Source organism: Neobacillus sp. GCM10023253 (assembly GCF_042653105.1).
GTDB lineage: Bacteria > Bacillota > Bacilli > Bacillales > Cytobacillaceae > Neobacillus > Neobacillus citreus.
Genome location: NZ_JBHSHV010000016.1, coordinates 1 through 57,671, shown reverse-complemented (window position 1 = coordinate 57,671; position 57,671 = coordinate 1). Strand labels below are relative to the sequence as shown.

Annotated in this window: 53 protein-coding genes and 1 riboswitch (1 of these 54 running past the window's edge); of the genes, 21 read left to right on the top strand and 32 right to left on the bottom strand. The window is 40.6% G+C overall.

Annotated features, from left to right (window positions below):
• The 4 genes from ACFPA1_RS20275 to ACFPA1_RS20260 all read right to left on the bottom strand — a co-directional run.
• Positions 1 to 1,445: the 5' portion of an ABC transporter substrate-binding protein gene (locus ACFPA1_RS20275; protein ID WP_213146776.1), read on the bottom strand. It extends 172 nt beyond the left edge of the window; the window shows 1,445 of its 1,617 coding nt (coding positions 1-1,445); it begins with the start codon at positions 1,443 to 1,445; the stop codon falls past the left edge of the window.
• Positions 1,446 to 1,496: 51 nt separating this feature from the next.
• Positions 1,497 to 2,465 (bottom strand): ABC transporter ATP-binding protein, encoded by a 969-nt coding sequence (locus tag ACFPA1_RS20270; protein ID WP_213146675.1) that lies wholly within the window; start codon positions 2,463 to 2,465, stop codon positions 1,497 to 1,499.
• A complete protein-coding gene (locus ACFPA1_RS20265; RefSeq protein WP_378585028.1) occupies positions 2,446 to 3,459 on the bottom strand; it encodes an ABC transporter ATP-binding protein in 1,014 nt (337 codons plus the stop codon). The genes ACFPA1_RS20270 and ACFPA1_RS20265 overlap by 20 nt, the downstream gene beginning before the upstream one ends.
• 281 nt (positions 3,460 to 3,740) lie before the next feature.
• Positions 3,741 to 4,508 (bottom strand): MerR family transcriptional regulator, encoded by a 768-nt coding sequence (locus ACFPA1_RS20260; RefSeq protein ID WP_378585026.1) that lies wholly within the window; start codon positions 4,506 to 4,508, stop codon positions 3,741 to 3,743.
• A 188-nt stretch (positions 4,509 to 4,696) separates the two neighbouring features.
• Between ACFPA1_RS20260 and ACFPA1_RS20255 the strand changes: the two genes are divergently transcribed.
• Positions 4,697 to 4,999 (top strand): EthD family reductase, encoded by a 303-nt coding sequence (locus ACFPA1_RS20255; RefSeq protein ID WP_213146672.1) that lies wholly within the window; start codon positions 4,697 to 4,699, stop codon positions 4,997 to 4,999.
• Between the two features lie 119 nt (positions 5,000 to 5,118).
• Positions 5,119 to 5,481 (top strand): DoxX family protein, encoded by a 363-nt coding sequence (locus ACFPA1_RS20250; RefSeq protein ID WP_213146671.1) that lies wholly within the window; start codon positions 5,119 to 5,121, stop codon positions 5,479 to 5,481.
• 45 nt (positions 5,482 to 5,526) lie between these two features.
• On the opposite strand, the gene ACFPA1_RS20245 is transcribed toward ACFPA1_RS20250, so the two are convergent.
• Positions 5,527 to 7,356, bottom strand: coding sequence for a glycosyl hydrolase family 18 protein (locus ACFPA1_RS20245; protein ID WP_378585024.1), 1,830 nt, complete (start codon positions 7,354 to 7,356; stop codon positions 5,527 to 5,529).
• A 155-nt stretch (positions 7,357 to 7,511) separates the two neighbouring features.
• Between ACFPA1_RS20245 and ACFPA1_RS20240 the strand changes: the two genes are divergently transcribed.
• The 3 genes from ACFPA1_RS20240 to ACFPA1_RS20230 all read left to right on the top strand — a co-directional run bounded on the left by ACFPA1_RS20240 (position 7,512) and on the right by ACFPA1_RS20230 (position 11,986).
• Positions 7,512 to 8,582, top strand: a complete 1,071-nt coding sequence (locus ACFPA1_RS20240; protein WP_378585022.1) for a GIY-YIG nuclease family protein — start codon at positions 7,512 to 7,514, stop codon at positions 8,580 to 8,582.
• Positions 8,583 to 8,808: 226 nt separating this feature from the next.
• The gene (locus ACFPA1_RS20235) at positions 8,809 to 10,299 is read left to right on the top strand and encodes a peptide MFS transporter (RefSeq protein ID WP_213146668.1); all 1,491 of its coding nucleotides are present in this window, start codon (positions 8,809 to 8,811) and stop codon (positions 10,297 to 10,299) included.
• Between the two features lie 271 nt (positions 10,300 to 10,570).
• Positions 10,571 to 11,986, top strand: a complete 1,416-nt coding sequence (locus ACFPA1_RS20230; RefSeq protein ID WP_378585020.1) for a peptide MFS transporter — start codon at positions 10,571 to 10,573, stop codon at positions 11,984 to 11,986.
• Positions 11,987 to 12,051: 65 nt separating this feature from the next.
• Here ACFPA1_RS20230 and ACFPA1_RS20225 read toward each other — a convergent pair whose 3' ends face one another.
• The 9 genes from ACFPA1_RS20225 to ACFPA1_RS20185 form a co-directional block, all read right to left on the bottom strand.
• Entirely contained in the window at positions 12,052 to 12,381 is a 330-nt protein-coding gene (locus tag ACFPA1_RS20225; protein ID WP_213146666.1) for a nitrous oxide-stimulated promoter family protein, read from the bottom strand.
• Positions 12,382 to 12,622: 241 nt separating this feature from the next.
• Positions 12,623 to 13,003 carry a 4-carboxymuconolactone decarboxylase gene (pcaC, locus tag ACFPA1_RS20220; protein ID WP_378585018.1) on the bottom strand — a complete coding sequence of 127 codons (381 nt, stop codon included), beginning with the start codon at positions 13,001 to 13,003 and terminating at the stop codon, positions 12,623 to 12,625.
• A gap of 59 nt (positions 13,004 to 13,062) precedes the next feature.
• Positions 13,063 to 13,857: an N-acyl homoserine lactonase family protein gene (locus ACFPA1_RS20215; protein ID WP_378585017.1), complete on the bottom strand. Its 795-nt coding sequence runs from the start codon at positions 13,855 to 13,857 to the stop codon at positions 13,063 to 13,065.
• Positions 13,858 to 13,948: 91 nt separating this feature from the next.
• Positions 13,949 to 14,851 carry an NAD(P)-dependent oxidoreductase gene (locus tag ACFPA1_RS20210; RefSeq protein ID WP_378585016.1) on the bottom strand — a complete coding sequence of 301 codons (903 nt, stop codon included), beginning with the start codon at positions 14,849 to 14,851 and terminating at the stop codon, positions 13,949 to 13,951.
• Between the two features lie 34 nt (positions 14,852 to 14,885).
• A complete protein-coding gene (locus ACFPA1_RS20205; RefSeq protein WP_213146662.1) occupies positions 14,886 to 15,536 on the bottom strand; it encodes a GntR family transcriptional regulator in 651 nt (216 codons plus the stop codon).
• Positions 15,537 to 15,744: 208 nt separating this feature from the next.
• Positions 15,745 to 17,307, bottom strand: a complete 1,563-nt coding sequence (locus ACFPA1_RS20200; protein WP_378585015.1) for an ATP-binding protein — start codon at positions 17,305 to 17,307, stop codon at positions 15,745 to 15,747.
• Positions 17,308 to 17,505: 198 nt separating this feature from the next.
• Positions 17,506 to 19,047, bottom strand: coding sequence for an NAD(P)H-hydrate dehydratase (locus ACFPA1_RS20195; RefSeq protein ID WP_378585014.1), 1,542 nt, complete (start codon positions 19,045 to 19,047; stop codon positions 17,506 to 17,508).
• A 91-nt stretch (positions 19,048 to 19,138) separates the two neighbouring features.
• The gene (locus ACFPA1_RS20190; RefSeq protein WP_378585012.1) at positions 19,139 to 19,876 is read right to left on the bottom strand and encodes a hypothetical protein; all 738 of its coding nucleotides are present in this window, start codon (positions 19,874 to 19,876) and stop codon (positions 19,139 to 19,141) included.
• Position 19,877: 1 nt separating this feature from the next.
• Entirely contained in the window at positions 19,878 to 20,573 is a 696-nt protein-coding gene (locus tag ACFPA1_RS20185; protein WP_378585010.1) for a hypothetical protein, read from the bottom strand.
• Positions 20,574 to 20,753: 180 nt separating this feature from the next.
• Between ACFPA1_RS20185 and ACFPA1_RS20180 the strand changes: the two genes are divergently transcribed.
• From ACFPA1_RS20180 to narI, 8 genes are all read left to right on the top strand, one after another.
• Positions 20,754 to 22,241 (top strand): MFS transporter, encoded by a 1,488-nt coding sequence (locus ACFPA1_RS20180; protein ID WP_378585008.1) that lies wholly within the window; start codon positions 20,754 to 20,756, stop codon positions 22,239 to 22,241.
• A 141-nt stretch (positions 22,242 to 22,382) separates the two neighbouring features.
• Positions 22,383 to 22,847, top strand: a complete 465-nt coding sequence (locus tag ACFPA1_RS20175) for a hemerythrin domain-containing protein (RefSeq protein ID WP_213146656.1) — start codon at positions 22,383 to 22,385, stop codon at positions 22,845 to 22,847.
• Entirely contained in the window at positions 22,834 to 23,136 is a 303-nt protein-coding gene (locus ACFPA1_RS20170; protein ID WP_213146655.1) for a hypothetical protein, read from the top strand. Before ACFPA1_RS20175 ends, ACFPA1_RS20170 begins: the two co-directional genes overlap by 14 nt.
• A gap of 17 nt (positions 23,137 to 23,153) precedes the next feature.
• A complete protein-coding gene (locus tag ACFPA1_RS20165) occupies positions 23,154 to 23,444 on the top strand; it encodes a hypothetical protein (RefSeq protein WP_213146775.1) in 291 nt (96 codons plus the stop codon).
• Positions 23,431 to 27,096 (top strand): nitrate reductase subunit alpha, encoded by a 3,666-nt coding sequence (locus ACFPA1_RS20160; protein ID WP_213146654.1) that lies wholly within the window; start codon positions 23,431 to 23,433, stop codon positions 27,094 to 27,096. Before ACFPA1_RS20165 ends, ACFPA1_RS20160 begins: the two co-directional genes overlap by 14 nt.
• Positions 27,086 to 28,588, top strand: a complete 1,503-nt coding sequence (narH, locus tag ACFPA1_RS20155) for a nitrate reductase subunit beta (RefSeq protein WP_213146653.1) — start codon at positions 27,086 to 27,088, stop codon at positions 28,586 to 28,588. Before ACFPA1_RS20160 ends, narH begins: the two co-directional genes overlap by 11 nt.
• A complete protein-coding gene (gene narJ, locus ACFPA1_RS20150) occupies positions 28,588 to 29,187 on the top strand; it encodes a nitrate reductase molybdenum cofactor assembly chaperone (RefSeq protein ID WP_241113931.1) in 600 nt (199 codons plus the stop codon). Before narH ends, narJ begins: the two co-directional genes overlap by 1 nt.
• A 15-nt stretch (positions 29,188 to 29,202) precedes the next feature.
• Positions 29,203 to 29,898 (top strand): respiratory nitrate reductase subunit gamma, encoded by a 696-nt coding sequence (gene narI / locus ACFPA1_RS20145; RefSeq protein WP_213146773.1) that lies wholly within the window; start codon positions 29,203 to 29,205, stop codon positions 29,896 to 29,898.
• Positions 29,899 to 30,077: 179 nt separating this feature from the next.
• On the opposite strand, the gene ACFPA1_RS20140 is transcribed toward narI, so the two are convergent.
• The 6 genes from ACFPA1_RS20140 to ACFPA1_RS20115 all read right to left on the bottom strand — a co-directional run bounded on the left by ACFPA1_RS20140 (position 30,078) and on the right by ACFPA1_RS20115 (position 35,123).
• Positions 30,078 to 30,296: a hypothetical protein gene (locus ACFPA1_RS20140; RefSeq protein ID WP_378585006.1), complete on the bottom strand. Its 219-nt coding sequence runs from the start codon at positions 30,294 to 30,296 to the stop codon at positions 30,078 to 30,080.
• Between the two features lie 100 nt (positions 30,297 to 30,396).
• On the bottom strand, positions 30,397 to 31,236 hold the full coding sequence (locus ACFPA1_RS20135; RefSeq protein WP_378585004.1) for a MetQ/NlpA family ABC transporter substrate-binding protein: 840 nt from the start codon (positions 31,234 to 31,236) through the stop codon (positions 30,397 to 30,399).
• 22 nt (positions 31,237 to 31,258) lie between these two features.
• Positions 31,259 to 31,930: a methionine ABC transporter permease gene (locus ACFPA1_RS20130; protein ID WP_213146650.1), complete on the bottom strand. Its 672-nt coding sequence runs from the start codon at positions 31,928 to 31,930 to the stop codon at positions 31,259 to 31,261.
• Entirely contained in the window at positions 31,920 to 32,933 is a 1,014-nt protein-coding gene (locus ACFPA1_RS20125) for a methionine ABC transporter ATP-binding protein (protein WP_378585003.1), read from the bottom strand. The genes ACFPA1_RS20130 and ACFPA1_RS20125 overlap by 11 nt, the downstream gene beginning before the upstream one ends.
• Before the next feature lie 96 nt (positions 32,934 to 33,029).
• A riboswitch (SAM riboswitch) is annotated at positions 33,030 to 33,133 on the bottom strand.
• A gap of 196 nt (positions 33,134 to 33,329) precedes the next feature.
• Complete coding sequence (locus tag ACFPA1_RS20120; protein ID WP_213146648.1) at positions 33,330 to 34,445, bottom strand: NAD(P)/FAD-dependent oxidoreductase; 1,116 nt, start codon at positions 34,443 to 34,445, stop codon at positions 33,330 to 33,332.
• An 81-nt stretch (positions 34,446 to 34,526) separates the two neighbouring features.
• Positions 34,527 to 35,123 carry a vWA domain-containing protein gene (locus tag ACFPA1_RS20115; RefSeq protein ID WP_378585001.1) on the bottom strand — a complete coding sequence of 199 codons (597 nt, stop codon included), beginning with the start codon at positions 35,121 to 35,123 and terminating at the stop codon, positions 34,527 to 34,529.
• 95 nt (positions 35,124 to 35,218) lie between these two features.
• Here ACFPA1_RS20115 and ACFPA1_RS20110 point away from each other — a divergent pair, with 95 nt between their 5' ends.
• Positions 35,219 to 35,698, top strand: a complete 480-nt coding sequence (locus ACFPA1_RS20110) for a hypothetical protein (protein WP_213146646.1) — start codon at positions 35,219 to 35,221, stop codon at positions 35,696 to 35,698.
• Between the two features lie 52 nt (positions 35,699 to 35,750).
• On the opposite strand, the gene ACFPA1_RS20105 is transcribed toward ACFPA1_RS20110, so the two are convergent.
• Positions 35,751 to 36,512, bottom strand: a complete 762-nt coding sequence (locus ACFPA1_RS20105) for a TerC family protein (RefSeq protein WP_213146645.1) — start codon at positions 36,510 to 36,512, stop codon at positions 35,751 to 35,753.
• 183 nt (positions 36,513 to 36,695) lie between these two features.
• Here ACFPA1_RS20105 and ACFPA1_RS20100 point away from each other — a divergent pair, with 183 nt between their 5' ends.
• From ACFPA1_RS20100 to ACFPA1_RS20090, 3 genes are read left to right on the top strand one after another with little or no spacing between them, the layout of a single operon-like run.
• Entirely contained in the window at positions 36,696 to 38,219 is a 1,524-nt protein-coding gene (locus ACFPA1_RS20100; RefSeq protein WP_378584999.1) for a spore germination protein, read from the top strand.
• A gap of 60 nt (positions 38,220 to 38,279) precedes the next feature.
• The gene (locus ACFPA1_RS20095; protein WP_213146643.1) at positions 38,280 to 39,368 is read left to right on the top strand and encodes a Ger(x)C family spore germination protein; all 1,089 of its coding nucleotides are present in this window, start codon (positions 38,280 to 38,282) and stop codon (positions 39,366 to 39,368) included.
• Between the two features lie 19 nt (positions 39,369 to 39,387).
• Complete coding sequence (locus ACFPA1_RS20090; protein ID WP_241113929.1) at positions 39,388 to 40,500, top strand: GerAB/ArcD/ProY family transporter; 1,113 nt, start codon at positions 39,388 to 39,390, stop codon at positions 40,498 to 40,500.
• A 31-nt stretch (positions 40,501 to 40,531) separates the two neighbouring features.
• On the opposite strand, the gene mgsA is transcribed toward ACFPA1_RS20090, so the two are convergent.
• Positions 40,532 to 40,942 carry a methylglyoxal synthase gene (gene mgsA / locus ACFPA1_RS20085; protein WP_213146641.1) on the bottom strand — a complete coding sequence of 137 codons (411 nt, stop codon included), beginning with the start codon at positions 40,940 to 40,942 and terminating at the stop codon, positions 40,532 to 40,534.
• A 182-nt stretch (positions 40,943 to 41,124) separates the two neighbouring features.
• Between mgsA and ACFPA1_RS20080 the strand changes: the two genes are divergently transcribed.
• On the top strand, positions 41,125 to 41,736 hold the full coding sequence (locus tag ACFPA1_RS20080; RefSeq protein WP_213146640.1) for a hypothetical protein: 612 nt from the start codon (positions 41,125 to 41,127) through the stop codon (positions 41,734 to 41,736).
• A gap of 48 nt (positions 41,737 to 41,784) precedes the next feature.
• Here the strand turns inward: ACFPA1_RS20080 and ACFPA1_RS20075 are convergent, their stop codons facing one another.
• Positions 41,785 to 42,108: a BC1872 family protein gene (locus ACFPA1_RS20075; protein ID WP_213118081.1), complete on the bottom strand. Its 324-nt coding sequence runs from the start codon at positions 42,106 to 42,108 to the stop codon at positions 41,785 to 41,787.
• Positions 42,109 to 42,356: 248 nt separating this feature from the next.
• Here ACFPA1_RS20075 and ACFPA1_RS20070 point away from each other — a divergent pair, with 248 nt between their 5' ends.
• A complete protein-coding gene (locus ACFPA1_RS20070) occupies positions 42,357 to 43,997 on the top strand; it encodes a M4 family metallopeptidase (RefSeq protein ID WP_378584996.1) in 1,641 nt (546 codons plus the stop codon).
• 227 nt (positions 43,998 to 44,224) lie between these two features.
• On the opposite strand, the gene ACFPA1_RS20065 is transcribed toward ACFPA1_RS20070, so the two are convergent.
• Positions 44,225 to 45,688 (bottom strand): protein adenylyltransferase SelO, encoded by a 1,464-nt coding sequence (locus ACFPA1_RS20065; RefSeq protein ID WP_213146638.1) that lies wholly within the window; start codon positions 45,686 to 45,688, stop codon positions 44,225 to 44,227.
• A gap of 251 nt (positions 45,689 to 45,939) precedes the next feature.
• Between ACFPA1_RS20065 and ACFPA1_RS20060 the strand changes: the two genes are divergently transcribed.
• The gene (locus ACFPA1_RS20060) at positions 45,940 to 47,388 is read left to right on the top strand and encodes a L,D-transpeptidase family protein (protein WP_378584994.1); all 1,449 of its coding nucleotides are present in this window, start codon (positions 45,940 to 45,942) and stop codon (positions 47,386 to 47,388) included.
• Positions 47,389 to 47,445: 57 nt separating this feature from the next.
• Here ACFPA1_RS20060 and ACFPA1_RS20055 read toward each other — a convergent pair whose 3' ends face one another.
• The 6 genes from ACFPA1_RS20055 to ACFPA1_RS20030 form a co-directional block, all read right to left on the bottom strand.
• Positions 47,446 to 49,803 (bottom strand): polyprenyl synthetase family protein, encoded by a 2,358-nt coding sequence (locus ACFPA1_RS20055; RefSeq protein WP_378584993.1) that lies wholly within the window; start codon positions 49,801 to 49,803, stop codon positions 47,446 to 47,448.
• A gap of 231 nt (positions 49,804 to 50,034) precedes the next feature.
• Positions 50,035 to 51,444 (bottom strand): GntP family permease, encoded by a 1,410-nt coding sequence (locus tag ACFPA1_RS20050; RefSeq protein WP_213146635.1) that lies wholly within the window; start codon positions 51,442 to 51,444, stop codon positions 50,035 to 50,037.
• Between the two features lie 83 nt (positions 51,445 to 51,527).
• Positions 51,528 to 52,541, bottom strand: coding sequence for a 4-hydroxy-2-oxovalerate aldolase (gene dmpG / locus ACFPA1_RS20045; protein ID WP_378584992.1), 1,014 nt, complete (start codon positions 52,539 to 52,541; stop codon positions 51,528 to 51,530).
• A gap of 19 nt (positions 52,542 to 52,560) precedes the next feature.
• Positions 52,561 to 53,445, bottom strand: a complete 885-nt coding sequence (locus tag ACFPA1_RS20040) for an acetaldehyde dehydrogenase (acetylating) (protein ID WP_213146633.1) — start codon at positions 53,443 to 53,445, stop codon at positions 52,561 to 52,563.
• A gap of 91 nt (positions 53,446 to 53,536) precedes the next feature.
• Entirely contained in the window at positions 53,537 to 54,313 is a 777-nt protein-coding gene (locus ACFPA1_RS20035; RefSeq protein ID WP_213146632.1) for an IclR family transcriptional regulator, read from the bottom strand.
• 179 nt (positions 54,314 to 54,492) lie between these two features.
• Positions 54,493 to 54,756: an iron-sulfur cluster biosynthesis family protein gene (locus ACFPA1_RS20030; protein WP_378584991.1), complete on the bottom strand. Its 264-nt coding sequence runs from the start codon at positions 54,754 to 54,756 to the stop codon at positions 54,493 to 54,495.
• A gap of 165 nt (positions 54,757 to 54,921) precedes the next feature.
• Between ACFPA1_RS20030 and ACFPA1_RS20025 the strand changes: the two genes are divergently transcribed.
• Positions 54,922 to 55,143, top strand: a complete 222-nt coding sequence (locus tag ACFPA1_RS20025) for a hypothetical protein (RefSeq protein WP_213146630.1) — start codon at positions 54,922 to 54,924, stop codon at positions 55,141 to 55,143.
• Between the two features lie 533 nt (positions 55,144 to 55,676).
• Here ACFPA1_RS20025 and ACFPA1_RS20020 read toward each other — a convergent pair.
• Together ACFPA1_RS20020 and ACFPA1_RS20015 are read right to left on the bottom strand one after the other, a co-directional pair.
• Positions 55,677 to 56,054, bottom strand: coding sequence for a VOC family protein (locus ACFPA1_RS20020; protein ID WP_378584989.1), 378 nt, complete (start codon positions 56,052 to 56,054; stop codon positions 55,677 to 55,679).
• A gap of 189 nt (positions 56,055 to 56,243) precedes the next feature.
• The gene (locus tag ACFPA1_RS20015; RefSeq protein ID WP_378584987.1) at positions 56,244 to 57,500 is read right to left on the bottom strand and encodes a serpin family protein; all 1,257 of its coding nucleotides are present in this window, start codon (positions 57,498 to 57,500) and stop codon (positions 56,244 to 56,246) included.
• Between the last annotated feature and the right edge of the window lie 171 nt (positions 57,501 to 57,671).

Below are 57,671 nucleotides of genomic sequence, written 5' to 3'. Positions count from 1 at the left end.
TCTGTTTCGGTCTGCGCTGCAATCAATACATCATGAAGCTCGTCATTGCTGTATTGAGAGTAGTTGTTGCTGCCGATGCTGTCTTTATCAAGCAATGTGTATAAGAAGTTATCAGGGTCACCATTGTCACCAGTCCAGCCAAGCATGAACATGTCAAACTCGCCCTTAGCGGCCTTATCTAGGTAAGTAGCCCAGTCAACAGATTGAATCTTCGCTTTAACATTGATTTTCGCTAAGTCTGCTTGGATAACCTCTGCAACTTTTTGTGCTTCAGGCATATAAGGACGTGCTACAGGCATTGCCCATAGGTCGATTTCAAAGCCTTTCTCATAGCCTGCTTCTTTCAATAATGCTTTTGCTTTTTCTAAATCGTAATCATAATCCTTGATGCTATCGTTATAGCCTTCAATGGAAGGAGGCATAGGGTTCTTCGCTGCAAGAGCCTTTCCGCCGTAGAATGCTTTGATAATATCTTTCTTATTAACTGCATGGTTAATTGCTTGACGGACAAGCTTGTTATCAAATGGCTTACGAGTAGTTGTTAAGCCTAGGTAACCAACGTTCATAGATGGACGCTCAATTACTTGAAGCTTGTCATTTCCTTTAACTGTTGCTTCGTCAGAATTGTTCAAGCCATCCATAACATCGATTTCGCCATTAGCAAGAGCGTTTAGACGTGCAGTGTTTTCCGGAATAACACGGAAGACTACTTTGTTTAACTTAGGAAGACCCTTTTGCCAGTAGTCAGGGTTCTTTTCAAGTGTAATCGTGTCGTTTTGCTTCCACTCTACGAATTTGAATGGACCTGTTCCAACCGGATTTTTTCTAAAGTCGTCGCCGTATTTTTTCACAGCCGTTGGGCTTGCGATACCGAATGGAGACATGGCCAGGTTCTTTAAGAATGGAGCCTGTGGTCTTTTTAAAACAAATTGTACTGTGTGCTCGTCAACTGCTTTCACTTCTTTAATGACGTGCCCTTCGTCAGCTTTATAGCCGCCAAACATTGTGTAGTACGGGAATTTATCTTCGTTCCCGTTCATCCAGCGGTCAAAGTTAAAGACAACAGCGTCTGCATTGAAGTCAGTTCCGTCGTGGAATTTTACACCTTGGCGTAAATTGAAGGTATAAGTTAATCCATCATCGGATACTGTCCACTTTTCAGCAAGGCCAGGATTTACAGTCGTATCTTGGTCACCATACTGCAAAAGCGTTTCAAAAATATTCTCAGTCACTTTGAAGGCTTCCCCTTCAGTTGTAGTGATTGGGTCTAAGGATGTGGAGTCACCGCCACGGCCATAGACTAGCGTATCTTTTGCTGAACCGCCGCTAGTAGCAGGCTCTTTCTTGCCGCCTGTTTCTTTGGTCGTTTCGCCGCCGCAGCCTGCTAAGAACATGCTGAGGGCCAATAAGGAAATCAACAGCAATTTAATTGACTTTTTGCTCATAAGCGTTTTTTTACCCCCTAAAGCTTTTTTATTTATCATCAATGCCGCCTATTACTTGTTATACAAATGACAGGCAACAAAATGACCATTAAGATTGTGTTCTATTGGTCTAGTAGTTTTACAAATATCCATGCACTCCCCGCATCTTGTGTGGAAAGCACAGCCTGATGGCGGATTTGCCGGGCTTGGCAGTTCACCTTCTATTAAAATAGTCTTCTTTTTGACATCCGGGTCCGGAATCGGGACTGCGGACAGCAATGCTTTCGTATAGGGATGCTTTGGATTTTCATAGAGTTCCTCACTATCAGCTAACTCTATCAATCTTCCTAAATACATCACGCCAACGCGGTCGCTGATATGGCGAACCACACCTAGGTCATGAGCGATAAATATGTAGGTTAACTGGAACTCCTTTTGGATGTCCTTCATCAGGTTCAGGACCTGTGCTTGAATCGAAACATCGAGTGCGGATACCGGTTCGTCGGCAATAATCAGCTTTGGCTTTGTCATCAATGCTCTAGCGATGCCAATCCGCTGGCGCTGCCCGCCGCTGAATTGATGCGGATAGCGTTTCGCATGATAGCTGCTCAAGCCTACAACCTCAAGCATTTCCTTAACACGTTTTTGGCGTTCCGTTTTTGTTCCAATTCCGTGCACAATTAATGGCTCTTCAAGAATTTGCTCTACCGAATGCCGAGGGTTCAATGAAGCATAGGGATCCTGGAAAACCATCTGGATATCGCGGCGAACCTTTCTTAATTCAGATTTCGACATACTTGTAATCTCTTTATCTTCAAAAACAATTTTTCCATCACTAGCTTCAATTAAGCGCATAAGCAAGCGGCCGGTCGTTGATTTGCCACAGCCGGATTCGCCTACGATGCCTAAAGTTTCACCTTTTTTCACATAAAAAGAAACATCATCAACGGCCTTTACTTCCCCTTGTTTTTTTCCAAAAAGTCCGCCGGTGATTGGAAAGTACTTTTTTAAACCATTAACCTCAAGAAGTAACTCCGACATGATTGTCACTCTCCTCTTTCAATGTATGTAGGAAACAGCGCACTTCATGTCCGTCTTTTTCCGATTTAAATAATTGTGGAGAATCGGTATGGCATTGATCAAACGCTTCCGCACATCTGGCGGCGAAGCGGCAGCCATTGGTAACAGTGTCTGGGACCGGAACCGTTCCTGGAATGCTGTAGAGTCGTTCTTTCTTGCCTCTCAAGTCCGGGACCGATTTCAATAATCCTTTTGTGTAGGGATGCTGCGGGTCTTTTAGAATTCTTCTGACATCGCCCTGCTCAACGATTTGTCCGGCATACATGACGACGACACGTTCACATATTTCTGCGACTACGCCCAAATCATGAGTAATAAGGATGATGGATGTTTTCGTTTTTTCATTTAAATTCTTCATTAAGGCAAGGATTTGTGCCTGAATGGTGACGTCAAGTGCCGTTGTCGGCTCGTCCGCAATCAGGACTCTTGGGTTGCAGGCCATCGCCATGGCGATCATCACCCGCTGCCGCATGCCGCCTGATAATTGATGCGGATGTTCTTTTAAAATCCCTTCCGCTCTTGGTATTCCAACTAGCTTAAGTAATTCAATGCTTCGGACTCTTGCCTCTGCCTTAGAGAGGTCCGTATGTAAACGAATGGCTTCCATCAACTGATTCCCGATGGTAAACAGTGGGTTTAAGGACGTCATCGGCTCCTGAAAAATCATCGAGATTTGGTTGCCGCGGATTTTCCGCCACTCTTTTTCTGTTAAATTCGTTAAATCAGTTCCATTAAAAATAATTTCGCCCTTTTCAATTTTTCCTGGCGGTGATGGAATTAAGCCCATCGTTGCTAAGGAGGTGACACTTTTACCGCTGCCGGATTCCCCTACAATTCCTAGGATTTCGCCTTCCTTAAGTTCAAAACTAATCCCATCCACTGCAGGTAAGAGCTTTTTTCCGGATTGGAAGGATACTTTTAAATCGTTTATTCGAAGAATGGAATTTTGATCCATACTAAACACCTGCCTGACTAGACTATTATTTTCAAATGAATAGCATTCTGAAATATTATAATATAATAAATTTTAAAATTATTATGACATAAATCACCCTGTAAGCGCTATCTAAAAATGTCATTTGGGGGAAAATTTTTTAAATGAGGAAAAAATAGGGATAATACTTTAAAGCGTTAAAGTGGCAAAAAACGCAGAAAATGGCAATTTAATCCGTTAACGTAAAGAGGCCAGGCCCTTGCGTTCTCTTATATTACGCAGTGTTGGCCTGACCTCAATGGTTAGTTATTTTTTATACCAGTATATATTTGAATAGCATCTCTTAGAAACTCGGCCGTTCCCGGCTGGTCTTTATCATAGTAGGCTTTGAATCTTTCATCGTCGACGTACATTTGCGCCAATCCCGCATGGGCTTCTTTACTGTATTCCTTCCAGTAATAGGTGAGCCAGCGCTTATGGAGGTCTGCTGCTTTCTGTGCCAACTCTCCTGCCGGATTGCCAGTTTTCATAGCCTCCGCTAAGGTGGTTTTAATTTCCTCGCCTAACGCGGTGACCTCTTGATACTGCTCCTCGGTCATCTTCATGACCTTGGCATTCGATTGATTGACCACATCATCGCCATACTGGGCGCGAACTTCCTTTCCATATTTTTTCTCATTTTCATCTATCATTTTCTTCTTGAAGCCTTCGAATTTTTCTTTATTAGACATCTTGAATCTCCCTTCTGTCATCGCGATTGTCTTTTCAACATTCGCGATTAACAAGTCTAATTGTTCCCGCTTTTCGAGGAGCTTTTGGCGATGTTCCATGAGTGCTGCGGCACCATCGAAGGAAGGGTCCGTTACAATCTCCATGATTTGGTCGAGACTAACACCTAACTCCCGGTAAAACAGAATTTGCTGAAGCCGATCCACTTCTGCCTGCCCGTATATTCGGTAGCCTGATGAATTGATTCGTGCCGGCTTAAGAATCCCTATTTCATCATAATACCTTAGCGTCCGGGTGCTAATCCCTGCCAAACTCGCAAGCTTTTGCACCGTATATTCCATTCCTCTCACCTCCTCACCAACAACGATACACCTTAACGCAACGTCAATGTCAATCACTAGTATGCCTATATTTTTTAAAAATTTCTTTGCACAAATTGTCGAGCAGTTTTAATAATAATTGGTTCTTTCTCCCTTTATAATGAGAGGGTGATTGTACTATTTTTAGAGGTTGAAAGGGGAAAGCAAAGATGGCTAAATTAGTTGTTATTTATGATCAACCGAAGGATCAAGAAGGTTTCGAAAACTATTATTTCAATGTTCATATTCCTTTAGCAGAAAAACTGCCTAATATCACAGGTGCGGAGGTTCACCGCGTTTTGCAAAAGCAAAATACGAGCGATAACCAATACCTTCTTGCAGAACTTCATTTTGAAAACCCAGCCATTCTAGCTCAGTCATTAGCATCCCCTGAGGGCCGTGAAGTCCAGGCAGACGTGGCCAATATGATGCAATTTCTGAATAAGCCCCCAGTTGTTTTAATCGTGGATTAATTAATAGGGATATTAGCAAGCAGCAGGCACCAGTGCCTGCTGTTTTTTCATTCCAGAGAAACTATCTGTCATGGTTTGTCCCCATTATTGCATATGTATTACAAAGGGGGCGGACAAAAATGCATACTTCATTTTCAACTATGAATCTACTGCGCTATTCAGTCGCATACGTGTTTATCATCTCGGGTTTAATGAAACTGCTTAACACTGATTTAGCAAACTATTTTTTGAGCCTGGGCCTGCCATATCCTCAGCTCATGTTGAAGCTTGTCATCCTTCTAGAAATAGGCTGCGGGGCTTTAATCCTAGCGGGTAAAGCTGTAAAAAATGCCGTCATCCCCTTAATCGCAATTATGATAGCCGCTATTTTATTAACGAAGCTGCCTACAATTAACACAGGGCTTTTGCAATTCGCTTTTAACGCCCGCTTAGACATCGTCATGTTAGTTCTATTAATCGCTTTATACAAACGAAATCCGTAAAGATCAAAAACACAGGCCCGACAGCGGACCTGTGTTTTTTCCTATCTATTGCAAATCATTATAAACCTTCGTCAACAATACACGATTTGGGTCTTGGCTTAACTCCCACATCATCGCTCCGCCTAAGCCCATTGATTTAATAAAAGTAGTCTTGTAACCCATTGATTTAATAAAAGTAGTCTTGTAACCCATTGATTCTTCATCATCATAGCTGATAAATTGCGAGCCATTAAACAGCCACGGCACTTTGGAATCTGGTTCCCAATAGCGGATAAACCCACTCTTGTTCAGGTAGTTTGTGACGATATCTGCGTAACTAAGCGCTTTTCCTCCGCCAGTAAAAGTCTGATACAATCCGTAATTTGCATTTGTAACTTGATTATAGATTCTTCCGTAAAAAGGAACACCCATAACAATCTTATTAGCTGGCACACCCTTATTTAAATAGGTTTGCACCGCATCCTGAACGCTCCATTCGGAATAAAATTTCGACACAGGATCGCGGTATAATGGAGCATTCAGCCCTGTCAATGTATCCCATTCACCATGTATGTCATAGGTCATTAACTGAATATAATCGACATATTCCTGCAGCAGGTTTAACTCCGTATTGTTGGCAAAACCTTCACCGGCGCCGCCGGCAATTGTCAACAGGTATTGCTTTCCATCTTTAGCGCTTTGGGCAGCAAACGTTTCACGAATTTTTTTCAATAAAAGCGTAAAGTTCTGCTTATCCTCTGGGCGATTGATATTATCGCTTTCTCCTCCAGCGACCGGATATTCCCAGTCTAAGTCTACTCCATCAAAGCCGTATTTTAAAATAAACTCTAAACAGCTATTAGCAAAAATAGTCCGCGATTCCTCGGTCAGCGCGACATCCGAAAACTTTTCCGACCATGTCCAGCCGCCCACTGAGATCAAGGTTTTAAGCTGTGGGTACTGAGCTTTTAACTTCGTTAATTGATAGAAATTCCCTTTGTAAGGCTGGTAAGCCGTATCTCCCGGAAATGCCTTTTCCACATCAGCAAAAGAATCTCCAAGGGCAATTTTTCCATCAGTAGAAATTTTAGCAAATGCGTAATTTAGATGGGTTAGCTTTGAAGCATCAATGTTAGAAACCTGAAAATTAGAATAGGTAGACCAGCCCGCGTAATAGCCGACCTTTTTAAATGAACCCGGCATTGGCGCTGGTGTCACCGTATTTTGGACAAGAACAGTCCTCGAAACCTGGGCAACTTGGTTTGCTGTATCGTAAACGATCACTTTCAGAATTTGCTCGCCATCCGGCACCCATGGGTCAGTCGCCCAATTAGCCGTATAAGGCGCGGCAGTGGCCGTTTTGATTAGGTACCCGCCATTGCTGCTGTAGAACTCTACCTTGCTGACTCCCTTGTCATCGCTTGCATTGACTGACAAGGTGACAATTCCGCTGATGGTTTTGCCATCTGCTGCAATCGGAGAAACCTGGATGTCACTTACCACCGGCGGCTGATCGACAACAGTAGTTGCTGCCGTCGTCACCTTTAAGGTATTACTTGCAGCAGAAACATTGCCTTTAACGTCACGCGCTTTGACATAAAAGCTGTACGAAGTACTCGGATTAAGACTCTTCACAACGAATTGCACTGCCGCGGTATTTCCTATGTATCTACTATCCTGGTAAACATCATAACCGGCAACCCCAACGTTATCTGTGGAACTATTCCAAGCAAGCGACACTGTTGAATCTGTAACATTGGCGGCACGCAGGTTGGTTGGCGCTGTTGGCGCTGTGCGGTCTGGTTTGGCGGCCTCCGCAATCCCTAAATTTGTAAAAAAGCTAGCTAATAATAAAAGAATAACTGCAAAAATAGACGCCTGTTTATTCCATTTCATCCCCCTGATTTCCTTCCTCTCTATTAAAATAGTAAAGTCTTGATTTCATTTTAATATAAAGAAACATTCGTAATATACAGGAAATATTAGTCATAATTCGCCAATAACAACCTATGATAAAATAATAGAAATGAAAATTTGGGAAGGGAAAAAACATGGATTTAAAAGAAAAGGTAAAAAATCTCCCCCTCACACCCGGGGTTTATCTGATGAAGGATTCTGCCGGCCAAATCATCTATGTAGGAAAAGCCAAAAATCTGAAGAATCGCGTTCGGTCCTATTTCCAGCATTCCAAGACTCATTCCAAAAAAACGCAAAAACTTGTTTCTACCTTAAAGGATTTTGACTACATCCTGACCGACACAGAGTTTGAAGCTTTTCTGCTGGAATGCCAGTTAATCAAAGAAATCAAACCTTTTTTCAACTGGAAGATGAAAAACCCGCAGAACTATTCCTATATCGTTGTGAAAATGGACGAGCGTTATCCCTCACTTGAAGTAACGAATGTTTACATTGAAAATGACGGAAATCTTTATTTCGGACCGTTTATCAGTAAATTTGCAGTGGAAAAAGCGGTCCAGGGGATCAAGGAATTTTTTAAAATTAGCTGCAGCAGCCGTTCCTCAGGAAGTTCTCCCTGTTTGAATCATTCTCTTGGTCTCTGCATCGGTTTGTGCATTGGGAAAGTCTCGAGAGAAAAATATGATAAGATTTTAAACCGCATTATTGCTTTGACCAAAGGAAATGACTTAAGCCCATTTGCGGAAATGGAGGAAAAAATGGCTGCTGCTGCGGAGCAATTGGATTTTGAACTGGCCGCAAAGTATAAAGGGTATTTGGAGGCAATCAGTTTTCTTCATTATAAAGAGGATGTCATTGATTTTGCGGAGGCCAATCAAAATATCGTCACGATTGAATTTTTGGATGACGGCACTTTTAAACTCTTTTTAATCAAAGGTAACAGGGTGTTGTTTTCTGAGAAGTATTTGCTGGAGGGAACGGATGTCGATGCAACGGTAAAGTCGAATATCTTGACCTTTTTCAAAGGTGCCAGGGATGAAACTCCCCTTATTGTCCACAAAGAAGACCTTGATGAAGCGCAAATTATTTATAACTATTTAACCGGTAATCATGGCAGGTACGTCCTAATTCCTGATGCTTGGCTTACCACGCAGGATCACACTCTCATGGATGATGCCATTCTAAAATTGCTATCAAAGCCCTAGAAATCTCGAGGGCTTTTTTATTATGGATAAATTACCTGACAAGGGTAAGGATATTATTTATTTGAAAATAATAACTATTTTAAAAACACTTTCTTTTTGATTAAGCAATTCCTAAAAACACGATAAAATCAATGTTTTTAAACAGTTTGTAAATACAATCCAGAAAAATATTTTTGACGATTCTAAACTATAAAAGTATTATAAAATAATAAAAGGAGGTAGATTTATGTCAAACATAAATAAACAGAAAATTGTGGACAGTGTACCTCAGAAGGGTTTTTTCGGTCACCCTAAAGGCTTATTCACACTGTTCTTCACAGAGTTTTGGGAACGCTTTTCTTATTATGGAATGAGAGCAATTCTTGTATACTATATGTACTATGAAGTTTCCAAGGGCGGTCTTGGCATGGACCAGACACTAGCATTGTCTATCATGTCCATTTATGGATCGCTTGTTTATATGTCTGGTATCATTGGCGGCTGGCTGGCGGACCGGATTTTCGGTACATCAAAAGCAGTGTTTTATGGCGGTATTTTGATCATGTTTGGTCATATTGCACTTGCCATTCCCGGAAGCATAGCGTTATTCTTCGTCTCCATGGTATTAATCGTACTTGGAACTGGATTACTAAAACCGAATGTTTCCACCGTGGTCGGTGACCTGTATGCAGAGAACGACAATCGTCGTGATGCAGGTTTCAGTATTTTCTATATGGGGATTAACCTTGGGGGCTTTATTGCACCATTAATCGTTGGATCCCTAATGGGTGTAAGCTTCCATTTAGGATTTGGTATCGCCGCAGTTGGTATGTTCGTAGGATTAGTAATGTTTGTACTGACAAAGAAGAAAAATCTTGGACTGGCAGGTACTACAGTAGCAAACCCGCTGTCACCTGCTGAAAGGAAAAAAGTCTTTACTTATATTGGATTAGGCATTGTCGTGATTGCCGTAATTTGCGCCATTGCGATTCCTAATGGCTATTTAACATTTGAAACATTTGTTAACCTAATTGGTATTTTGGGTATCTTAATTCCTACTATGTACTTTATTGTCATGTACCGAAGCAAAAAAACAACATCGGTGGAACGCTCTCGATTAATCGCTTATATTCCGTTATTTATCGCGTCTGTTATGTTCTGGGCGATTCAAGAACAGGGTTCAACGATTTTAGCAAACTATGCGGACAAACGTACCCAGCTTGATTTTGCAGGACTTCATATTTCTCCTGCATGGTTCCAATCCTTAAATCCATTATTCGTTATTATATTAGCTCCTGTTTTTGCATGGCTTTGGGTGAAGCTCGGAAAAAGAGAACCGAATATTCCACAGAAGTTTTCATTAGCATTATTGTTCTCTGGTTTATCATTCATCGTAATCTTGCTTCCTGCTTACTTTGGCGGAACTGATTCTTTGGTAAACCCATTATGGTTGGTGCTTAGCTATTTAATTTGCGTACTTGGTGAATTGTGCTTATCACCAGTTGGATTATCGGCAACAACGAAGTTAGCTCCTGCTGCGTTTTCTGCACAAACAATGAGCTTGTGGTTCCTATCTAGTGCTGCAGCCCAGGCCATCAATGCGCAAATCGTAAAATTCTACACTCCGGAAACAGAAATGGTCTACTTTGGTACGGTTGGAGGAGCTTCATTAGTATTAGGTTTCATCCTTCTAATGCTTGCTCCGAAAATTCAGGGATTTATGAAAGGAATTCGTTAACGATAAAAAGGAGTCTGCCCTAATGGTGCAGACACCTTTTTTAATTTTCTATGTTTTATTAAAATAGTAATTGTTGGTTAACATGTAATAAGAATTCCAATCTTCAAAATAGAAAACCGATAAGCACTTAGTTCCACAACTTTTATTGCAATATATACTTAATTGGCAATCTTTCTAATTTTGCTTTTTTCATATATTTTATTGACGTTTTAATTATTATTAAATTAAGATAATTATATTAAAATAATAATATATCAACGGAGGAAATTATATGGATGCTACAATGGATCGTCAACTGAATTCCAAGCAATCAAAGAAGCACCCCCCTGGACTATACCTCTTATTTATGACAGAAATGTGGGAACGTTTTAGTTATTACGGCATGAGAGCTATTCTTGTTCTTTATCTGACTAAATCATTAGTCAGCGGCGGATTAGGAATGAAAGAAAGCACCGCCCTAATGTTATACGGATTTTTTACCGGTGCAGTTTATTTCACACCGTTAATTGGCGGCTATTTATCTGACAGGTTTTTAGGCCAGAGGCTTGCTGTTACGATTGGCGGTATTACAATGGCCCTTGGTAACATCGTATTGTTCTCTAATCAAAGTTTCACTGCCGTTTATATTGGTCTAGGATTATTAATAATTGGTAACGGCTTCTTCAAACCGAATATCTCTACTATTGTTGGAGAGCTTTATGACGCTAAAGACAAACGCCGCGATGCTGCGTTTACGATCTTCTATATGGGCATTAACACAGGTGCATTCTTCGCTCCATTAATCATTGGTTTTATTACTGATAAGTGGTTTGCGGTACATGTACATGGCGTAATTGAATATGGATATAAATATGGATTCCTTGCATCTGCAATCGGAATGATTATAGGCCAAATTCTATTTAACGCTTTAGGCAACCGTTTCTTAGGCGAAATTGGCAAAAAGCCAGTTGGAAAACCACAGGCTTCAAATTCTGGCACTACACAAAATCAAAAAATGACGAAGGTAGAAAAAAACAGAACAATCGTGATTTTCATTTTAGCTGCTTTTGTTGTCTTTTTCTGGGCTGGATTCGAACAGGCTGGCGGCGCATTAAGTATCTATACAGATAAGTTCGTAGACCGCACCCTTTTTGGCTGGGAGATTCCAACCTCATGGTTCCAATCTGTTAACCCGTTATTTATCATTCTTTTAGCACCTGTTGTTTCAATGTTATGGGTAAAACTTTCAAACAGCAAACGGGGAGATTTACCAGTGCCTACGAAAATGGCATTTGGCATGATTCTTTTAGGTGCAGGCTTTATTGTCTTATTATTTGCCATCATGCAAACAGGCAGTGATGATAACCATATTACAACTAAAGCCAACATTCTCTTTATCGTTTTCACGTATCTACTCCATACAATTGGTGAGCTGTTCTTATCGCCAGTTGGGCTATCCTTTGTAAGTAAGTATGCACCTGTGAAATTCGCCTCTTTATTAATGGCAGTTTGGATGGCCAGCTCTTTTGTGGCAAACCTTCTTGCCGGCCAATTAGGTGCCTTTACTGAAACAATGGGTTACTTTGAAGTATTCTCTGTCATTGGTATCGCTGTAATTGTCCTTGGTCTGATTCTCCTCACACTTTCCAAAAAGCTTGTGAAAATGCTAGGTGAAGATGAAACAAAAGAAGCGAAGCAAGCTGCATAAGCTTTTAACGCTGCGCTACTGATTAAAAAAGAACGAAGGCTATCAGATAAAGCCTTCGTCCTTTTTTATTTTTTATTAATCAAATGTTTTACTCCATAAATAGGGTGATACAACAGCATCCACGGGCCGGAGTAGCGCATGACGGCTTTGATTTTTTGTCGGTAGGATGGTTTATAACAGTGAACTTTACAATGGGAGCAGGATGATTTCTCCTCACCAAAACGGCAGAAGGAGAGCCTTAACATACAGTAGTTTTTCAACTCCTGACATTCATTGCACAAACCATTGGGATGTTTATGCTTGCGGCGGCAATAAATCTCAATCATTTGCTTGACGATTTCTTTTTCCTTTTGGATAACTGGACCAGTGTTTGGTTCTATTAAACGCGCTCCCATGTTAAAAACCTCCTACTTTTAGATTATAAATCCTTATCTCTTACCTTTAACATATCATGGAATCTATTAAATAGATGGAATACTATTTACAATTTCCGCACATTTAGAAGCAATAGAAAAGTGGCCAATCCATTTTGGCCACCTTACCTAAAATGACAAAAAATCACTCATTTGGAGTACTTTTTGTCACTAGAATTCATGAAAAAAAGACCGGACAATTCCGATCTTTTGAGTATGAACCCTATTCCTTTTCCACCGCCGCAAATACTTCTTTTGCTGTTCTGAAGCTGTCAATTGCTGCAGGAACACCACAGTAGATAGCCGTCTGCAAGAATACCTCTTTAATCTCATCCTTAGTTAGGCCATTATTGATTGCTCCCCTAACATGCAGCTTCAGTTCATGCGGGCGATTGAGCGCCGTAATCATCGCAAGGTTAATAATGCTTCTCGTTTTTCTATCAAGTCCCGGTCTGCCCCACACTTCTCCCCAGCAGTATTGTGTCACCAATTCTTGCATTGGCATATTAAAATCATCCGCATTCTGAATGGATCCATCTACATATTCAGCACCTAATACACTTCTTCTAATTTCTAGTCCTTTTTCAAATAACTCTTTATTCATGATCATTTCTCCTATCTATTTTTATTAATGTTTTTCATGCAATGCATGGAATTAAAGCGTTAAGCGATTCTTACTGCTATACCTTCTAGCCCTTCCACTGCCGGGAACTTTTCCATTACAGCAGGATCATGGCCTGGGATGATCAGGTCCGGAGACTCGGCCAGGTCGTTGACAAAGTCAAATGCATCATACATCTGGGCAAGGTTGGCGACGATTGAACTCGGCCGGTCTTCTTGGATGTTTTTATAAAAATGGCTCACATCCGAAGCAAGAATGACTTTTCCTTTTTCCGTCGGTACCTCAACCACCTGCAGCCCCTCGGAATGCCCACCCGTTTTATGTACAGAGATTCCCGGCAGGATTTCCTTGCTTCCATTGACAAACTTGACCCGGCCTTTAAAATTTTCCTGTACCAAATGAACCACATCATCCGGTCTTACATGGTGCAGAAATTCTTTTCTGGACGCATATTTGCCTGTCCAAAAGGCCATCTCTGCTTCCTGAACGATAAATTGGCCATTCCGGATTTTATCCGCATTACCCAAATGATCGTAATGCACGTGGGTAATCACCACCTGCGAAACTGAGTCAACTTCGACGCCAAACTCCGGCAGGAGGCTGATCGGGCAGCGCAGAAACGTACGATTTCTTTTTTTTGCTTCCTCTTCATTGAATCCTGTATCCACGACAATGGCATGCTGATCCGATTTTATAAGCCAGATGAAATAATCCATGGTCATGGAGAAATCTTCATGCGGATCGGCAGGGCCGTGGAAATAGCTGCTGCACGTAGCGTCACGGGTCGCGTATTTGATCGCATAAACCTCATACTTAGGCGCTTCATTCATTGTCATTAGAACCTCCTTCCCATCAGCATTTTATCGACAGATTGTGAAGCTGACTGACCCTGATGCGTACAACCTCTCACTTTTTCGGGTGACGTGCTTATGAAACTACCTCCTTTTTGTGCAAGCGTTCATTCGAAATCTTTTCTAAAAACTTAATAATTTCCGTATGGTCCTGATCAGGTTCTCCCATTCTTGCAGCGCCTTCATAGACTTGCTCGATTAAAGAAGCGAGAAGAACTGGTACTTTTGTGTCCTTGGCGATGTTATTGACCATGCCTACGTCTTTTAGTAATAAATCTAAAGAGAACCCTGAGTTATAGGTTTCCGACAGGATAAAGGTCGGTAACTTATAATGGGTAGAGAAGCTTTGTCCTGAACTTGTATTGATTGTATCCAGCGCCACATTCAAATCGATGCCAAGCTTACTAAGCAGGATCATTGCTTCACAGGAAGCATAAAGGGATGCGGCAGACAGGTAGTTGTTAACCGCCTTGAGTGCATGCCCTGCTCCGGTCTGTCCGACTAGATTTATTGCTTTGCCTAGACATTCTAAAATTGGCTGCACCTTCGAATAATCCTTCTCCTCGGCTCCGACCATAATAGTAAGAGTTCCAGCCTTGGCTCCTTTGACGCCTCCAGATACCGGTGCATCAATTAAGGTTAAACCGAAGTTTTTCGCTTCCTCTGCCAGCTTTCTTGTGCTGAATACATAGGAACTGCTCATATCAATGATAATCCCGCCACTCTTCATGGAGTGAAATAACCCGTCTGTTCCAGCTAAAATAGCTTCTACGACGCTGGAATTTGGCAGCATCGTGATCACAATGTCATTTTGTTTTCCTAATTCAAGAATAGAAGTTGCAACGATGGCCCCCTTTTCTTGCAGAGGTTTCATTGCCTCAACGTTTGTATCATAAACAGTAAGGCAGTAGCCGGCATCCAACAGATTTTCGGACATCCACCTTCCCATTTTCCCTATTCCGATAAAACCTATCTTCATAAGCTCTCATCCCTTCATTTTATTGTGCTTCACTCTACTCTGGAAATAATATTTCCAGTGACCGAAGCGAACGAATCTCCTGTTCATATATCGCTCGTTTTCCTGCACTAACGTCTTTTTCTATTAAAGCCTTTACCTGTTCCCTATGTTCATTTAAAGAAGAGGTTAAGTTGGAACCTTGAGCCATTGATAGCATTCTAAAAGGACGAGCAGATCGCCTTAAGGATAAATACATTTCACTTAAAACCTTATTGTTAGCGATGGAAAAAATTAAATGGTGGAATTCTTCATTTAATTCATAGTAAAGCTCAAGATCATAGTCCTTAACTGCTCGCTCCTGCATTTTGATAACGTTTTCAAGTTTATCAATGCCATCTTGATCAATTTTGACGATTGCTTTTTCCATCGCAATTTCTTCAAGTCGGTAAATAACATCATACAATTCATAAATATCTGTTCTCGTAAATCTTCTTACTACTACCCCTTGATGGGGAACTCTCTGCACCAGCCGATCCCGTTCTAGCATAAGGAGGGCCTCGCGAACCGGTGAACGGCTTGTCTTAAATTCCTCTGCTATAGCAGCCTCGACCAGATGTTCACCCGGGTGTAGAATTCGCTTTCCTATTCTGGCAGTAATTTCTTCAGCAATCTTAATAGCGATTGTCTTCTTTGCATTCGTTTCCATATTTCCTCCCGATCAAATCAAGCATACAACATTGTCGACAATTTAGTATGTAATCATTATGCCATTTAGCAGATAATTCGGTCAATAGTCAATTTTTATAATATTCATAAAATATATAATTGCATTTACCCATGGAAGCATCCTCTTTATTTGTGCCCTACCAAGCGCACATAAAAAAGTACTCCTCCGAGTACTTTTTTAGATAACTTTATACCTCTTGCAAATCCTTGTGAAAAACAATATCGTTCAAGGCTAATTGCAGCGTTCCTTTAAACTCTACCTTATGACTGATATCGACTCCCGAGCTAATAAGGCTTTTGACAATTTCCGCCCGCATACCGGTGAGAATCGTTTTACAGCCCATCATCGAAAAGCCTTGGATGATTTGGACAAAGTTCCGTGCGGCTTCTTTTTCCATCGAGGCCACACCTGAAAGGTCGATAATTAACGTTTGAATTTGCCGATACTCAATTTCAGTCAGCACTTTATCCTGAATCGTTGAAATACGCAGATCATCAAGTGTTCCAATTAAGGGCAAAATGCAAATCTCTTTATTAATTGGAATAATTGGAACAGATAGGTTTTCGACAAGCTTTCTTTGGTTCTCCAGCAATTCATCCTTATATTTCGTATACGTGATAAAAAAGTGTGTCAGGAACTGATCAATTAATTCATTTATACTTTTTTCCAATGAAAAGAATGTAATTCTATCAGTCTCCAATTTATTGAAAGCATCAAAGTTATAGAGAAAATCCCAAAGTGTTCGGCGAATCGCCTGAATCCATTCCAACTTAAACGCAAGGGTCAAGGAATGCTTTGCCCAAGCCATCCCCTCCTGCTTGGCAAATGAGATTAGTTCATGTTCCCGACCTTCAACGACATATAGAACTAACTTATGGGCATTGTTAAGTAAATTAATTCCGACATTATGTATATCATCAATTTTGTCACTTACATTCGTCGCCTCAGCCAGCAAACGGTCCTCAAATAATTTTTGATTTTCCAAAAAGTATTCTTTTATTGAATATTTATCGTCAAACATAACATTCAATTTTCTCACACCCCGTTGTGTTTTTTGCTGCTGCTGAGGTAGCCTAATCGTAAAATTAGTTCCTTGATTTTTCTTGCTGTCAACCAAAATCATGCCGCCATGCTGATAAATGACTGAGAACACCTGAGCAAGTCCCATCCCTGTCCCCTGATCTTTGGTCGTAAAAAAGGGCGTGCCTAATAGTGAAAGCTTCTCCTCGGGAATGCCAACTCCTGTATCTTGAATCGTCACAATGACTTCATTATTCTTTGTGTAATGTTTTAGAGTAATGGCGCCTTCCCCATCAATCGCTTCAATTGCATTTTTAATTAAATTAAAGAAAGCCTTTTTAAATTGATTTTTCCTGCCGTAAATAGCAGCACCAGTATCTTGAAAATCAGTTTGGATGGTAATCTCATACATCTTGTCCTGGAATAGGTTAATGATGGATTCCAATTCGACTGACAAATAAATAGTTTGGAATTCTTCGTCCTCCAGATCGGGCTTAGAAACCTGAAGGAGATTATTTAAAGTTTTCAGGGCGTTATCCAATTCGGAATGAGCAATTTCTAGGTATTCATTTTTTTGATCCTGCTGCAAAAGCTGTAAAAACCCTTTGACCGCTGTTAATGGATTTCGCACTTCATGGGCAATTCCTGCAGCAATTTGGCCAATCGATGCCAGCTGGCTTAAATGATTTGTCATTCCGCTCTCTTTGTTATCCTTTTCTTCGATGTACATTTTCATATATCTCCTTTCCTACAACAAGGAACAAAAGGACTTATTTTCATAATTGGATATTTCTACTATCTAAATATTAGTTTACTAAAAAAACAAACAAGGTAAATACTCAGAAATATGCATTCTTTTCCATTTTATATAGTAAATAAGTTGTACTACCACCTAAAAACTAAAAGCAATTTTAGGAAGAAAGACTCATTATTTTAGTTGTTCTTTTATTCCTTCTATGATGTCAAGGGGCATGACCCCATAATGAGAGAGAACTTTTGCTTTTTCTTGTCCGGCCCTTGCATGAAGGTAACTTGCGGCTATCATGGCGTGTAAGGGTTCGGCACCTTGGGCAAGAAATGAGGCAATCAGACCAGTAAGAACGTCCCCGCTGCCTCCTTTTCCGAGGGCGTCATGACCAAGCGGGTTTATATAGACCTGTCCATCCGGTGAGACAATAATGGACCGGTGGCCCTTCAAAAGCAAAAAAACATGGCTTTCCTTCGCATATTCCCGGGCAATATCGATGCGGTTTTCCTCCACCTCTTTGACAGACTTATTGACTAGCCTTGCCATTTCACCTGGATGTGGAGTGAAAACGACAGGTCCCTTATACTGGCGGACCAAGTCCATCAAGCTTCGTATGAAATAAAGGCCACCCGCATCAATGATCAAAACCTGACCGTTCATTGACCCAATTAGTAATTTGAGCCACTCCTCTCCGCCAGTAAACCGGCCCATCCCGGGACCAATGGCTACACAGTCAAACTGCTGAAGCTGCGGAATAATTTCATGAACTGCCCTGGCAGCAAAATGACCATGCTCATCAGATAAAGGCAAAAATAATGATTCCGGATTTTGCGCCGCCGCCATCGGATAAATCCCTTCCGGAACGGCCAGCGTTACCAGACCTGCACCGGAATGTAAGGCTGCCTTCGCTGAGAATATCGGGGCGCCTACATATGGGCGTGAGCCGCCGACTATCAGGGCATGACCGAATGTCCCTTTATGACCATGCCTTGGCCGTTTTGGCAGCACCTCCCGCACAAGAGGCCCTGTTATCACCCGTGGCATGTCCAGTCCTAAATCTGCCGCGGCCGAGGGCGGTACAGAAATATCAACCGCCTTCCAGTCACCGATATATTTTGGTCCGTCCTGTAAAAAGAAGCCTTTTTTCGGAAAAACAAATGTTATCGTCTTATCAGCCTTAATTGCTTCACCTACAACCTTCCCGGTATCGCTGCTGACACCTGAAGGGATATCAACAGACAAGATCAATTTCTTTCCAGTATGTTCGTTGACCATGGAAATCACATTGCTGAAGGGTTCCCTGACAGGGCCATTTACCCCAGTCCCCAAAATGGCATCGACAACCACATCCGCCGTGTTCAATTCATTTTTTAAACCCTTAAGTGAATGTTCTTGAAGGTAATAGACAGGCAGCCCGCGATTCATATACACATCAAAGTGGACTTTTGCATCTCCCTTTAAACGGTCAGGATCGACGAGCAGACAAACAAGAGTCCTGACTCCCGCATCAATCAGCTTGCGGGCAATAACAAAACCGTCGCCGCCGTTATTCCCGCCGCCAGCAAGAACGAGGACCCGTGGATTTGGGCAAGGGAAGTCCGCTATAATTTCCTCTACTACTCTTGCCCCGGCATTTTCCATTAGGACCACACCAGGTAAACCAATCCTTTCCATCGTATACTGATCCATCCGCTGCATGTCCCTTTGCCCCGCCGCAAACATGTCAAACCAACCTCCTCATCGAATATATCTAGTTTCATTTTACATCTTTTCCTCCAAAAAAGAGCCCAAGGTTGTTGGACTCTTTTGGAAATTATTCAGATTTTAGATCTGATTCATTTACATACATAATAAAATCAATCAATTCTTCTCCACTATGAAAGGAATTTCCGTTCGCAGTGGCCTTGATGGCCGCTTCCTCCCCAGAACTTTTATAGGGCGTCCAGCCAAAAAACAAGTCCCTTGCAGGAAATACATCTTGAAAAAAATTCAGCTGCTTTGCCTTGTTTAATTCATCAAAAGAATCGATAACGGAGCTCCATTCGGCGGGCATCCTTAAAACACCATAGGATTTACCGTCAAGAGGCACCGTTTTTTCTAGCAGAATGCCCGGATAATAAGTCTCTATCCCGTCCCTTATTAGATAATTCCTGTCTTTCTTTAAATAAAACTTCATATAGCTAACCGCATCATCTGGGTGGATGTTCCAGACAATCGTGTAAGTTGATGGATTCTTTTGGTTAACCCTCCAAACCTTAGGCTCCCCGGCATTATCAATATATACAGCCTTCCATTGATGATTTTTCCATGCCCAATAGCTTAATCCATAACGGTTATCCTTTGTTACGAACGGGATAACTTTATGACGTTCATCCACGTGGATTATATCTTGAATGGTGTCAGCTGCCACTTCGGGAAAAACATGATTTATTTCCTCAACCAATTGCTGATTCGTTAAAAATCGATCCGGCTTGGAATAATAAAACCAATATACTGTTACCGCGGACAAGAGCAGAATTACTATTCCGAAAATCATCATCTTTTTTCCCATGTCATTGTCCGCCCTTTAATATCGATTCGTCCGAGCGAAAATAATGCTGTTTTTCCGGTGTCGAAATCAATAATCCTTTTCCATCGTTTTCAACATAAACAATCACATTAAGGCCACTTCCAAACTTGGGAGCGGAACCAACAAGCTGATAAGGGAATCGTTCACTTTTTTTATCAGTCTCTTCCTCAGACTCATGGAACCATTCCGTGCTGTGGATGGGTTTTTCCATCATTTTTGGGAGCTGCTTTTGTAATGATATTGTATCCAGGGAAAGATTTTGTGCAGTGAGGTAGGTATTAATAATAGAAGCTCTCTCGATGTTTGAAATATAGACGTCTGCCTGGTTTTCTGGATAAACAAAATGATACAGCGGTATATAAACTAAAGTTGTCGCTAGAAAAATATAATTGGCAAAAAATCCAAGCCAGGCAAAGTGCCGATAAACCTGCCACTGTTCTGTCCTGCCTCTTAACCAAAACAGGATCCAAACACCTAATGGCAAAATGGCAAGCTTAATGGTCGTTTCTGACATCCTCCAATCGAAGGAAAAAGAAAAAACACCTATGAATAGAATGACTATCACTTTCCACAGGCTTATTTTTATGGTCTGTTTTTTATAAATCAGATAGGCGAAATAACCGGTCGTCCCCCATCCCAAAATCCCCAGCAAAACAGCGATGAGATTTACATTCCCCATAGAAACTCATCCCTTTCTATGTTTCCTTAATTTAACAATATAGTATAACTCAGAATTTGCACATCCTAATTTAAATAATATTTCACATTATTGGATATATAGGGTAAATTTAGGGAAAATGTTTTTATTTGTTTTTGCTCATCCTATGATTATTAGAAATTTTTAAGAGGTGTTTAATGAATGGGGAAAGCCAATTTTCAACTGGTTTTACAAACAGTTAACTTAGTTTTAGGATTCATGATTTGGGTCATCATTTCTTCTTTAATATCTTTTATTCAAACTGATATTAAGCTGACACCTGGTCAGCTATCGACCGTAACAGCGATTCCTGTCATTCTAGGTTCGATCTTAAGGGTTCCGATCGGCTTTTGGACAAATCGCTATGGCGCAAGATGGTTGTTTACGATTGGACTGCTATTTCTAATTCTGCCTGTTTACTATATCAGCCTGGCAGATTCCTTCACCGATTTAATCATCGGCGGTTTAGCACTTGGTGTCGGAGGGGCGTTGTTTTCGATTGGGGTTACCTCCCTGCCGAAATATTATCCAAAAGAACGGCATGGGTTTGTAAACGGCATCTACGGGGCTGGTAACATTGGTACAGCCTTTACTTCCTTTTCTGCCCCGCTTTTGGCCAATGCCATCGGCTGGAGAAGCACTGTTCAATTATTTTTAATTTTAATCGTGATTTTCGCGGTTCTGACATTTATCTTTGGTGACAAAAAAGAACAAACGGTAAGGGTCTCCTTAACCGGTCAAATTAAAAGTGTTTATAAAAACTATCGGCTCTGGTTTTTATGCTTGTTCTATTTTATAACTTTCGGTTCATTTGTTGCCTTTACTGTTTATTTACCTGCCTTCCTTGTTAACCATTTTCATTTAACGAAGGTGGATGCTGGTTTCCGAACAGCCGGGTTTATTGTCATTGCCACCATCATGCGTCCGATCGGGGGCTTTCTTGCTGATAAATTTAACCCTTATCTCATCTTGATTGTGATCTTTAATGCGATTACTTTTGCCGGATTTCTGTTATCGTTTACTCCGTCATTGCCTATTTATACCGTGGGCTGCATTTTAGTTGCTTTTTGTGCAGGGATCGGAAATGGTACCATTTTCAAGCTTGTGCCTTTATATTTTTCAAAACAGGCCGGCATTGTAAACGGTATTGTAGCGGCCATGGGGGGACTGGGCGGATTTTTCCCGCCAATCGTGTTAACGATTCTATTTAATATGACCGGCCATTATGCGATTGGCTTTATGGCTCTTTCCGAATTCGCACTTGCTGCTGCGATTATTGTGACAGCCCTATACTTCCTTGATAAATTACAGATTTCTAACCAGGTTATTGAAAGCACCGCGGAAGGAATCATGGTGACAGATTTAAAGGGGGTTATTCAACGGATTAATCCTGCGTTCACTGCTGTTACTGGGTATTCGAAAGATGAGGCCATTGGCAATACACCCGTTATCCTTCGCTCAGGAAAACATGATGAAGCATTTTATACAAAAATGTGGGAGGATATCCGTAAAAATGGCTCATGGCAGGGTGAAATTTGGAACAAAAAGAAGGATGGGCAAATTTATTTGGAGTTGTTAACCATCAGCACCATTAAGGATGAAAATGATAACCCGCTGAATTATGTGGGAATGTTTAACGAACTGCGTTAGTGATCTAAATGTACAAAAGAGTTGAGAAATTCAACTCTTTTTTTATTTTATAATAATTTACATTTTGTTGGAAATAGTAAGGGAATACTTGGAAAATTATCCACCAGGAAATTAAGTACTAATTTGAAAGGATGTTTTAAATTGTCAGGACCTAGTTTAAAAAAACAAGATGCACATGACTTAATCCATGAATCGGCATTAAACGAGGCGAAAGAATTAAGGATGTTATTACAAAAATGCGTGGAAGATGGTCAAAAGGAAAAAGCCATTAAAGTAGCAGAGGTATCAATTGAACATTGGGAATCTAGGACATTGCAGCATGCAAGTTCAGAGGAAGAAGGTTTATATAAGGAAATGGTAACTGAAAAACCCCATTTAAAAACTCTTGTCATACAGTTGACTCGTGACCATGACCTTATGCGTAAAATGGTAGAACAAATGAAGGCTCTGTTAATAAATAATGAGATTGATGAAAAATTAGTATCTTTAATGGATTCCTTAATTATTGTTGACTCTCTACATAATGACGATGAAATGAATAAACTTCTAGGACATAAAGAATTCTATAAATTGGAAATTGCGGAAGAGAGTGATGAGATTGCTTGAGGAAAGACTATTACGCTATGGAGCACCCGCCTTATATGACAAGATGGTTGAGACTTTCTCGAATTTTCATATTCATCCATATGATGTTCAATCCACAGTATTAAAAGTCGAGGACAAATTTGAAGTTTCATTGAAATTTTCTGCTGATTTTTCTCAATCTGTAACCCGTCAATTCACTATTGAACAAATGGAGCATCCTGATGAAGAAGTGACAAGCTTTTTTCAAGAATCTGCAGAAAAATGCAAGTCTATATTAATTGCTGATTACTACAAAATGATGAAAGTGTGAAAGGAGTTGAAACGCTTTTGTTTTCATTTCAAGCAGATGCACTTTTGGTTGATGACCGAGAAGATTTGATTGCCGTTTTACAAATGAGATTCGGCACTTTACCGGGGGAAATGATCCAAAAAATTTATGAAATTAATGATATGAATACATTGCAGCGTCTCATCATATCTGCTGCTAATTCGGCAAATTGGGATGTTTTCGTAGAAGATTTTAATGTCAGTAAAGATTCCTATCGATTATTGGGAGATAACTTTAACCCACTAAGAGATTTAATAAAGGAAGGAGAGGTGTGCGATGGAGGAGCATAAGAATAATTTGTTCCATTCTCTTAAACATCTCGTTCGAGGAGACCGAATTAATGATGGTTGGACAGAAGAAAGTCCGCGTCCACGGGATTGGGAGTCAGCTTACCGTAATCGTTGGGGACATGATAAAGTCGTGCGATCTACTCATGGAGTAAACTGTACGGGTTCTTGCAGTTGGAAAATCCACGTAAAAGATGGGATTATCACTTGGGAAACACAGCAAACAGATTATCCCTCTACTGGGGATGATTTTCCGGAATATGAACCCAGAGGGTGCCCTCGTGGTGCCAGCTTTTCATGGTACACATACAGTCCAACCCGTGTAAAATATCCATATGTTCGTGGAGAACTCTATTCATTATGGAAAGAGGAATTGGAAAAAGCCAATAACCCAGTTCAGGCATGGGAAAATATCGTTACTGACCCTAAAAAGCGTGAACGTTATGTTAAAGCAAGAGGAAAAGGCGGTTTTGTTCGGGGGAATTGGAATGACCTTTGTGAAATGATTGCTGCCGCCAGTATATATACGATAAAAAAATATGGACCAGATCGTATCGTTGGATTTAGCCCTATTCCTGCAATGTCAATGGTCAGCTATTGTGGCGGCACAAGATTTTTGTCCTTAATCGGAGGAACAATATTAAGTTTCTATGATTGGTATGCAGACCTGCCACCGGCTTCACCGCAAGTTTGGGGTGATCAGACAGATGTTCCGGAAAGTGCAGATTGGTATAACACTAAATATTTTATTATTTGGGGAACCAATATTCCACAAACGAGAACGCCAGATGCCCACTTTATGGTGGAATCAAGATACAACGGGACAAAAGTAGTCGGGGTCAGCCCAGATTACGCAGAGTACGAAAAATTTGCTGACATGTGGCTGCCTGCCAAAGCTGGGACAGATGGAGCGCTTGCCATGGCGATGACACATGTGATTTTAAAGGAATTCTATGTAGATAAAGAAACGCCATATTTTATGGAATATGCAAAACAATATACGGATTTGCCATTTTTAATCACATTAAAAAAGAAAAATGATAATTACCGTTCTGATTGTTTCTTACGTGCATCAGATCTTTCTGACCAAGAAGAATTAGGTGAATGGAAAACTGTGGTTTGGGATGAAACAACTGATAACTTTGCCATTCCTAACGGCAGCCAAGGTTTTCGCTGGGATAACGGAAATCAGTGGAACTTAGATTTATATAATATTAATCCCAAAATGAGCTTTTTAGATGATTCAGATGATACTGCTATGGTCGAATTCCCTTACTTTGGCCAAAAGGATGGCGGTTTGATTAAGCGTGAAGTTCCAGTAAAAAAAATAAAAGATAAATCCGGAAATGAATTACTCATTACTACTATCTATGATTTAATGTTGGCACATACCGGAATTAACAGAGGTCTAAAGGGTGACTATCCAAAGGACTATAATGACGATAAAAGTCCCTATACTCCTGCTTGGCAAGAAAGTATCACAGGTGTTAACAAAGCTCATGTAATTCAAGTGGCAAGAGAATTTGCGGAAAATGCAGCATTGACAAAGGGTAAATCAATGATTGCAATGGGTGGTGGAACAAACCACTGGTATCATAGTGACCAAATTTATCGCTGTATTTTAAATCTCATTCTTTTAACCGGTTCACAAGGTGTAAATGGCGGGGGTTGGGCGCATTACGTAGGTCAAGAGAAAGTACGTCCGCTTGAAGGATTCTCCCAAATTGCATTTGCTAATGATTGGGTGAAGGCTCCAAGGTTTATGAACGGTACTTCCTTCTTTTATTTTGCAACAGAGCAATTCCGCTATGAATATGAAAAAAAAGAAGAAGAATCAGAGTGGGGAAGCAAATATTCCAGCATGCATCCAGCTGATTTTAATGCCCTTTCGGCAAGGTTAGGATGGTTACCAAGCTTTCCACAACTTTCAAAAAATTCTTTAGATGTAGTAAGAGAAGCACGCTCAAGAAACAAAAATGATCAAGCGGTTATCGAAGATATCACAAAACAACTAGTGGAAGGAAAGCTTGACTTTGCCATTGAGAATCCAAACGATCCACGTAATTTTCCGCGAGTCTTTTTCAACTGGCGTTCAAATTTATTAGGAGATAGCGGAAAGGGACATGAATATTTCGTGAAGCATTTAATTGGAGGACAAGATTCTGTATTAGGTGATTATGAAAATTCTTGGCAACCCGAGGATGTGAACTTGTCTGATAAGCCACCTGAAGGGAAAACAGATCTTTTCGTCAGCATGGATTTTCGAATGACTAGTTCAGGACTTTTCTCCGATATTATTTTTCCAGCTGCTACGTGGTATGAAAAATACGATATTAGCACCACGGATATGCATCCATTTGTCCATCCGTTTAATGCAGCCATTTCTCCTCCTTGGGAGACAAGAAGCGATTGGGATGCATTTAGGGAAATTGCCAAAAGTTTTTCTGAACTTGCTAAAAACCATCTTCCTGCTCAAGAGGACCTTGTTTTGTCGCCACTTGCACATGATACCATCAATGAAATTGCTCAGCCTTTCGGAAAAGTCAAAGACTGGCGAAAAGGTGAAGTGGAAGCAATACCGGGAAAAACCTTACCAAACTTTAATTTTGTCAAACGTGATTATCCAAATGTATACGATATGTGGATTACCGTTGGGCCAAATATAAAAAATGGATATGGAACAAAAGGGGTTAAAATTCCTGGTGACCAAGTTTACAAGGATTTACTTGACCGCTTAGGACCATCCAAACATATAGGTATTGGAAAAGGTTATCCTGACCTTTATACCGATAAAAAAGCCATTAATGCCATTTTGTTAATGTCCGGTGCTACAAATGGCAAACGAGCGGTTGAAGGTTGGAAATCCGTGGAGGAAAAGACAGGTAAAAAACTGACTCATATTTCCGAGGAACGTGCGGAAGAAGATTATACGTTAGACGCCTTAACCATTCAACCAAGACCAACCCTTTCTTCCCCAGTATGGAGTGGGCTCGAAAAGGATAATCGACGGTACTCTCCGTTTACGATTAACAAAGAATTTAATATACCGTGGCATACACTTACTGGAAGACAAAGCTTTTATCTTGACCATGAAGTGATGCTTGATTTTGGCGAAGGGCTTCCTTTATATATTCCTCCGATTACAAGAGGCGCTTTTGTGAAAGGAGAAAAAGAAGTCGAAAATCAAGGAAAATCCATTTCATTGCGTTACATGACTCCACACCAAAAATGGGGCATTCATACCATGTTTACAGATACGAATAACATGGCTCAATTGTTCCGTGGCTGGCAAGTCGTTTGGATGAATGAAGAAGATGCAGCCTCTATTGGCATTAAAGATAACGATTGGATTGAAGTATATAACCGCAATGGCGCTGTTGTTGCTAGAGCTGTTTTAACGTACCGTATGCCAAGAGGTGCAGTTTATATGTACCACGCTCAAGACAGGCATATGGGGGTTCCAGGGAATAACATTAACAAAGTACGTGGTGGAACCCATAACAGTGTGACCAGAATTTATCCAAAAGCCACACATATGATTGGCGGTTATTCTCAATTAAGTTATGGATTTAATTATTATGGACCGACTGGTAGTCAGAGGGACACAATGGCGATTATTAGACCGCTGAAGGAGGTCGATTGGCTTGAGGATTAAGGCACAAGTTGCAATGGTCATGCACCTTGATAAGTGTATTGGTTGCCATACTTGTTCTGTTACTTGTAAAAATGTATGGACCAACCGACCTGGAATGGAGTATGTGTGGTTCAATAACGTTGAAACACGACCTGGGGTAGGATATCCAAAGGAATGGGAAAACACCAACCGCTATAAAGGCGGTTGGGTTTTGCGAAACGGTAAATTGCATTTAAGAGCCGGTGGACCTCTTACAAAATTGGCGAATATTTTTTACAATCCCAATATGGCAGATCTAAATGATTTTTATGAGCCATGGACGTATGATTTTCAGCATCTTCACAAACGGGATAAAGGAGATAGTTTACCTGTAGCCCGTCCTCGTTCCATGATTACAGGAAACTATATCGATAAACCGGTATGGGGTCCAAACTGGGATGATGATTTGGCGGGAGGGAGCGAATCTGTTCCAAATGACCCTAATGTACGAAAACTTCAGGAACACGTTAAAACGGAATATGAAAAGACCTTTATGATGTACCTGCCAAGGATATGCGAGCATTGCTTAAATCCTTCCTGTGTTGCCTCTTGCCCTTCTGGTGCTTTATATAAAAGGGACGAAGATGGAATTGTATTAGTAGACCAGGATGCTTGTCGGGGATGGCGGTTTTGTATGAATGGATGTCCATATCATAAGGTGTACTATAACTGGAATACACACAAAGCCGAAAAATGTAATTTCTGTTATCCGAGAACTGAAGCCGGTTTACCGACCATTTGTTCAGAAACTTGTGTAGGTCGAATTCGATATATTGGTGTGGTCTTGTATGATGCAGATCGGGTGAAAGAGGCTGCATCCGTTAAAGATCCTAAAGATTTATATGAATCCCAACTCTCCGTATTTTTAGACCCATTTGACCCTGAAGTCATTGCGGAAGCAGAAAAACAAGGAATCAATCATAGTTGGATTTTAAGTGCACAAGAATCTCCAATCTATAAGATGGCAATAAAGTGGAAGATTGCACTTCCGCTTCACCCAGAATACCGGACGTTTCCAATGGTATGGTATGTACCGCCGCTTAGCCCGATTATGAACCACATTACTAACGAACAAGATTTAAGTGCGGAAGGCTATATTCCAGCAGTAGATCAAATGAGAATTCCAATGGAGTATTTGGCTTCAATTTTAACTGCTGATGATACTTCTGTTATTCGTAAGGTCTTATTAAAAATGGCAGCGATGAGGGTTTATATGAGGTCAAAAACCGTTGGTGGAGTGGACAAACAAAAGTTGACTAAATTAATGGATGAAGCAGGTACCCATAATGAAGAATTAGAAGAGATGGCTCGGTTACTTGCAGTCGCAAAATACAATGAACGATTTGTCATTCCGACTGGCCGTCGTGAAATGAATGATGACTTACATTACAAACAGGGAGCTTGCAGCATTGAAGATTTAGCTCCTCCTGAAGGTATGATGACCTATCCATTTGAAAGAAGTGAAAATGCATAATGAATGAAGAAAAAGCGATTTTAATGCTTTTATCGCGCCTCTTGGATTATCCGGATACTTCTTTTTTTGAAGATCAAGAAACAATCATAAGCTTTATTTACGAATCTATCACATCAGAGGATATTCAAAAGGAAGTATTGAATAGAATTTATCCCTTCTATCAAATGCCATCGGTGCAATTGGAGCAGCTATATGTAGAGACCTTTGATTATAAGGAAGGGACCAATCTATATTTAACTGCACATGAACTAGGAGACAGCAGAAACCGCGGTTTTGCTCTTATCCAATTACAAAAACTCATATCTGAAGCCGGACTTGAATACATCGGACATGATATGGCAGATTATATTCCTATGTTGTTAGAACTTTTGGCGGTTGTACCCGAAGAGGAAAAAATCAACAAACTTTCAAGAAGAATTGCTTATGCCGTTGACCGGATCTTAACAAATCTTCCTGAGGATAATCCTTACAAGAAAGCACTTGAATTAGGGATGATGTATGTTTTTGAAACTCCGGATGCAGAGGAGATCTCTGCTTTAGAGAGACTTCGGGAAGTTGCTGACCTGGATGAGTTACCATATCCATTGATGTATCGCTAAAAAGGAGGGGCTATGATGGAAGTTGTATTTTGGTGGACAATTTTTCCTTATATTTGCGGAACAATCCTAATTATTGCAACATTTTATCGTTTTGTTTTTCGTCGCAAAAGTTGGACTGCGCCTTCAACAGAAATTTTTGAAAAAAAAGGATTGGGAATCGCATCTGTCCTATTTCACTATGGGATTATCTTTGCTTTTGTTGGACACGTAATGGGCGTATTAATTCCACTAAGTGTATACAATGCAATCGGAGTTACAGACCATATCTATCATTTCTTCGCCATTGCAGGAGGTGGTGTTGCAGGTCTCATGGTGGTAATTGGGCTAGTTTTGATGCTTATTCGAAAATTCAATTCACCAAGGGTTCGTGCCCATACTACCGGGACAAGTTATTTCACCATCCTATGGCTTATACTGGTTGCAGGGCTTGGGGCATATATGACGATCGTCTATAATACAACCGTAGGGGCATATGAATACCGTTTATCAATTGGGCCTTGGTTCAGAAGTTTGTTCACATTCCATCCAAGGTCGGATTTAATGCTTGGGGTGCCTTTGCTCTTTAAAATTCATATCATTGTGGCATTTATTTTATTTGCTGCCATCCCATTTACAGCTCTAGTCCATATGTTCAGTTTTCCATTAAGGTATCCTTCACGGGCTCCGCAACAGTACCGTTCAAGAAATGGTTATAATAAGAATAGCAGGTAGAAATACTTTAAAAAGGTTTTGCCTTACTTGATATTACCGTTCTTTTTTAAGAATTAACAATACAACAATAAAAGCAGTGCATTTTACAACTGAAAACTGCACTGCTTTTCCATGTTAATTTATCTACTTGATAAAGACTTGTTATGATAGGACTCATTCATTTAATAAATTTGTAAATCTTAAGTCTCTTTTGTTTCATTTAACTCATCAATTAGCTGTTTTGTCCTCTTCGCATTCCCTTCCGCAAAGTTTTCTAGACGTTCTTTTAGCTCATCATCGTCATGAACCCGTTCGGCGGTAATTAAATATGTACGCATCAAATCTTCTTCAATTTCTACAGAATTTTTTAGAATATCTTTAAGATTATCCTTTTCTTCATTTTCTTTAAAAAAACCCATCTGGCATCCTCCTTTTTATCATAGGATTCACCATTAGGCTATTGTATATCCAACATAAAAAGGATATGGAATTAAAATCCATATCCTAATTTGCTGACAATTATTTTTTCATCCAAGATGGTTTTCCAAAACCCTTGAATTGGTCATCAATCACTTTTTCAAAATCTGCTGATTCAACAACAGCTTTAATATCTTTTGATAACTGTGAATCTTTGTTGGAGGTTTTTACTGCGACAATATTACGGTAATTGTCTGCCATCTCTTCTAGAGTTAATGCATCTAACAGATTCATTTTTGCAGCAAGAGCAAAGTTTCCAGGTACAGCAGCTAAATCTGCGCTCTCAACAGAACGAGGAAGCTGGCCTGCTTCAATTGGTTGGAACTTCAGGTTTTTCTTGTTTTCAGCGATGTCTTTTTCAGATACTTTTAGTGGATCTGCATCTGCTTTGATAGTGATAAGTCCTGCATCACGAAGTGTGTTCAAAGCACGTGCTGCATTTGTCGGGTCGTTTGGAAGTGTAACAGTTGCCCCTTCTTTTACATCTTTAATCGATTTTATTGTGTTCGAATAAATTCCCATTGGTGCTGTTGGCACAGAAATAAGTGCTGTTAAATCCATGTTGTTCTCTTTTGCAAAATTTTGAAGGTAAATCGTGTGCTGGAACAGGTTGGCATCGATATCGCCATTGTTTAATGCTTTGTTTGGCTGGATATAGTCACTAAATTCAACAAGCTCAACCTTGTAACCCTTTTTTTCTAAGCCTGGTTTAATCGCTTTTGTTACCATGTCGCTATATGGGCCTGCAGTCGCGCCTATTTTAATATCTTTTGATTCTGTTGCTTTCTCTTTTCCACTGGCTGCCTTTTCAGTGTTGCTACCGCAAGCAGCTAGTGCAAAGACTACACATAGTAATAAAATGCTTGTTAACCATTTTTTCATTGTCATTTTCCCCTTTTCTTATTTATCTTTTATCTACAACTTTGGCGATGTAATCGCCAAGAAGCTGAATGACCTGAACTAAAATAATTAAGATTAAAACTGTTGAAATCATGATGGTATTGTCGTACCGGTAATAACCGAAGCGAATCGCCAAGTCTCCAATACCGCCGCCGCCGACTGTTCCGGCCATAGCGGAAAATCCTACTAAACTGATGAGTGTTAAAGTGACACCTGAGATAATGCCGGATCTTGCTTCAAGTAATAGGACATCTTTTATTATCATCCACGGGGTTGCCCCGGCAGCAATAGCTGCTTCGATGACCCCTTTATCGATTTCTCTTAGAGCATTTTCCACGATTCTTGCGAAAAAAGGAATCGCCGCTACTGATAATGAAACACTAGCTGCAGTTGGTCCGATGGTTGTTTTCACTAAGAAGTTCGTTAATGGAAGCAAGGCTACCAATAAAATGATAAATGGGACAGACCGAACCATATTAACGACAAAACCTAAGATATTTTGGACTAGACGATTTTCTAGAAATAAACCTTTATCGGTTATGTAAAGCAATATCCCAACCGGCAATCCGATTACCGTTGAAACCACCAACGAAATCGCAATCATATAGATGGTTTGAAAAAATGCTTTATTGATATCCGGAATAAGCTCCATCAGATGTGCAAAATCAAAGCCCATTGTGTAACACCTCCACCTGCGCTGCCCGGTTTTCAATATAATTTAGGGCTTTTTCTATTTCCTCTTTTTGTCCTTTTAGCTCCATTATGAAAATACCAAGCGGTTGCTCTTGAATATATTCTATTGAACCATGCAGAAAATTACCTTTTAGGTTAAATTGTTGAAGAGTATCAGAAATGACTCCCTCTCTAGCGACTTTTCCTTTGAAGGTCACTTTGACTATTGGACCCTGGCAGCTTTTTAGAATAACTTCCGGGATTTCAAGAGTTACAACACTTTCTATGAATTCTTTTGTAAGTGCTGTATGCGGGTTGGCAAAAATGTCATATACCGAACCTTCTTCCACAACTCGTCCATCCTGCATAATCGCCATGCGGCTGCAGATTTCTTTAACAACATCCATCTCGTGAGTGATCAATACGATCGTGATATTTAGTTCTTTATTGATTTTTTTTAACAATGTAAGAATTGACTTCGTTGTCGTTGGGTCGAGTGCTGATGTTGCTTCGTCACATAAAAGCACCTTCGGATTATTTGCGAGAGCCCTTGCAATACCGACCCGCTGTTTTTGACCGCCGCTTAGCTGTGACGGATAGACATCACGCTTATCGGAAAGACCAACCATTTTGAGGAGTTCCTCTACTCTCTGCTTTACCTGGCCCTTAGGGTAGTTAGCAGCCTTTAAAGAGAAAGAAATATTTTCATAGACTGTTTTTTGGCTGATTAGGTAAAAATGTTGAAAAATCATGCCTATTTTTAAACGTGAAGATCGTAATTGCTCGCCTTTTAGGGATGTCAGGTCAGTGCCATCGACCGTTATACTGCCAGAGGTTGGCCGCTCTAAAAGATTGATACAACGAAGCAGTGAGCTTTTTCCAGCACCGGAATAGCCAACAATGCCAAAGATTTCTCCTTCTTTAACTGTGAGTGAAACATTATCCACACCTTTTACTTCACCTTTTTTTGTTTTGTAAACTTTAGTAAGGTTTTTTATTTCAATCATACTGATTACCTCATTTTTCCGATATCTAAACTAGACTTTATACCCAAATAAAAAGCCCCTTTCATCTGAAAGGAGCATCGAAATAAACATCTCGGTGGCTTATCTTTCAGAATGAAATCATTCTGCAGGAATTGGCACCTTCCCAATCGGGGGTTGCCGGACGTCATTGGGCCATGTCCCTCGGTCTCTCTGGATAAGAAAATTAAATTAACAAATAATTAAGTTATATTAAGATACTACAAATCTATTCTTATTTTGTCAATCGTCTAAATTATAATACAATTTATTCGACAGCGTTTTCAATATTGCTATATCAACTTTATTATTAATTTTAAAATTTTTTTATTAGATTAGAAAAGAGCTTTTCGCATGAAAAGCTCTTTGTATCATTTAACATTAGGTTAAAGCACCAGCAACACTATAGTTAATTAAATCAATCTCAGTCTGTTCATCAAGTGCTAATTTAGCTAGTTCAGCTCCTAGATAAGGTCCGCTAGTTAACCCGGATGAACCTAGGCCATTTGCCACTAAGATTCCTTCAAAATTAGGCAATTCCCCTATTACGGGAAGAAAACCTGGTGTAAAAGGTCTAAAACCTACCCTAGTTTCCAAAATTGTTCCACTGGCAAGACCTGGTGCAATCGCTAAAGCTTTATTTAAGATTTCTTGGATTCCTCCAGCTGTTACCCGATTATCAAATCCTGCATCATTTTCGTGGGTAGCTCCTATTACTACCCGACCATCTGCAAATGATAGTATATATTGATCAGATGGCGGTATAATAACCGGCCATAAGTTAGTATTCATGTCTGACATTTGTAAGTGGATTATTTGCGCCTTTTGGGGCCTTACTAAAAATTCAACCCCTAGAGGCAGCAATATATCCTTCGCCCATGCTCCTGCCGTGACGATTACGTGGTCAGCCAAAAATGCTTTTTCACTCACTTTTACCCCTTGGACTTTATTATTGTGACTGATTAATGAGGCATTCCCTTTAACGATTTGGGCACCATACTTTACTGCAGAGTTTATCAGGGCATTACGTAAAGCCCGGCCATTTACACGTGCCCCGCCACTAACATAAACCCCGCCAAATTCATTAGACAACGGCGGAAAAAGTCGATTCGTTTCAGTTGGAGATAAAATTGTTATTTCGCCGATTTCGGGAGCATCCTCCCAACGGGTCCGTGCCCGTTCTGCCATCTTTTCCAACTTTGCTGGATCAGTATGAATACTTAATGCCCCAACTCGTTTGTAGCCTGTTTCCCTCTCCCCATCGGCTTCAAGCTGTGCTATTAATTCTGGGTAATATCGCGCCCCGCCTTTAACCAACTGATACCAAGCTTTATTACGTCGTTGGGACAACCATGGGCAAACAATCCCTGCAGCTGCGTCAGTGGCTTGCCCTAGGTCTTGCCGATCAACGATGATGACCTCTGCACCCCATTTGGCAAGGTGATAAGCCGTAGATGCCCCCAATATACCTGCTCCTATTACAATTACCTTTTGCATGATTCACCTCAAAACAAAAACTCAGTCCTATAGACTGAGCTAAGTAGATACTGAATATTTTACACCAATCGTACCATCGTTTTAAAGTTTCCTTGTGTGCTGCCTTCTCTCCATTACTTGCTCACACACCATATTATACATAACCTCAACACCTTTTTCAGATGCTTCGAAGTTAAAGGCATTTTCAACGTCTATTCCTAAGCTCTCCGCTTCCTTCGCAGCATCTATGTTTGCTCCTAAAAAGATAAACTCCCAATTGTATTTCTCCTGCTGATGCCTTATTAGCTCTTTCACTTTTTCATAGGTGAATTCAGAGCTTGCATTCTCCATTCCGTCAGTCGTGATAACAAATATCACCTTGCCAGGCCGCTTATTCTCATCTGTTTTGGATAATCGATACCCTACATCTAGAATTGTTTTCCCCACTGCATCCAACATTGCCGTCATACCTCTTACATAATACTCCTGATCAGTGAGGTTAGCCTGTCTTGCATCAACCCCATTCCATAGGATTTCGTATTGATCGTCAAATAAAACAGTTGTAACCAGTATCTCCCCTTCCAACTTCCTCTGTTTCTCAATAAATCCGTTAAACCCGCCAATCGTATCACTTTCAAGTCCAGCCATTGACCCGCTTCGGTCAAGCAAGAAAATAATTTCAGTCATATTCGTGTTCATCTCTATCATCCTTTCAATATTGTTTATAAAATAATAATAGGGTATTAAATCTAGGAAATGGTCGCCTCTCAAGCGACATTTTTGGGGGTAGAATTATGCTGGATAAACACTTGCTAGTAGAATTGCAGGTATATATTGAAAGAAACCTAAACATCCTTACTTACTCAATGATGGAGTCTAATGAAATACATAGTATCGAGATAGAAGATTTTATCAAAAACAAACGCCAGCCGACCTTCAACCAAACTCTATTCAAATTGATAGATAAAAAAGGAGCTGGCGACACAGAAACCTACAAAAAAGCCGGATTGGATCGCAGGCATTTTTCTAAGATCCGCTCGAATCCAGAATACCGCCCACGAAAAAATACAGTAGTGGCCTTGGCGCTTGCCCTTGAATTAAACAAAAAAGAAACCGACAAACTGTTAAGTTCGGCCGGTTATTCATTGTCCGACAGTGAAACCTTTGACTTGGTCATCCAATTCTGTCTGGAGAAAAAAATATATGATGTCCACGATGTCAATCAGGCGCTGGACTATTTTAGACTGAAGCCATTAATAGGGGTCCTAGAGTAATTCACTGAAACAAAAAAAACACCCAGTCCAAAAGACTGGGTTTACCTAATATTTAATGCGATACTTTTTCTCCTCTTCTAGAACGAATCCCATGAATGATAAAGGTAACTAGGAACGCCAAGACAAGGACAACGATAAAGATCTCATTTGCAATATGAATATCGATAAGTGTCAATCCCATTTTTACAGCAATAAAGGTAATCAGCACATAAGCCGTTGTTTCAAGCTCCGGCACTCGGTTCATTAAGCCGATGAAAAACGTGGCAACGCCCCGCATCATAAGAATTCCAATCATTCCGCCCAGCAGAATGACCCAGACCTCATCGGAAACCGCCAGCGCGGTAAGGATACTATCCACTGAAAAAGCCAAATCCATGAGCTCAACGCTGATAACAGTCGCCCAGAAGACTCCAAATGTTTTCGTTAACCAGCCTTTTGGCTCCCGTGCTTTTTCCTCTTCTCCATCCTCACTGCTCTTAAATCTGTCAATAAAGAACTTAACAGCAAGCCAAAGTAAATACAACGCACCAATTAATTTAATAAACCAAAGCTTGATCAAAAACGTTCCCAGTCCGATGAAAATAAAGCGAAATACGTACGCTCCCCAAAGACCGTATACCAATGCTTTCTTTTGCTGCTTTTTCGGTAAAGGTTTTACGAACGCCGACAACACCAGCGCATTATCCGCCGATAAGATACATTCCAGTACAGCCAATGAGAGAATTAATCCCCAAGCCTTAGGCGAAGTTAATACCTCTGCCCACATATGCCAGTCAAGCATCGAGACATAAGTGGCTAAAATATTATCTACCATTCAACATTACTCCTTTGTTGTTCTCTATCTAATATTACTACTTGTCAAGATTTTTATAAAATTATTTTGCTGCAATATCGTTGAGTTAGCTATTTTATGTCGTGTCCCTCTATTAGTACATAATTCCATTTTTGCTGTTAAATACTAACTTAACATGGTCATTAGAAGTCTGGTGGTGGACAAATGTTTTTTAAAAAGAGGCCTAAACAAAAAACGGTTACACATTATGAAACGCAAGAAAAAACCATCAGTGAAGTATTGGATAAAGCCAATCAATCCAGTGATTTTTCGACGATATCTTCTCCATCGAAAGATGACTTCATAATAGTAAGTTACTATAGCACGTTAATTGATTACAATTTACTTCATCGCTCACTGCTTCAAAAGATTAAGGAAAATTCTACCGTCATCACCACACTATCTGATTTAAAAAGGATTATTCCATTAGAAAACTTTCTGATCACCCGAGATGCAAAAGAAATTGAAAAAGGGCTCTTTAAAGGAGCCGCCTTGGTCTATTTACGTAATGACAACCGGGAATATGCCCTCATTAGTCTAGAAAACTCCCGGCTTGGCATGCGGGAAACAAATGAAGGCGAAAATGAGTTTAGCGTGATTGGCCCGAAAGTTGGATTCATTGAAGATTTAACTACAAACCTTCATTTATTGCGAAGCCATTTAGTGACATCCGACCTTATCTTCGAAGAATTTGAAGTAGGGACAAGGTCGAAAACAAAAGTGGTTGTCGCCCATTTGGCGGGAGTGACAAATCCGCAATACGTTCAAACTGTAAAACAGCGGATACAAAACCTGGATATAGAAGTCATTTATGATAACACACAATTGGAACAGTTAATTTCTGATCACTCCTCAACCATATTTCCGTTGTATCTCACTACGGAAAGAGTAGATAGGACCGTTGGTACCTTGATTTCCGGAAGTATTGCCATTTTAAGTGATAAATCCTGCTATGCCATCACAGGACCAACGACGTTAATGAATTTTTTTGCAACGCCTGAGGATTACTACTTACCTTGGGTAGTGGCGACATTTTTTAGATTAATCCGGATTATTGGCATCTTATTTTCCATTTTTGTTACGCCATTTTATGTAGCCATTTTAACTTTTCATTTTGAGGTAGTCCCAAAGGACTTATTAGGACCGATTATCTTTTCAAGAGCCAATGTGCCTTTCCCTCCTGTGGTCGAGGTGTTATTCCTGGAGATCGTCATTGAATTACTTAGAGAGGCAGGGGCGAGACTGCCGACGAAAATCGGACAGACGCTCGGAATTGTTGGAGGAATCGTGATTGGCCAGGCAACTGTTGAGGCGGCATTAACCAGTAATATTTTATTGATTCTTGTTGCATTGGCAGCCTTGTCCTCCTTTACCACCCCGATTTATAAAATGTCCAATGCGGTCAGGCTATTGCGGTATCCTTTTATCCTGCTGGCGGCGATCTGGGGTGGTTTAGGGATTTATGTAGGGATTGTTTTTTTAATTGGGCATTTACTGCGCCTTAAATCTTTCGGCGTTCCTTATATGCTGCCACTTTTCCCCTATAGGGAAGGTGGGTTTTCCACTTCTTTTACAAGGCTTAACTTTATCCACCAAAAAAAGCTTTCGCCCTATTTAAGGCCGCTTAGCCGAACTAGTTTCAATCCCGCGGATAATAAAGATACTGAAGATGGGCTTAATTCCGAATAAAAGTTAAAACAGCCTATGTGGGGTTTTACATGATAAATCAAAGGGAAGGATACGATTCAAATGAAAAAGTGGAAAACATTGTTCTTAGTCATCCTTTGTTTCGTCCTTCTTATCGGTTGTGCAAGAATGAACATCATCGACCAACTAAGCATTGTTCATGTGTATGGATTTGATGTCTCTAAAGATGGGCAAATGGTCGGGACAGTATTGTATCCTAACTATACAAAAAGCAGGGGCAACCCAAATATTCAATATTTAACTGAACATGCGCCCCCCAACTCGGTGATCTATGAAAAAATGGACAAGTACACCAGTACGCCTATAAAGCTGTCCAAAATCAGGGTAATAGTCTTTAGTAAAAAATTTGCCAAGACAAGTGTGAGTGGTATCGTAAAACGCTTCATCACTACCCCGGAGCTTGGTACAAATATTCAAATTGTGGTTTCCGAAAAATCAGCACAAGAAACATTGAAGGCTATAAAAGAGGAAGGAGACCTTACCTTAGCAGACAGATTAAAACAAAATATGCTGACACAAAATCTTCCGGATATGAACCTTCATGTTTTTTTAAACCATTTCTTTGGTGACGGAATGGATGCCTATGTACCGATTGTTTCCTTAAACAGAAATAACGGTATTGACGTTGGCGGAGTCGGAATCTTTAAGGGTGACAAGTTTAAGTTGCAGTTAAACGAAGAGCAGAGCTTTTTCTTTTCCATCTTAGAAACGGTAAAAACTCAAGGGTGGCATCGATTTAAAGTGGAGGACAATGGCCAACAGGGAATTATTATTGTCCGTGGGTTCAGGAGCAAGAAAAATTGGGATTTAATAAAGAACCAAAGCAAGCCCAAGTTGAACCTTACCATGAACCTTGAGTGGACAGTTTTTAAATATCCAGACTGGTTGGACCTTTCAAATGAAAGGGACCTCAAACGGCTAAAGACTATGATTGAAGAGGAAGTCAAAAAAAAAGTGAAACAATTATTAACTACCTTAAAAGAAAATAAAGTCGACCCGCTAGGAATAGGAAACATCGTTCGTGCACGAGACAAGAATTGGGATGAAACTGCCTTTTACAAAAAATATCCCAACCTGCCTATCCATGTGAAGGTGAATTTGGAAATCATCCATACCGGCCTTGAAAAATAATAAGTGAGGAGGAATGAAAATGCAGACTAGGGCTAAAGAAAATAAAATGGTATCACCTTATTTCCTGTTCTTCCTGATTCATTCCTCCCAGACAGGAATCACTGTATTAAAATACCAATCAAAAATTATTAAGGGTGCCGGACAGGATGCATGGATCTCCGTCCTTTTGATTGGACTAAGCATGCACCTGGTTTTCCTAATGATGATCTATATCCTCAAACACGCAAGCGAAAAGGACATTATTTCATTCCATACGGATACGTTTGGAAAATTTATGGGTGGAATGCTAAATATGATGATGGTTTGTTACTTTTTATTGGCAGGATTACTAGTGATGCATTCTTATATAGATATTTTGCAAATTTGGGTGTTTGAAGGGATTAATGCTTGGGAATTTTCTCTTCTCCTTTGTATCATCACTTATTATTTAATCGCCGGAGGGTTTCGGGTCATATCGGGAATTGCTTTTTGGGGAGTCATTATTCCAAGCGGCTTGCTGCTTTCAGCATTTTACTTACTTAGTTACAGCGAATATTCATACCTTATGCCATTCTTTAATCATGGAATAAAGGATTACATCCTCTCAGCAAAGGAATCCGGGCCTTTATTTTTTGGATTCGAGACCATGCTTGTTTATTTTCCGTTTATTAAAAATAGCGAAAAATCCAGGAAATGGGGCCATTTCGCATTATTATACACAACGATTCTTTACCTTGTGATCACAATCACAACCTTTTCATTCTTCACCCAAGGAAAACTAAAACTATTAACCTGGCCCACCCTTACCATGATAAAAATTATCTCTTTTCCTTTTTTAGAACGATTTGAGTTTATTTTTCTTTTCACCTGGCTGCTAGTCATTATTCCTCCCATTTGCCTTTATTTATGGGCTTCCATTCGGGCGATTAAATTAACCTTTATAAATATTAAACCCACATGGGCCCTATTCTTTTTTCTTCTCTGTTATTTTTTGTATGATAGCATTTTAGTTGATATGTACTTCACACAAGTATTGACTAAGCTTTTCAGTTATAGCGGTTTTATATTTCTATTTGGCTATATCCCGCTTTTATTTATCATCGCTTTCATCAAGACCAAGATAAAAAACAGAAGCATCAGACATAACCGGTGATTATGAATGATGCTTTCCCTGTTGCAGTGCTTTATTCACCTTGCTGCTCATGCACAAGATTCCGCCACTCCAAGTCACCGCGCTCCAAGCCACGGATCAGTATTTCCGCAGTTCCCATATTGGTGGCCAACGGAATGGAATACACATCACAAAGGCGGATAAGCGCTGAAATATCCGGCTCATGCGGCTGTGCAGTTAATGGATCACGGAAAAAGAAAACAATATCCATTTGGTTTTTAGCAATTAAAGAACCAATCTCCTGATCTCCACCCAGCGGCCCCGATTTAAAACGTGTAATTTTTAAATCTGTTTTATCCATAATTCTGCTGCCTGTCGTACCTGTGGAATATAATTCATGCTTGCAAAAAATCGGCTCATATGCGACTGCAAAATTCACTATGTCATTTTTCTTTTGGTCATGTGCTATAAAAGCAATTTTCAAAACATACACCCCGTTCTTATTTCAATTCACTCTATTTAATATCTTAAACCTTTTCCTACCTTAAAGTCGATAATTCATGTGATTCCCCGCTTGTTTTTTTTGAATATTAAGATGTTTTTAAGAAAAATTTAAGATTGGTCCTTTAGAATGGAGGAAATAATAATTTTAAGAGGGAGGGCCAAATGAAAAAGAATTTTAAGATTTATATTCCTATTATCATTACAGTTTTAATTTGCCTCATCCTAATCGGATTATTTCTATATTACCAAATTACAAATCCTCATGATGGTCCGGAAAATTTAGCAGGTAAGGCCCGGGAACGCGAGGATGAAGGCGGAATTTTTAAACTCATGGGGAACGGTGCGATTTTGGCCGGAGCGTTGAGTTTTTCATGGTTTCTTTTGAAAAAGAAACTGAAATCTCCGTTTCCAATTGTTAAGGTCGGTGCACGAAAAGCTCACAGCCTTCATACATATACCGGCTGGGCGGCCTTGGCCCTTGTTGTCATCCATGGCGGATACTATTTAATTAAGGAATTCACCAAAACAGACAATTTAACGGGCGCTTCTGCCTTTTTATTGCTGCTTTGTTTGGCTATATACGGATATGTACTGGACCGGAAGAAGAAAAAGCCGATTCGCTCGGCTCACTTTGTTCTTAGTATTCTGTGGATTGCCGCCGTTCTTGTTCATGGCGGTGGATTTGCGGTTGGGACTGGGGTAACAATGGCCGTATTATATATTGGTGTGACATGGCTTGAAAGGAAAAACTTAAAGCCGGCAGGTGCGAAGTAATTAAAAATGGATCGTCTATCGAAGACGGTCCATTTTTTTTGAGTTAATTTAGCAAAGCTTTGACCATAGTCTGCTGCTGACAGCTTCTGTGCTTCTTTCGATGATGGAGTAGGCTGCATTGGTGATTGCCTGGGCCAATGTTTCCCCAGTTCCCGTTACATCATTGAAGCAAACCTCTGATGGCCCTTTGTTTGTATAGGTAAATCCTAAATTCTCTAATCTGTCAACAATCATCATCGCATGATCCAGGTTGTGCTCCGGTTGAAAGTCTGCATCATGGATGAACATTCCCTTTTCATAATCGTACCAACGATCCCACCTATTTAATTTCCAACCTAGAATTCTCCGTGCAATTGAATCTACCTTGTTCATCATTTTTCCCCTTTCATCCACATTGTTATATAACAACTTTATTATTTATAAAGAATTATATAACAGTATTTTAAAAATTGCCACTGTCTTTTTTTAAAAATTTTCTGTACTTTTTTGATTTTTTTCCCAACATCAAAATGAAAACCTTTTCTTTTCCAGTACTTTTTTTGATAGTAAAATGAATTCACGACCTTTCGAGGTAATATGATAGTTTTAAAAATTAATAGGTTTTCCAAGGAGGAGTTTTAGTGAAGAAAAAGATTTTAGCTTTCGGATTGTCAATAGGTCTTGCCGCCAGTGCCATTGCCCCAGCATCATCATTTGCCGCACCAAAAAATGTCCTGTCCAACTACAAATACAATGAGCTAGTTGGATCCCCAGAGTTTATTTCAGGCAAGCTTACAAACCCATCAGGTAAAAGTGCAGAAGCCATTGTTCTTGAATATGTAAGCGCTAACAAAGACAAATTTAAACTTGGTTCCAAATCCGCACTGGAATCGTTCAAAATCACCTCCAGCAATAAAGACAAGCTTGGCGGAACGGCGCTGAGACTCCAACAAGTGTACAACGGTGTTCCTGTTTGGGGCGCTGCACAGGCAGCATTTGTCGCGGAGGACGGAACTCTGAATGTGTTCTCCGGAACAGTCACCCCGGACCTTGAAACGAAAAAGGGTCTGAAAAAGGAGAAAAAGGTCAATGCCAATCAAGCAATAAAAATTGCGGAAGCCGATCTTGGGATTTCTCCTGATTACGATAAAAAGCCATCTGCCGACCTGGTTGTTTTCACACACGGTGATGATGCTGACTATGCATATCTAGTAAACTTAAATTTCCTCGAACCAAAGCCAGGAAACTATAATTATTTTATTGATGCATCCACTGGGGAAATTTTAAATAAATACAATGATCTTCATGAAGCAAAAACCGGCCCAGGCGTAACAGGTACAAATACAACGGGCAGCGGAGTTGGTGTTTTAGGAGATACGAAGGCCTTAAACATGCTTTTATCCAGTTCAACTTATTATCTGCAGGATAATACAAGAGGAAACGGTGTTATCACATACGATGCATCCAACCGTTCCCGTACGCCGGGGTCACTTTGGACAAGTGTTGACAACCTCCTAAATAGCTCGTATGAGAGCCCTGCAGTTGATGCACACTATTATGCAGGTAAAACCTATGATTATTATAAAAATGTCTTTGGCCGGAATTCCTATGATAATAACGGCGGAGCCTTAAAGTCTACGGTCCACTATGGCCGAAACTACAATAACGCCTTCTGGAATGGCACCCAAATGGTGTATGGGGACGGAGACGGAACTACCTTTATCCCGTTATCAGGTGGTATTGATGTTGTTGCCCACGAGCTGACCCATGCGGTTACAGACACTAGTTCCGATTTGGTCTACCAAAATGAGTCCGGAGCATTAAATGAAGCCATTTCTGATATTTTTGGTACACTTGTTGAATTTTATAATGGGAAAAATCCGGATTATGAGATTGGCGAGGACGTTTATACTCCAGCAAAGGCAAACGATGCCCTTCGTTCGATGAGTGATCCGACGAAATACGGCGATCCGGATCATTATTCAAAACGTTATACTGGAACAAGTGACAACGGCGGCGTTCATACGAACAGCGGCATTATCAATAAAGCTGCCTACCTGCTGGCTGCCGGCGGAACTCATTATGGTGTCACGGTTCAAGGAATCGGCAATGATAAACTGGGGGCAATCTATTATCGAGCAAATACCGTCTACTTAACAGCCTCCTCTACCTTCAGCCAGGCCCGCGCTGCTCTGGTACAAGCTGCTGCGGACCTTTATGGGGCTGGCTCCGCGGAGGTTACCGCAGTCAATAAATCGTTTGATGCGGTTGGCGTATATTAAATTTTTTATAAAATAAAAAGAAGCTCCAGCATGGGTTGGAGCTTCTTTTTCAATTTAAATTTCACTGCGCTCATTACATAAAAATAGGAACTCACAACATGATTTTGATTCTTCACTACAAAATTCAGGAGTCTTACGACATAATTTTGCTCCCTAACTACAAAATTCAGGAGTCTCACGACAAACTTTGGAATAAAACGGAAACCAACGAAGTTTTCCTTTCCTAATCATGTACCGCAATAGGTTCTGTATGGTCTGTTCGCAGCTGCAGGAATTGTACAGTATTCTTCCTGTTCTGGTGTATAGGCATAAGGGTTCGACAGAGCACTTAGCAGCTTCATCATGACGCTGAAGTCGCTTTGACTGACTGCTGCATCAAGCGCTTCCTCCACTCGGTGGTTGCGCGGGATGACTGCGGGATTGGAATTCCGCATTAACTGTTGGGATTCCGCTGTTGCTTCCTGCTGCCTGCCGAGTCTTTCCTGCCAACGCTTCTGCCATTCTGAAAATCCCGGTGCTTTAAACAGCTCCGCTCCCTCCAACTGACCCAATGTTAAAGCTCGGAAGGTGTTGGTGTAGTCAGCACGATGTTTTTGCATTAGACTAAGCAGGTCTTCCGCAAGGGATTCATCTTCTGCCTCTTCATTAATAAGACCCAGCTTTGCCCGCATTCCGGCAAGCCAATTTTGGCGGTATAACCCGTCATATTCTGAAATAGCCTCTTGGGCCAATTTAACTGCTTCCTCCTCGTTTTCATGAAGCAGCGGCAATAAGCTTTCCGCAAATCGGGCCAGATTCCAACCGCCAATAAACGGCTGATTGCCATAGGCATAACGTCCCTCCCTGTCGATAGAACTGAATACGGTTGCCGGATCGTAGGTGTCCATAAAGGCACAGGGGCCATAATCGATGGTCTCTCCGCTAATTGTCATATTGTCCGTATTCATGACCCCGTGAATAAAACCGACGAGCTGCCATTTGGCAATTAGTGAGGCCTGACGTTTTATAACTTCCTTAAGAAATGAGAGGTACTTGTTATTATCAGTATCAGCTGTGACTTCTGGATAATGGCGTTTTATTGTATAGTCAGCCAGAATCCTTAATTCATCCACATTGCCTTTCCCGGCAGCATATTGAAAGGTTCCAACCCTAATATGACTGGACGCAACGCGTGTCAAAATCGCACCAGGAAGCTCGGTTTCACGATAAATGGCGTCCCCTGTAGTCACTACGGCCAGACTGCGGGTAGTCGGAATACCCAGCGCATGCATGGCTTCACTAATGATATATTCTCGAAGCATCGGTCCAAGCGCCGCCCGCCCATCCCCTCCGCGGGAAAATGGTGTTCTGCCTGAGCCCTTCAGTTGAATATCATACCGTTTTCCTTCCGGAGTGATTTGCTCCCCCAAAAGCACTGCCCGTCCGTCCCCCAGCATTGTAAAATAGCCAAATTGATGCCCGGCATAGGCTTGCGCAAGCGGCGCAGCACCTTCGGGTATTTTGTTCCCAGCAAACACCGCAACAGCTTCTTCACCCTGAAGAGCCTTTGGATTCAACCCCAAAGCAGATGCCAAATGACCATTAAGAATAACCAAATTCGGTGAAGCAACTGGCGCAGGATTCGTATCAGTAAAAAAAGCCTGCGGAAGTCGGGCATAACTATTATCAAAATTCCAGCCTGAATTACTCATGTTTTCTTTTATCCCTTCTTTGAAGCATGGGGACGGTTCTTTTGCTTCTGAAGCAAAAGAACCGTCCCCATGCTCTAATATATATTCAGTTTATCCTAAGTGGGTTTAAATTAGCACTTATTTTATACTATGAAAATCTAGTAAATTATTAATGATAAATTAAGAATATTGTTGTAGACTTAGAATGAGTTATGGGATTATAGTCGGTGGACTTGATACCGAGGTTATTAGGCATTTATGGGGGAAGATTTATGAATAACGCAGAAATGAATCTGGTTGGAGAAATACCTACCAGACGAGGCAAATCAGTCAAAGGCAATCGAAATTGGAAGTTTGTTGCAGCAAGCAGCGCCTCTATTATCGTACTCTTAATTGCGGGAATTAGTTATTACCAGGCAACCCGATTCAATTCACAGACTACGATTAATGACATAAATGTCGGTGGGATGACGGCTGATCAGGCATTGAAAAAATTACAAACCACTGTCTTACAAAATAGGGTCTTTGTCGGACAGCAGCAAATTTTAGATGAAAACGATACAAAGATGGGTTTTGCGGATCAGGATTTGCCTGAGGTTAAGAAAATACTAAAAAGCCAGTGGACATTTTTTCCATCGACAAAGGCAAAAGGTTATCATCTGATACCTGAAAAGGCAGACCAATTCCGAACCGAAACAATGAAAAAGCTTGTGGAAGAAAAGCTCTTATCAATGAATAAAAGTTTAAAAGCACCCCAAGATGCAGCGGCGAAGCTTACGCAGGGCAGCATTATTATCACCAAAAGCAAGGATGGAGAACAATATGACGTCTCAAGCCTATTGAAGGAATACGACAAGCAGCATTATAAGAGTGACATTCATCTTAGTCCTTTATACATACAGCCAATCAAAGAAAATAGCGCAATTGTAAAAAATGAACAGAAAAAGCTGCAAGAACTTCTTGGGCAGACTGTTGAGTATAAGGTTCAGGATCAAGTCTTTTCTTTAAAAGCTAGTGAAGTAATTACAAATGCCTCTGTGACTAAGGATATGAAAATAACAATTGACCCGAATGACATTAAAAACAAAGTTGCGGAAATAAATGATACAAAATCTACATTAAATAAAGACTTCTCCTTTAAGACCCACTCAGGTTCGGTCATATCTGTAAAAGGAAAAGGCTACGGCTGGGCATTAGATGTTGACAAAGAAACAGCTCAAATTCAAGCTGCTTTTGAAAAGGGAGAGAATTCCATTTCTGCATCCAATGTTATTGGACACGGATGGAAGGGTGAAGGCTACGGTTACGATACAACCGCGAACAACGGAATTGGCGGCACGTATGCTGAAGTATCCCTTGCCGAACAGCGAATTTGGATTTACAAAGATGGTAAATTGGTCATCACAACAAATGTCGTTACCGGGAAACACAGCACCGGTCATGATACATCAACGGGAGTTTGGTATGTTCTCTATAAACGATCACCTTCCATTCTAACAGGCAGGGAACTCGGTGGAAAACCAAGTTATCAAGTACAGGTAAATTATTGGGCTCCTTTTACGAACGATGGACAAGGGTTCCACGATGCCAGCTGGCGGAAAAACTGGGCAAGCAATGCCTATCTTAACGATGGCTCGCACGGCTGCGTCAACACACAACCAGACGATATGAAAATCGTCTACGAAAATCTCAGCACATACGAACCGGTCGTTATATACTGAAACATGGGGACGGTTCTTTTGCTTCATTTTTTGAAGCAAAAGAACCGTCCCCTCTTTTTAATGATCCCTATTAACAATATAGTTCAGCAAATGCTTCAAAAAAGTCGTGTTGCGCGGCACTTCCTCTAGTGTGTCCATCGCCAGACAATAATGGTCCCACATCGCTTTTTTCGCACCTTCTGCGCCCAGGATGGATACAAACGTTGAGCTGTTGTTAGCAGCATCCTTGCCTGCGGGTTTCCCTAATACGTTCTGATCCCCTTCCAAATCTAGAAGATCATCCTTAATCTGAAAGGCAATGCCGGCATGCCTGGCGAATTTTTTCAAGGCGGACAGTTCGGACGCGTGAGCATGTGCAAGAATCGCCGGCATGATTAGAGACGCTTCGAAAGCGATTCCGGTTTTATAAAAGCACATTACATTCAGTTGGTCCAGTGTTAGTGGCTTGCCTTTAGATTCCAGATCCATCGCCTGCCCCTTACACATATCCTCTGTTACCTGGGCTGAATATTGAATCAAGCGAAGCACTGTTTCTGCATTGAACCGGGTAAGCGAAGTCTGTTCCTCGATCGCCTTTTGGGTTAAAAAAAGCGCAGTTAGTTCAGCAATAGCGATGTTATAGGTCTTATGAAGAGTTGGCCGCCCCCTGCGGATTCCAGCATTGTCCTGGGATGGAAGGTCATCAAAAATAAGTGATGCCGTATGCATGTATTCTAATGACCGTAAAAGCGGGGTAATGGAGGAACCATCCAATCCATATCCATCAACACCCATAACCCACGTCATAATGGGACGGAGCCGCTTCCCGTCACCCTCAAGACTGTAATTGGCGGCATCGATAATGGGGTCATTCCTTAATGGTAAACCTTCAATTTTCAAGGTCCTGTTAATTTGGTCGCGAACCGTTTCGATTGTATCTAAAAAGTCGTCCTGCTCCATCCGGTCATTTTTTAAATTTGTAATAATATGGTCGCGCAGCAGCTTATCAAAGAAATCCACATCGTCTGCTTTTTGGACCATTTTTTGTATCACACGATTGAATTGCGGCATTCCTGAGGTAAAAAGCCCCATTATTTCATTGTATTTTTGCGTTCCCATCCGCACTTTAAATCGCTTCAATCCGTTTATGGCGCGGTCCAGTATGACCTCGCATGTCTTTGGATCGGAGTCAAAGACATTGTGAATCAAATTAGCAATAACCGCCCAGTACAACTCAAATGGGTTGATAAGGTCATCGCGCTGGTTGTGGTATTTCATATAGTAGGTATACGGCGTGACGGCACCGTCCTTTATGTCATCGAACATATCGGCAAAATCATCGGCCAGTTGATTATAAATGCCGTAATAGAAGGTTCGGCTGTCAAACCCCTCATCCTCAGGAGCACTGATGACAGAACGGGCAATCAATCGGGACGAAGACGATTTTAAAATAATCGGTATGTACAGTTCTTCATTGGTGTAATTGGGGTTGGATAAACTTTTAACGCGGTCCACTTCTTGAGAATTAAAAAAGATATAGGCCTGCTCGAAAAATTGCTTTTTCGTTTCCGTATGCTGATGGGACTTAATATAGTCAAAGGCATCGCGGAGTTCGGTATGAATATAACGAATGAGACTGGCATTAGGTCCTGTCCAGTTGCCTAAATCAGGAACAGATCCTGTAACAAGGGTGGTCCGGATTAAACTGGAGTATTCCTCTTTTTCTTTATCGGACAAAACACGGGCATCAAGTAGATCGTCAATAAAGGGATAGGTCAGACCGTAGGCATAGCCCAGTTTGATGGCTTCATCAAGCCTCCGGCTTCGTTCTTCTTGGGCTGTTTCATCAGCCATCTCTTCATTTACATGCAGGATGACCCCCGCAATGATTTTAATCAATTTTCGTTTGGCATGCTCGGGATCCATTCTCTCCGGAATGTTGTCGGATACGATTTTCAGTTTGTTCATCAGCCAAATAAAGGCGGATTCAATCCCTTCCTTCTGCGCCCAGCGGTACAATCCGGCCATGCTGAAAAAATCAGTTTTGTCATCGCGGCTTGTCAGGTTATTTTTTAAATTGGACACAACACTCCGTATCCTGGCCTGTGTCTCCGGTGACTCCAGAGATTTGCCGAGGTCCCGCATGTAAAGATAGGAAATGCTTCGGTCCAGATAATGGTCCAGTTTACTGGTATAGTCGAGCCATTGTATGTATTGGTGGTATCCCCGAACATCCGGCCTTTGCCTTCTTCGAAATAGGAAGGTTAATAGAGGATGACGAATATGGTTGTGTTTCCACTCTTTGAAATCCCTTGTCAAAGCAGTGACATAGCTTTTTTCTGTGACCAGTTTGTATAGCCTCCGAAAATATTCAGCAGCCTTTTCCTCACCCAGCTGATAACACTCATCGGCATTTATTAATAGCTTTTCAATCATTTGAAGCACAACCTCTGCTTAAGGTTTTTTATTTTTGTAATACTCATTAAATTGAGATTACCACAATCCCCTTCATTTTTTCTTAAAAACTAGCAAATTATATTTAAATATAGTGCGGGAAAAATAACTTTATAACCGGAAAGCTTAATAAGTGCAAAAAAGCAAGTAGACTTGTCCACATAGACATCGTCTACTTGCCTGTTTTTTCGCAACTAGTTCTTTATAAATTTTTTAAACAATTCCAGTTAACATATAAACACCAATTACAAAGAATGCAGCGATTGTTTTGATAATGGTAATGGCAAATATATCGCGATAGGATTGCTTATGTGTCAGACCAGTGATCGCGAGTAATGTAATAACAGCTCCGTTATGTGGAAGTGTATCCATCCCTCCCGATGCCATGGAAATAACACGGTGCATAACTTCTAGCGGAATATCAAATTGATTAGCCAGTTCAATATAGGTTTTACTCATAATACCTAATGAAATGGCAATACCTGCCGATGCGGAGCCTGAAATAGCAGACAGAACGTTTGTCGTTACCGCTCCGTTTAATAAAGGATTTTCAAACGCTTTGGAAATGCCGTCTCTAGCAATCGCAAATCCAGGCAAATTTGAAATAACAGCACCAAAACCATATTCAGTAGCCGAGTTCATGATTGCCAGCAGTGCTCCGCCAATCCCGACATTCATGCCAACCTTGAAATTCGTCAGAACAGGTTTTCGATTATACAAAATAGTGGCAAAAATCCCTGCAAGAAGAGCAATTTCAACTGACCAAATACCAACGACTTGTGCCGTTTCAATGTTTGGGAAAGTTGTTAAACCGATCTTCGAAAAATCAAAACCATTTGGATACCATTTTGGAATCACTGTGGTTAACACCTTATTTAACACACCAACTAGGACAACCGGAACAAAGGCAAATATTTTGCGGCCGACGCTTTCTTTTACATCTAAGTCGATTTTAATTTCCTCTTCGGTAATCGTTCCAAAGCTATCATAGCCTTCACCGGCTTTTTCCGCTTTTTTCCGGCGAGAATCTAAATACAGCATACCGACTGTAAAGATGAAAATGGCCCCGATAATTCCAAGTGTCGGTGCGGCATAAAGGTTTGTTTTAAAGAATGTTGTCGGAATAACGTTTTGCACCTGTGGGGAACCTGGCAGCGCATCCATTGTAAAGGTAAAAGACCCAAGGGCAATCGTTCCCGGAATTAACCGTTTCGGAATATTGGATTGTCTGAACAAATTGGCTGCAAACGGATATACAGCAAATGCCACAACGACTAAGCTTACGCCGCTGTAGGTAAGAATTGCGCACAATAAAACAATGACTAACATGGCACGCTTGCGTCCCACTAATTGAATCAAGGTGGTGGCGATGGAACGTGCTAAACCAGACATTTCTACTACTTTACCAAAAATAGCTCCCAGCAAGAAAATAGGAAAATATAATTTTATATATTCCACCATTTTTCCCATAAAGACATTCGAATAAAACGGGAGAACATAATCTGGATTTGTTAATAATACTGCAAATAATGCACATACCGGAGCAAAAATGATGACTGAAAATCCGCGATAGGCGATAAACATTAACAAACCCAGCGCTAAGAGAATAATAACTAGTTCCATAAAATTTCTCCTCTACCCCTAGATGATTTAACCCTTTGCTGAAAAAATGTTAATTGTGCGTATTCTAAGATGTCCAAAAAGGATTAGTTTTTGTTTTTAGCAATTTCCGCTGCTACATCCACGATCATATCCTCTTGACCGCCGACAACTTTACGTTTACCTAACTCTATTAAAATGTCACGTGAATCGATGCCAAATTTAGTTGCAGCACGTTTCGCATGAAGGGCAAAGCTTGAATAAACCCCTGCATATCCTAGTGTCAGGCTGTCTCTTGTAATTTCCTGAGGTACTTGCAGAATCGGTGCGACGATATCTTCAGCTAAATCCATCATTTTATATAAATCGACGCCTGTCTTAATTCCCATCCGTTCACAAACGGCAACTAATACTTCTGTCTGCGTATTACCGGCACCAGCGCCTAAGCAGCGAACACTGCCGTCAATACGGGTCGCACCTTCTTCAATCGCCACAAGTGTATTGGCCATGGCAAGAGAGAGATTGTTATGACCATGGAAGCCAATATTAATGCCTACTGATTGTTTAAGGGCACGAATCCGTTCACGTACTTGTTCAGGAAGAAGATAACCTGCTGAATCAACCACATAAACCGTATCAGCACCGTAGCTTTCCATTAATTTAGCCTGTTCAACAAGTTTGTCTACTGGTGCCATGTGGTTCATCATTAAGAATCCAACTGTTTCCATGCCAAGTTCTTTTGCATAAGCAATATGCTGCGGCGCCACATCTGCTTCGGTTACGTGTGTAGCGATACGAGCCATTTTTGCCCCTAAATTGGCAGCTTCCTTCAGTTCATGCAGTGTACCGATACCCGGTAATAATAAAACAGCAATTTTTGAATTATCTGCTACAGAAACAGCTGCTTCAATTAATTCCATTTCATTTGTTTTTGACAGGCCATATTGTAAAGAAGACCCTGCAAGTCCGTCGCCGTGTGATACTTCAATAAATGGTACATTGGCATCATTCAATGCTTTTGCAACTTTCAATACTTGCTCGACTGTATATTGATGGGCAACCGCATGGCTGCCGTCCCGTAATGCTACTTCGGTAATGAGAATATCTCTGTTGTTTTCCATTGTTTTTTCGGCCCCTTTCTTAAACGGTTTGTTTCTTTAATAAGTTTTTTGCAAATTCTTCAGCAATTTTAACGCCTGCTGCAGTCATGATATCTAGGTTTCCAGAGTATTTTGGCAGATAATCCCCTGCTCCTTCTACCTCTAAGAAAATGGTTACCTTATTTCCATCAAAAATCGGTTCGGTACGTAGACGATACCCCGGAACATAGGATTGAACGACCTTAGTCATTTCTGCAATTGATTGTCTGATGGCTTCCTCGTTCATCTTTCCTTCTTCGACAAGCGTATAAACGGTGTCACGCATAAGAATCGGCGGTTCCGCAGGATTCAGGATAATGATGGCCTTTCCTTTTTTCGCGCCCCCAACTACTTCAATCGCACGGGATGTCGTTTCAGTAAACTCATCGATATTTGCGCGAGTCCCTGGTCCGGCACTGCGGCTTGAAATGGTTGCGACAATTTCTGCATATTTTACCGGGCAAACACGATTGACCGCATGCACCATCGGGATGGTCGCTTGACCTCCGCAAGTAATCAAATTGATATTATCTTTCTCTAAATGCTCTTGAATGTTCACGGCAGCACACACATATGGTCCAACCGCAGCAGGAGTCATATCAATTACTTTTTTACCTGCCTCATTTAACACTTTTGCATTGTAGAGATGGGCTTTGGCAGAGGTCGCATCAAAAATGATGTCAGCCAATTCTGGTGTTTTCAAAAAACCATCAATACCGTCACTTATAGCTGTATATCCTAATTCCTTGGCACGGCGCAGTCCATCCGAATTTGGGTCAATCCCAATCACAGTGGTTAATTCCAAAATTTCAGAGCGGCCAAGCTTAATCATTAAATCTGTCCCAATATTTCCTGAGCCAAGAATGGCAACTTTTACTTTTTCCACTTCATTTCTCCTCCTAAAATTAGTTCACGGGGACGGTTCTCGTGTCCCATTTTATTCAATTCCTATTCCAAAATAGCTGCCAGATCAGCGCTTATCGTTGCATTACACCTTTGTAACCCAATGCCTTTGAAATCTCTGATGCAGCTTTCTGGATTCCGGCGATGACCTTTGGAAGACGTTCTTCATCAAGCCTGATTTTAGGGGCGGCACAGCTTATTGAAGCGATTACATTCCCCTGATGGTTAAAGATCGGAGCAGCGATACATTTCAGCCCTAACTCAATCTCTTCATCGTCAACCGCATAGCCGCACTCACGGACGGATTGTAAATGATTTTTAATTGCCTGTTTATCCGTCATCGTGAACTCCGTAAACGGCTGCAAATTTTGGATTGACAGCAGCCGGTCTACCTCTTGGTCACTTAAGTAGGCCAGAATTGCTTTGCCGACACCTGTGCAATGTACCGGGGCTCTTTTTCCAATATGCGAGTACATCGTCAGGGTTCTCGGTCCATCTTCCTTTTCGATATAAATAATTTCGTTGCGGTTCAATAAAACTAAGTGAACGGTTTCATTTAGTTCATTGACTAAATCCTTGATAATTGGCCGAGCAATGCTTCTTATGTCCAAATGTTTGCCTACAAAATTACCTAGTTCAAAAAGCTTTATACCTAAACGGTATTTGAGGTCATCCGGGTTTTGCTGAAGATATCCTCTGTGTTCCAAAGTCTTGATAATCCCATGGACAGTACTTTTTGATAGATTTACCTTCTCGCTAATTTCCTTGACGCTTAACTCTGAATTTGTAGTTAAAAAAATTTCAAGGACATCCGCTGCTCTTTCAATCGATTGAATTAAACGTTCAGACATTACTAATCCTCCATATCGTTCGATATTGTCGAACAGCATTCGACAATATCAACATGTAAATTTATAATATCTCGCATTTTTTATTGTGTCAATATTTTTAGAATTCATAAATTTTAATGAAAATCGTTGGTTTATGAAAAAAAAGAGCCTTATCCTTGCGGAATAGGCTCTTTGAAAAATTAGATGATCTCAAATTGTTTAAAACCAGTGGTGTCTGGGATAAAATCCAATGTTTTGCCCCTGAAATAATGGCACTCGGCTTTATCAATGATAAACTGCAGTTCATCCAATGTTATTATTTCGTCATTTGCCTGAAAGGCATCTTCGAAGGTCAGTTTTGCTTTCATAAAACAACTTTTCCGCATTTGCAAGCGGATCAATTGGTTTGAATCTTGCAATCGCTTTTGCAATTCGTTTTTTGCTGCTTCAGTTAAAATAAACATATAATCATCTCGTTTTTTTATTTTTTACTCAATCTATAACTCTATTTAAAGTTAAGTGAAAATTAATTTCAAGTTTTTATGTAAGCGTTTTTGGTCTAAAACCGCCTTTCATTAAATATTTTTGTAGAGAGACAACCCATTACAAATGAAAGGTGTGGCCCGCCCATGTTTGCAGTTCATTTTCTTGAAAACAAAAATGTTTTATTAACTCAGCTGCTAAAACGTATTCCAGTCGTTGGAGAGGATGTAACCATTAAAGGCCGCAAAGCCAAAATTTCAAACGTCGAGCATATTGACGAAAAAACGATACATGTGAAAGTGGTTTTAGAAGAAATCAAAAAAGGCAAAGTGGCAGTAGTCGATAATTCTAAGAAGAAAAAAAGGTAGAAGCTTTTTCAGCTTTTTCATAAGACCTCTTCCGGTCCGCTTGATTGCTCCTTTTGGTCTTATAAACCTTTCATAAGGCCACTTTCGGCCTGGCTGTTTGCCTGTTTTGGTCTTATAAGCCTTTCATAAGACCACTTTCGGCCTGGCTGTTTGCTCCTTTTGGTCTTATCAGCCTTTCATAAGACCACTTTCGGCCTGGCTGATTGTCCTTTTGGTCTTATAAGCCTTTCATAAGACCACCTTCGGCCTGGCTGTTTGCTCCTTTTGGGCTTATCAGACTTTCATAAGACCACTTTCGGCCTGGCCGTTTGCTCCTTTTGGTCTTATAAACCTTTCATAAGGCCAATTTCGGCCTGGCTGATTGTCCTTTTGGTCTTATAAGCCTTTCATAAGACCACCTTCGGCCTGGCTGTTTGCTCCTTTTGGGCTTATAACCTTTTCATAGAACCACTTTCCGCTTGACTATTTGACCTTTGGTCCATATAATCATAAAAAGCTGCGATTCCACATCAAAAATCGCAGCTTTTTTATCCTTATTTATCTTCCCTCAACAAATAATCATTGCCATCCTGGTCATGGAAGGAAAACATCGTTCCGAATGGCATTCTTAGCATTTCCCCTACTTTTACTCCATTTTGTTTCATTTTTTCATATGCGGATTCGATATCGGTCGTGCTGAAGAGGATTGATGGGTGCTGAACCTTTGATGGGTCATGCTGTTCCATCGCAGCTTTAGCATAAAGGACTAAATTGGTGGAGTCATCTCCGCTTGGTCCAACTTCAATCCAGGAAAAGTCTGGCCCCATTGGCTGCTCTTCTTTTAGAACAAAACCGACTCTATTAATCCAAAAATCTTTGGCTTCTTCTTGGTCATTTACATAAACAGTAACTTTTGCAACTTTATTAATCATCCTGCTAAAAACTCCTTTTCTAAATATACAAAATAAGTTTATCAACCAAATTTTGCAAAAGCAATTTTAAATGAAAACTCGTCGATTGGCGAGTCCGTTAGGACGAAGACAGAGACGTAGTTGAATTTATGCGTTAAGAAAGTGTAAAGTCAGGGAAATTTTACACTTTCCTTTAGCCCAAAAAATGAACTATTTTTGAGTTCCACCCTGAGGGTCAGATATCAACCCCATAAATAAAATTGTTCCGCTTTCTTCTTCGGTAATCGTTATGAAAAATGGCCGATTTACTTCTATAAAGAAGGGATTATCTATGCTTGCCGACTCTTTTACCATTTGGACAGAGGTTGCCGCAGCCGCTTCTGTCCCTGCTTCATTCACATCGATAAATGTTTTTTGTTTTACTTCACTGATCATTATTGGATCCGTCTCTTTAACCATTTTTGAAAAATTAGCTCGGCTGTCAAAAGCGTTCTCCATCCCCAGATTCTTTAATGGGTCATTCAATATCACTTCATACTCTAATTGAAACTTTGGCAGCAGAACGGTCCCCTTTTTTTCGGTAAATTCAGAGTTCCACTTCTCCCAATTTTCAGTTGTCAGCATTTTTTGGAATTCTGCTAAATTGGAACTTTCCCTTGGAAGAAATATCTTCATGCTCATTTGGCCATCACCATATGGAAGCGAAACCGCCTGGAAATCTTCGGTTTCCAAATAAGCCAATTTTTCATTCAGCGTCATGAGCTGCACCTTTTTGGTGGTCCCTTCTGTCAGATGAAAAGTTTGTTCCTTTGTTTGCTCTTTATCAAATTCATATTGCCATTTCCCGTTAAAATAAATCGCGTTGATCAGAACCGTGACTAAATCTAGATCTAAAGGATCTTCAATAATTTCCTTAATTTTACCATTTGTCGATTTCTTCACCCAATCATTAATCAACGGAACAGATTTCCTATCATTGATATCAATCTCTTTTATTTCTGCATTAAAATAATCTCTGTTGTTAGTCGCAAATTTATCCTGAAAGTGGAAGTCTTTGTTTAGCCAAATGGAGTTTGCGATATGGAGCTGAATTTGCTTAAAATGCTTATGTAACATCGACATCATTGAAGCGTTCGCTTGACTTAATTCATTGGCATCCATTCCAGTCGTTTGCAAAACCTTCTCCATCTCTTCCTTTGTTTTCCCATCGGCCCCGTTGTAGACCATTGACAGCGCCATGAATAAACTTGTCGGAGAAATAACCGTATTGCCGCCGTTTCCTGCTCCTATCTCTGTTAACAGTTTCATCCCCAATTGATTATTGGCGGAAACAATGTCCGTATAATCTTCCTTTCCAAAAATAGCGTTAATGGATGGAGCCAAATTTCCGGTTTGTTTCATTCCCATCCCCCACACCATTAGAATAAAGAAAACCACTAGTATAAGCGGAAAAATGAATTTTTTCATCCACACCACCACTCCTTTACTAGATTAGACTGCCCACCTAAAATAAAAGTTTCAAAGCAAAGGGACGGTTCTTGTGCTTCAAATTGAAGCACAAACATACTAAGATTAGTAGCACAAACCAAGGCCATGGTTTGTGCTACTATTTTTTTATAGTAGAAGTGAAGAATAGCC

Bases quoted from the DNA above. Each gene is read 5' to 3' on its own strand.
- ACFPA1_RS20270 (WP_213146675.1), bottom strand. From the start codon at position 2,465: ATGTCGGAGTTACTTCTTGAGGTTAATGGTTTAAAAAAGTACTTTCCA.
- ACFPA1_RS20265 (WP_378585028.1), bottom strand. From the start codon at position 3,459: ATGGATCAAAATTCCATTCTTCGAATAAACGATTTAAAAGTATCCTTC.
- ACFPA1_RS20260 (WP_378585026.1), bottom strand. From the start codon at position 4,508: ATGGAATATACGGTGCAAAAGCTTGCGAGTTTGGCAGGGATTAGCACC.
- ACFPA1_RS20255 (WP_213146672.1), top strand. From the start codon at position 4,697: ATGGCTAAATTAGTTGTTATTTATGATCAACCGAAGGATCAAGAAGGT.
- ACFPA1_RS20250 (WP_213146671.1), top strand. From the start codon at position 5,119: ATGCATACTTCATTTTCAACTATGAATCTACTGCGCTATTCAGTCGCA.
- ACFPA1_RS20245 (WP_378585024.1), bottom strand. From the start codon at position 7,356: ATGAAATGGAATAAACAGGCGTCTATTTTTGCAGTTATTCTTTTATTA.
- ACFPA1_RS20240 (WP_378585022.1), top strand. From the start codon at position 7,512: ATGGATTTAAAAGAAAAGGTAAAAAATCTCCCCCTCACACCCGGGGTT.
- ACFPA1_RS20235 (WP_213146668.1), top strand. From the start codon at position 8,809: ATGTCAAACATAAATAAACAGAAAATTGTGGACAGTGTACCTCAGAAG.
- ACFPA1_RS20230 (WP_378585020.1), top strand. From the start codon at position 10,571: ATGGATGCTACAATGGATCGTCAACTGAATTCCAAGCAATCAAAGAAG.
- ACFPA1_RS20225 (WP_213146666.1), bottom strand. From the start codon at position 12,381: ATGGGAGCGCGTTTAATAGAACCAAACACTGGTCCAGTTATCCAAAAG.
- pcaC (WP_378585018.1), bottom strand. From the start codon at position 13,003: ATGAATAAAGAGTTATTTGAAAAAGGACTAGAAATTAGAAGAAGTGTA.
- ACFPA1_RS20215 (WP_378585017.1), bottom strand. From the start codon at position 13,857: ATGACAATGAATGAAGCGCCTAAGTATGAGGTTTATGCGATCAAATAC.
- ACFPA1_RS20210 (WP_378585016.1), bottom strand. From the start codon at position 14,851: ATGAAGATAGGTTTTATCGGAATAGGGAAAATGGGAAGGTGGATGTCC.
- ACFPA1_RS20205 (WP_213146662.1), bottom strand. From the start codon at position 15,536: ATGGAAACGAATGCAAAGAAGACAATCGCTATTAAGATTGCTGAAGAA.
- ACFPA1_RS20200 (WP_378585015.1), bottom strand. From the start codon at position 17,307: ATGTACATCGAAGAAAAGGATAACAAAGAGAGCGGAATGACAAATCAT.
- ACFPA1_RS20195 (WP_378585014.1), bottom strand. From the start codon at position 19,047: ATGTTTGCGGCGGGGCAAAGGGACATGCAGCGGATGGATCAGTATACG.
- ACFPA1_RS20190 (WP_378585012.1), bottom strand. From the start codon at position 19,876: ATGGGAAAAAAGATGATGATTTTCGGAATAGTAATTCTGCTCTTGTCC.
- ACFPA1_RS20185 (WP_378585010.1), bottom strand. From the start codon at position 20,573: ATGGGGAATGTAAATCTCATCGCTGTTTTGCTGGGGATTTTGGGATGG.
- ACFPA1_RS20180 (WP_378585008.1), top strand. From the start codon at position 20,754: ATGGGGAAAGCCAATTTTCAACTGGTTTTACAAACAGTTAACTTAGTT.
- ACFPA1_RS20170 (WP_213146655.1), top strand. From the start codon at position 22,834: ATGAGATTGCTTGAGGAAAGACTATTACGCTATGGAGCACCCGCCTTA.
- ACFPA1_RS20160 (WP_213146654.1), top strand. From the start codon at position 23,431: ATGGAGGAGCATAAGAATAATTTGTTCCATTCTCTTAAACATCTCGTT.
- narJ (WP_241113931.1), top strand. From the start codon at position 28,588: ATGAATGAAGAAAAAGCGATTTTAATGCTTTTATCGCGCCTCTTGGAT.
- narI (WP_213146773.1), top strand. From the start codon at position 29,203: ATGGAAGTTGTATTTTGGTGGACAATTTTTCCTTATATTTGCGGAACA.
- ACFPA1_RS20140 (WP_378585006.1), bottom strand. From the start codon at position 30,296: ATGGGTTTTTTTAAAGAAAATGAAGAAAAGGATAATCTTAAAGATATT.
- ACFPA1_RS20135 (WP_378585004.1), bottom strand. From the start codon at position 31,236: ATGAAAAAATGGTTAACAAGCATTTTATTACTATGTGTAGTCTTTGCA.
- ACFPA1_RS20130 (WP_213146650.1), bottom strand. From the start codon at position 31,930: ATGGGCTTTGATTTTGCACATCTGATGGAGCTTATTCCGGATATCAAT.
- ACFPA1_RS20125 (WP_378585003.1), bottom strand. From the start codon at position 32,933: ATGATTGAAATAAAAAACCTTACTAAAGTTTACAAAACAAAAAAAGGT.
- ACFPA1_RS20120 (WP_213146648.1), bottom strand. From the start codon at position 34,445: ATGCAAAAGGTAATTGTAATAGGAGCAGGTATATTGGGGGCATCTACG.
- ACFPA1_RS20115 (WP_378585001.1), bottom strand. From the start codon at position 35,123: ATGAACACGAATATGACTGAAATTATTTTCTTGCTTGACCGAAGCGGG.
- ACFPA1_RS20110 (WP_213146646.1), top strand. From the start codon at position 35,219: ATGCTGGATAAACACTTGCTAGTAGAATTGCAGGTATATATTGAAAGA.
- ACFPA1_RS20105 (WP_213146645.1), bottom strand. From the start codon at position 36,512: ATGGTAGATAATATTTTAGCCACTTATGTCTCGATGCTTGACTGGCAT.
- ACFPA1_RS20100 (WP_378584999.1), top strand. From the start codon at position 36,696: ATGTTTTTTAAAAAGAGGCCTAAACAAAAAACGGTTACACATTATGAA.
- ACFPA1_RS20095 (WP_213146643.1), top strand. From the start codon at position 38,280: ATGAAAAAGTGGAAAACATTGTTCTTAGTCATCCTTTGTTTCGTCCTT.
- ACFPA1_RS20090 (WP_241113929.1), top strand. From the start codon at position 39,388: ATGCAGACTAGGGCTAAAGAAAATAAAATGGTATCACCTTATTTCCTG.
- ACFPA1_RS20080 (WP_213146640.1), top strand. From the start codon at position 41,125: ATGAAAAAGAATTTTAAGATTTATATTCCTATTATCATTACAGTTTTA.
- ACFPA1_RS20075 (WP_213118081.1), bottom strand. From the start codon at position 42,108: ATGAACAAGGTAGATTCAATTGCACGGAGAATTCTAGGTTGGAAATTA.
- ACFPA1_RS20065 (WP_213146638.1), bottom strand. From the start codon at position 45,688: ATGAGTAATTCAGGCTGGAATTTTGATAATAGTTATGCCCGACTTCCG.
- ACFPA1_RS20060 (WP_378584994.1), top strand. From the start codon at position 45,940: ATGAATAACGCAGAAATGAATCTGGTTGGAGAAATACCTACCAGACGA.
- ACFPA1_RS20055 (WP_378584993.1), bottom strand. From the start codon at position 49,803: ATGATTGAAAAGCTATTAATAAATGCCGATGAGTGTTATCAGCTGGGT.
- ACFPA1_RS20050 (WP_213146635.1), bottom strand. From the start codon at position 51,444: ATGGAACTAGTTATTATTCTCTTAGCGCTGGGTTTGTTAATGTTTATC.
- dmpG (WP_378584992.1), bottom strand. From the start codon at position 52,541: ATGGAAAACAACAGAGATATTCTCATTACCGAAGTAGCATTACGGGAC.
- ACFPA1_RS20035 (WP_213146632.1), bottom strand. From the start codon at position 54,313: ATGTCTGAACGTTTAATTCAATCGATTGAAAGAGCAGCGGATGTCCTT.
- ACFPA1_RS20030 (WP_378584991.1), bottom strand. From the start codon at position 54,756: ATGTTTATTTTAACTGAAGCAGCAAAAAACGAATTGCAAAAGCGATTG.
- ACFPA1_RS20025 (WP_213146630.1), top strand. From the start codon at position 54,922: ATGTTTGCAGTTCATTTTCTTGAAAACAAAAATGTTTTATTAACTCAG.
- ACFPA1_RS20020 (WP_378584989.1), bottom strand. From the start codon at position 56,054: ATGATTAATAAAGTTGCAAAAGTTACTGTTTATGTAAATGACCAAGAA.
- ACFPA1_RS20015 (WP_378584987.1), bottom strand. From the start codon at position 57,500: ATGAAAAAATTCATTTTTCCGCTTATACTAGTGGTTTTCTTTATTCTA.